This window comes from Isoptericola luteus (assembly GCF_020297055.1).
Taxonomy (GTDB): Bacteria; Actinomycetota; Actinomycetes; order Actinomycetales; family Cellulomonadaceae; genus Isoptericola; species Isoptericola luteus.
Genome location: NZ_JAIXCQ010000007.1, coordinates 168549 through 219784 on the forward strand (window position 1 = coordinate 168549; position 51236 = coordinate 219784).

At 74.0% G+C, this 51236-nt stretch carries 51 protein-coding genes and 1 riboswitch (1 of these 52 only partly in view); of the genes, 33 read left to right on the plus strand and 18 right to left on the minus strand.

Annotated features, from left to right (window positions below):
• The 6 genes from kynU to LEP48_RS11750 all read left to right on the plus strand — a co-directional run.
• On the plus strand, positions 1 to 310 hold the final stretch of the coding sequence (gene kynU, locus LEP48_RS11725; protein ID WP_225565772.1) for a kynureninase. Its footprint begins 1016 nt before the window's first position; only the last 310 of its 1326 coding nucleotides appear in the window; the start codon falls outside the window, past its left edge; the stop codon is at positions 308 to 310.
• Complete coding sequence (locus tag LEP48_RS11730; protein ID WP_225565773.1) at positions 307 to 1281, plus strand: PaaX family transcriptional regulator; 975 nt, start codon at positions 307 to 309, stop codon at positions 1279 to 1281. The genes kynU and LEP48_RS11730 overlap by 4 nt, the downstream gene beginning before the upstream one ends.
• A gap of 210 nt (positions 1282 to 1491) precedes the next feature.
• The gene (locus LEP48_RS11735) at positions 1492 to 1926 is read left to right on the plus strand and encodes a DUF6325 family protein (RefSeq protein WP_225565774.1); all 435 of its coding nucleotides are present in this window, start codon (positions 1492 to 1494) and stop codon (positions 1924 to 1926) included.
• Between the two features lies 1 nt (position 1927).
• Complete coding sequence (locus tag LEP48_RS11740; protein WP_225565775.1) at positions 1928 to 2290, plus strand: SHOCT domain-containing protein; 363 nt, start codon at positions 1928 to 1930, stop codon at positions 2288 to 2290.
• 40 nt (positions 2291 to 2330) lie between these two features.
• Positions 2331 to 3551, plus strand: coding sequence for a cation:proton antiporter (locus LEP48_RS11745; protein WP_225565776.1), 1221 nt, complete (start codon positions 2331 to 2333; stop codon positions 3549 to 3551).
• On the plus strand, positions 3548 to 4885 hold the full coding sequence (locus tag LEP48_RS11750; protein ID WP_225565777.1) for a chloride channel protein: 1338 nt from the start codon (positions 3548 to 3550) through the stop codon (positions 4883 to 4885). The genes LEP48_RS11745 and LEP48_RS11750 overlap by 4 nt, the downstream gene beginning before the upstream one ends.
• An 18-nt stretch (positions 4886 to 4903) precedes the next feature.
• Here the strand turns inward: LEP48_RS11750 and LEP48_RS18825 are convergent, their stop codons facing one another.
• The 3 genes from LEP48_RS18825 to LEP48_RS11770 form a co-directional block, all read right to left on the minus strand.
• Positions 4904 to 5989: a DinB family protein gene (locus LEP48_RS18825; protein ID WP_308010018.1), complete on the minus strand. Its 1086-nt coding sequence runs from the start codon at positions 5987 to 5989 to the stop codon at positions 4904 to 4906.
• An 85-nt stretch (positions 5990 to 6074) separates the two neighbouring features.
• On the minus strand, positions 6075 to 6833 hold the full coding sequence (locus LEP48_RS11765; RefSeq protein WP_308010019.1) for a uracil-DNA glycosylase: 759 nt from the start codon (positions 6831 to 6833) through the stop codon (positions 6075 to 6077).
• Positions 6834 to 6957: 124 nt separating this feature from the next.
• A complete protein-coding gene (locus tag LEP48_RS11770; RefSeq protein WP_225565778.1) occupies positions 6958 to 7467 on the minus strand; it encodes an aromatic ring-opening dioxygenase LigA in 510 nt (169 codons plus the stop codon).
• A 268-nt stretch (positions 7468 to 7735) separates the two neighbouring features.
• Here LEP48_RS11770 and LEP48_RS11775 point away from each other — a divergent pair, with 268 nt between their 5' ends.
• From LEP48_RS11775 to pdxS, 8 genes are all read left to right on the plus strand, one after another.
• Positions 7736 to 7912, plus strand: coding sequence for a hypothetical protein (locus LEP48_RS11775; protein WP_225565779.1), 177 nt, complete (start codon positions 7736 to 7738; stop codon positions 7910 to 7912).
• Between the two features lie 168 nt (positions 7913 to 8080).
• The gene (gene thrS, locus LEP48_RS11780; RefSeq protein ID WP_422723835.1) at positions 8081 to 10099 is read left to right on the plus strand and encodes a threonine--tRNA ligase; all 2019 of its coding nucleotides are present in this window, start codon (positions 8081 to 8083) and stop codon (positions 10097 to 10099) included.
• A 29-nt stretch (positions 10100 to 10128) separates the two neighbouring features.
• A complete protein-coding gene (locus tag LEP48_RS11785; RefSeq protein ID WP_225565780.1) occupies positions 10129 to 10704 on the plus strand; it encodes an HIT family protein in 576 nt (191 codons plus the stop codon).
• On the plus strand, positions 10704 to 11417 hold the full coding sequence (pgsA, locus tag LEP48_RS11790) for a phosphatidylinositol phosphate synthase (RefSeq protein ID WP_225565781.1): 714 nt from the start codon (positions 10704 to 10706) through the stop codon (positions 11415 to 11417). Before LEP48_RS11785 ends, pgsA begins: the two co-directional genes overlap by 1 nt.
• On the plus strand, positions 11417 to 12403 hold the full coding sequence (locus LEP48_RS11795; RefSeq protein WP_225565782.1) for a phosphatidylinositol mannoside acyltransferase: 987 nt from the start codon (positions 11417 to 11419) through the stop codon (positions 12401 to 12403). Before pgsA ends, LEP48_RS11795 begins: the two co-directional genes overlap by 1 nt.
• A 5-nt stretch (positions 12404 to 12408) precedes the next feature.
• Positions 12409 to 13623: a glycosyltransferase family 4 protein gene (locus tag LEP48_RS11800; protein WP_225565830.1), complete on the plus strand. Its 1215-nt coding sequence runs from the start codon at positions 12409 to 12411 to the stop codon at positions 13621 to 13623.
• A complete protein-coding gene (locus tag LEP48_RS11805; protein ID WP_225565783.1) occupies positions 13620 to 14204 on the plus strand; it encodes a hypothetical protein in 585 nt (194 codons plus the stop codon). The genes LEP48_RS11800 and LEP48_RS11805 overlap by 4 nt, the downstream gene beginning before the upstream one ends.
• Before the next feature lie 125 nt (positions 14205 to 14329).
• Positions 14330 to 15244 (plus strand): pyridoxal 5'-phosphate synthase lyase subunit PdxS, encoded by a 915-nt coding sequence (gene pdxS / locus LEP48_RS11810; protein WP_225565784.1) that lies wholly within the window; start codon positions 14330 to 14332, stop codon positions 15242 to 15244.
• A gap of 70 nt (positions 15245 to 15314) precedes the next feature.
• Here the strand turns inward: pdxS and LEP48_RS11815 are convergent, their stop codons facing one another.
• On the minus strand, positions 15315 to 16859 hold the full coding sequence (locus LEP48_RS11815; RefSeq protein WP_225565785.1) for an alpha/beta hydrolase: 1545 nt from the start codon (positions 16857 to 16859) through the stop codon (positions 15315 to 15317).
• A 231-nt stretch (positions 16860 to 17090) separates the two neighbouring features.
• Here LEP48_RS11815 and hrpB point away from each other — a divergent pair, with 231 nt between their 5' ends.
• From hrpB to LEP48_RS11890, 15 genes are all read left to right on the plus strand, one after another.
• On the plus strand, positions 17091 to 19634 hold the full coding sequence (hrpB, locus tag LEP48_RS11820; protein WP_225565786.1) for an ATP-dependent helicase HrpB: 2544 nt from the start codon (positions 17091 to 17093) through the stop codon (positions 19632 to 19634).
• A 196-nt stretch (positions 19635 to 19830) separates the two neighbouring features.
• Positions 19831 to 20400, plus strand: coding sequence for an NUDIX hydrolase (locus LEP48_RS11825; RefSeq protein WP_308010021.1), 570 nt, complete (start codon positions 19831 to 19833; stop codon positions 20398 to 20400).
• A complete protein-coding gene (gene pdxT / locus LEP48_RS11830; RefSeq protein WP_225565787.1) occupies positions 20397 to 21065 on the plus strand; it encodes a pyridoxal 5'-phosphate synthase glutaminase subunit PdxT in 669 nt (222 codons plus the stop codon). Before LEP48_RS11825 ends, pdxT begins: the two co-directional genes overlap by 4 nt.
• Before the next feature lie 7 nt (positions 21066 to 21072).
• Positions 21073 to 21831, plus strand: a complete 759-nt coding sequence (locus tag LEP48_RS11835; RefSeq protein ID WP_225565788.1) for a YebC/PmpR family DNA-binding transcriptional regulator — start codon at positions 21073 to 21075, stop codon at positions 21829 to 21831.
• Between the two features lie 94 nt (positions 21832 to 21925).
• Positions 21926 to 22516 (plus strand): crossover junction endodeoxyribonuclease RuvC, encoded by a 591-nt coding sequence (gene ruvC / locus LEP48_RS11840; protein WP_225565789.1) that lies wholly within the window; start codon positions 21926 to 21928, stop codon positions 22514 to 22516.
• Positions 22517 to 22631: 115 nt separating this feature from the next.
• Positions 22632 to 23255, plus strand: a complete 624-nt coding sequence (gene ruvA / locus LEP48_RS11845; RefSeq protein WP_225565790.1) for a Holliday junction branch migration protein RuvA — start codon at positions 22632 to 22634, stop codon at positions 23253 to 23255.
• Complete coding sequence (gene ruvB / locus LEP48_RS11850) at positions 23248 to 24339, plus strand: Holliday junction branch migration DNA helicase RuvB (protein WP_422723836.1); 1092 nt, start codon at positions 23248 to 23250, stop codon at positions 24337 to 24339. Before ruvA ends, ruvB begins: the two co-directional genes overlap by 8 nt.
• A gap of 276 nt (positions 24340 to 24615) precedes the next feature.
• Positions 24616 to 25038, plus strand: coding sequence for a preprotein translocase subunit YajC (yajC, locus tag LEP48_RS11855; protein ID WP_225565833.1), 423 nt, complete (start codon positions 24616 to 24618; stop codon positions 25036 to 25038).
• Between the two features lie 118 nt (positions 25039 to 25156).
• Positions 25157 to 27247, plus strand: coding sequence for a protein translocase subunit SecD (gene secD / locus LEP48_RS11860; protein WP_225565791.1), 2091 nt, complete (start codon positions 25157 to 25159; stop codon positions 27245 to 27247).
• A complete protein-coding gene (secF, locus tag LEP48_RS11865; protein ID WP_225565792.1) occupies positions 27247 to 28344 on the plus strand; it encodes a protein translocase subunit SecF in 1098 nt (365 codons plus the stop codon). The genes secD and secF overlap by 1 nt, the downstream gene beginning before the upstream one ends.
• A gap of 7 nt (positions 28345 to 28351) precedes the next feature.
• Entirely contained in the window at positions 28352 to 28984 is a 633-nt protein-coding gene (locus tag LEP48_RS11870; protein WP_225565793.1) for an adenine phosphoribosyltransferase, read from the plus strand.
• 50 nt (positions 28985 to 29034) lie between these two features.
• Entirely contained in the window at positions 29035 to 31395 is a 2361-nt protein-coding gene (locus tag LEP48_RS11875; RefSeq protein WP_225565794.1) for a RelA/SpoT family protein, read from the plus strand.
• A gap of 56 nt (positions 31396 to 31451) precedes the next feature.
• A complete protein-coding gene (locus LEP48_RS11880) occupies positions 31452 to 31859 on the plus strand; it encodes a hypothetical protein (protein WP_225565795.1) in 408 nt (135 codons plus the stop codon).
• A gap of 10 nt (positions 31860 to 31869) precedes the next feature.
• Positions 31870 to 33039: an ATP-dependent DNA ligase gene (locus LEP48_RS11885; RefSeq protein ID WP_225565796.1), complete on the plus strand. Its 1170-nt coding sequence runs from the start codon at positions 31870 to 31872 to the stop codon at positions 33037 to 33039.
• 49 nt (positions 33040 to 33088) lie between these two features.
• Complete coding sequence (locus LEP48_RS11890) at positions 33089 to 33652, plus strand: dihydrofolate reductase family protein (RefSeq protein ID WP_225565797.1); 564 nt, start codon at positions 33089 to 33091, stop codon at positions 33650 to 33652.
• Between the two features lie 5 nt (positions 33653 to 33657).
• Here LEP48_RS11890 and LEP48_RS11895 read toward each other — a convergent pair whose 3' ends face one another.
• The 4 genes from LEP48_RS11895 to LEP48_RS11910 all read right to left on the minus strand — a co-directional run bounded on the left by LEP48_RS11895 (position 33658) and on the right by LEP48_RS11910 (position 38134).
• A complete protein-coding gene (locus LEP48_RS11895) occupies positions 33658 to 34743 on the minus strand; it encodes a DNA polymerase domain-containing protein (protein ID WP_225565798.1) in 1086 nt (361 codons plus the stop codon).
• Between the two features lie 10 nt (positions 34744 to 34753).
• The gene (locus tag LEP48_RS11900) at positions 34754 to 35311 is read right to left on the minus strand and encodes a hypothetical protein (protein WP_225565799.1); all 558 of its coding nucleotides are present in this window, start codon (positions 35309 to 35311) and stop codon (positions 34754 to 34756) included.
• Positions 35312 to 35510: 199 nt separating this feature from the next.
• Complete coding sequence (locus LEP48_RS11905; protein ID WP_225565800.1) at positions 35511 to 37343, minus strand: DUF349 domain-containing protein; 1833 nt, start codon at positions 37341 to 37343, stop codon at positions 35511 to 35513.
• Positions 37340 to 38134 (minus strand): peptidylprolyl isomerase, encoded by a 795-nt coding sequence (locus LEP48_RS11910; protein WP_225565801.1) that lies wholly within the window; start codon positions 38132 to 38134, stop codon positions 37340 to 37342. Before LEP48_RS11910 ends, LEP48_RS11905 begins: the two co-directional genes overlap by 4 nt.
• Before the next feature lie 94 nt (positions 38135 to 38228).
• Between LEP48_RS11910 and LEP48_RS11915 the strand changes: the two genes are divergently transcribed.
• On the plus strand, positions 38229 to 38966 hold the full coding sequence (locus LEP48_RS11915) for an MBL fold metallo-hydrolase (protein WP_225565802.1): 738 nt from the start codon (positions 38229 to 38231) through the stop codon (positions 38964 to 38966).
• A 108-nt stretch (positions 38967 to 39074) separates the two neighbouring features.
• Positions 39075 to 40466: a histidine--tRNA ligase gene (gene hisS, locus LEP48_RS11920; RefSeq protein ID WP_225565803.1), complete on the plus strand. Its 1392-nt coding sequence runs from the start codon at positions 39075 to 39077 to the stop codon at positions 40464 to 40466.
• A gap of 34 nt (positions 40467 to 40500) precedes the next feature.
• On the opposite strand, the gene LEP48_RS11925 is transcribed toward hisS, so the two are convergent.
• The gene (locus tag LEP48_RS11925; protein ID WP_225565804.1) at positions 40501 to 40884 is read right to left on the minus strand and encodes a VOC family protein; all 384 of its coding nucleotides are present in this window, start codon (positions 40882 to 40884) and stop codon (positions 40501 to 40503) included.
• A gap of 192 nt (positions 40885 to 41076) precedes the next feature.
• On the opposite strand from LEP48_RS11925, the gene LEP48_RS11930 reads away from it, so the two are divergent.
• Complete coding sequence (locus LEP48_RS11930; RefSeq protein WP_225565805.1) at positions 41077 to 41715, plus strand: hypothetical protein; 639 nt, start codon at positions 41077 to 41079, stop codon at positions 41713 to 41715.
• Between the two features lie 145 nt (positions 41716 to 41860).
• On the plus strand, positions 41861 to 43381 hold the full coding sequence (locus LEP48_RS11935; protein WP_225565806.1) for an Rv2578c family radical SAM protein: 1521 nt from the start codon (positions 41861 to 41863) through the stop codon (positions 43379 to 43381).
• 99 nt (positions 43382 to 43480) lie between these two features.
• Here LEP48_RS11935 and LEP48_RS11940 read toward each other — a convergent pair whose 3' ends face one another.
• The 9 genes from LEP48_RS11940 to LEP48_RS11980 all read right to left on the minus strand — a co-directional run.
• Positions 43481 to 43807, minus strand: a complete 327-nt coding sequence (locus tag LEP48_RS11940) for a DUF1330 domain-containing protein (protein ID WP_225565807.1) — start codon at positions 43805 to 43807, stop codon at positions 43481 to 43483.
• 40 nt (positions 43808 to 43847) lie between these two features.
• Positions 43848 to 44207: a DoxX family protein gene (locus LEP48_RS11945; protein WP_225565808.1), complete on the minus strand. Its 360-nt coding sequence runs from the start codon at positions 44205 to 44207 to the stop codon at positions 43848 to 43850.
• Positions 44208 to 44220: 13 nt separating this feature from the next.
• Positions 44221 to 44988: an energy-coupling factor transporter transmembrane component T family protein gene (locus LEP48_RS11950; protein WP_308010022.1), complete on the minus strand. Its 768-nt coding sequence runs from the start codon at positions 44986 to 44988 to the stop codon at positions 44221 to 44223.
• A gap of 46 nt (positions 44989 to 45034) precedes the next feature.
• Positions 45035 to 46717 (minus strand): ABC transporter ATP-binding protein, encoded by a 1683-nt coding sequence (locus tag LEP48_RS11955; protein WP_225565810.1) that lies wholly within the window; start codon positions 46715 to 46717, stop codon positions 45035 to 45037.
• Positions 46714 to 47406 carry an ECF transporter S component gene (locus tag LEP48_RS11960; protein ID WP_225565811.1) on the minus strand — a complete coding sequence of 231 codons (693 nt, stop codon included), beginning with the start codon at positions 47404 to 47406 and terminating at the stop codon, positions 46714 to 46716. The genes LEP48_RS11955 and LEP48_RS11960 overlap by 4 nt, the downstream gene beginning before the upstream one ends.
• A 97-nt stretch (positions 47407 to 47503) precedes the next feature.
• A riboswitch (TPP riboswitch) is annotated at positions 47504 to 47624 on the minus strand.
• A 114-nt stretch (positions 47625 to 47738) separates the two neighbouring features.
• A complete protein-coding gene (locus LEP48_RS11965; protein ID WP_225565812.1) occupies positions 47739 to 48209 on the minus strand; it encodes a PPOX class F420-dependent oxidoreductase in 471 nt (156 codons plus the stop codon).
• 49 nt (positions 48210 to 48258) lie between these two features.
• Positions 48259 to 49422, minus strand: a complete 1164-nt coding sequence (locus LEP48_RS11970) for an SseB family protein (protein WP_225565813.1) — start codon at positions 49420 to 49422, stop codon at positions 48259 to 48261.
• Between the two features lie 51 nt (positions 49423 to 49473).
• A complete protein-coding gene (locus tag LEP48_RS11975; protein WP_225565814.1) occupies positions 49474 to 50001 on the minus strand; it encodes a hypothetical protein in 528 nt (175 codons plus the stop codon).
• A gap of 9 nt (positions 50002 to 50010) precedes the next feature.
• Positions 50011 to 51236: polymorphic toxin-type HINT domain-containing protein (locus LEP48_RS11980; protein WP_225565815.1), on the minus strand; the 1226-nt coding region annotated here is incomplete at its 5' end.

Sequence of the window (51236 nt, forward strand, 5' to 3'; positions counted from 1 at the left end):
GGCGATCCGGGCCAAGTCGGTGCTGCTCACCGAGCACGCGCTCGACCTCGTCGACGAGCTCCTCGTGCCGCGGGGGGTCGAGGTGTCCACGCCGCGCGACGCCGCCCGGCGGGGCTCGCACGTGACGATCGACCACCCCGACTTCCAGGCGGTCGTGGCCGAGCTCTGGGAGCGGGGGGTCATCCCGGACTTCCGGCGCCCGCACGGCATCCGCCTCGGGCTGTCGCCGCTGTCCACCTCGTTCGACGAGGTGCGCCTCGGGGTCGAGGCGATCCGCGACGCCCTCGTCCGCGGCGGGTCCGCGGGGTGACGGTGCCGGCCGCGGGTCCGGGCGTCCCCGTCGGCCCGGAGCCGGTGGCGGGACCGAGGGCCGTGGCCGGCGCCGGGGCGGTGCTCGACGACGTCGAGTCCCGGCCCGGCAGCGCGACGTCGCTGCTGCGCACGATCGTGGGGGCGTACCTGCACCACGCGGGCGGCGGCACCGGCGGCACCGAGGCCATCGAGGTCATCGAAGGCATCGCCGCAGCCGACCTCGTCGCCCTGCTGGGCGAGATGGGGGTCGGCCCGTCGAGCGCACGCGCGGCGATCTCGCGGGTCAAGTCGCACGGTCTGGTGCAGGCCGTGCGCGTGGGTTCCCGTCCGGGGTACCGGGTAGCACCCGGCGCCGTCCCGATGCTCGAGCGCGGCGACCGGCGCATCTTCTCCTACCGGCAGCAGTCGGAGGACGATCCGTGGTGCCTCGTCTCGTACACGGTCCCGGAGCCGCGCCGCGCCGCGCGCCACCAGCTGCGCCGGCACCTCACGGGGATCGGCTGCGGGCGGGTCGCCACCGGGCTGTGGATCTGCCCCGCGCACCTGGCCGGCGAGGTCGAGGAGATCCTCGCCGTCCTCGGGCTGCGCGACGCCGCGACGCTCTTTGTCACCGGCACCCCGCGCACGCCCGGGCCCTTCGCCGTCGCCGCCGAGCGCTGGTGGGACCTCGACGGCCTCGCCGCGCGCCACCGGGAGTTCCTCGCCCGGCACGACGTCGGCCGTACGCCCCGGGCCCCCGGATCGCTGCCCGGGGTCGACGCCGGGTCGGAGGCCCGGCCGCGCGAGGCGTTCCTGCGATGGACGCGCGTGCTCGACGACTGGCGGCCCATCCCGTACCTCGACCCGGGCCTGCCTCCGAGCGCGCTGCCCGGCGCCTGGCCGGGCCGGCGGAGCGTCGAGACGTTCGCCCGCCTTCACGCCGAGCTCGCGCCGGCCGCGCACCGGTACGTCGGCTCCGTCGTCGGCTGATCCCGAGCACCGGAGCGTCCGGGCGGCGTGGCGCCCGGCGAGCGGATCCGTCGCGCGAGTGGGAAGGTGACGGCATGACCGGCACGGCGACCCCCCGGCGCGACGGAGCCCACGGCGTCCTCGGCTGCCGTCCGGGCACGCCCGCGGGCTACGGCCGCGGTGCGGGACCGATCGGATCCTTCCCCCACTCGCTCGACCGAGAGGCAGGACATGGCAACCAGCGGCCCCGTGGAGCTCGTGCTCATCGAGTTCCCACGCAGCGACTTCAAGGGTGAGATCGTCGCGGAGCTCGGCAGGCTCGTCGACGCCGGCACCGTCGACGTCCTCGACGCGCTCCTGATCCGCAAGGCGGCGGACGGCGCCGTCGAGTGGCTCGAGGCGACGGAGGGCGGCGACGACGAGCTCGCCCGGATCGTGGGAGAGCCCGCCGGGCTGCTCGCGGCCGACGACGTCGACGCCGTCGCCGAGGACCTGGCTCCCGGCTCCGCCGTGGGCATGCTGGTGTTCGAGCACTCCTGGGCGCGGGGGCTGTCCGCTGCGGTCGCCGGAGCCGGCGGCCGGATGCTCGACTGGACCCGTGTGCCGGCCGAGGCGATCGACGAGCTCACCGCCGGCCTCACCGGGACGACCGAGAAGGAGAGCTGACATGCCCCCCATGCGACGGATGGGCCGGCCCGGACTGATCGGGACGATGGCACGTACCGCGGTCATCACGGGCACGGCGAACGCGACCAGCCGGGCGATGAACCGGCGGGCCGCGTCGCGCGACGAGCAGCGCTACGCGGCGGACCAGTACCAGGCGCAGCAGCAGGCCGCGCAGTACCAGGCGCAGCAGCAGGCACAGCAGGCGCAGCAGCAGGCGTTCCCGCAGCAGCAGGCCGCGCAGGTGGGCACGGGGCCGGCGCAGGACGACCTCATCGCCCAGCTCACGAAGCTCGGCGATCTCCGGTCGGCGGGGGTCCTGTCCGACGCCGAGTTCGCCGCCGCCAAGGCCAAGCTGCTCGGCTGACCGGCGCAGGGTCCACCGTGAGCTGCGAGGGGGGTGACGGTTGGACCTCGAGACCGTGACCATGCTGACGGTCGTCGCGCTGGCGGCGGTCGTCGCGCCGTTCGTCGTCGACCGCCTGGAGCCGGTCGTGCGCCTCCCGTCGGCCGTGGTCGAGATCCTGCTCGGCATCCTTCTCGGCCCGCTGCTCCTGGGGCTCGTGCACGAGAGCCCGGTGATCGACGCGATGGCCGACCTCGGCCTGGCGTTCCTCATGTTCCTCGCCGGGTACGAGATCGAGTTCGCGCGCATCCGCGGCGGCCCGCTGCGCACGGCGGCGTCGAGCTGGGTCGTCTCGCTCGGGCTCGGACTGGGTGTCGGCGTGCTCCTCGCGGGGGCCGAGGCCGGTCTCGTCGTCGGGCTCGCCCTGACGACGACGGCGCTCGGGGTGATCCTGCCGATCGTGCGCGACGCCGGGGCGACGGGCACGCCGTTCGGCGACCGGGTGCTCGCCGTCGGCACCGTCGGGGAGTTCGGCCCGATCCTCGCCATCGCCTTCGTGCTCAGCGGGCAGCGTCCGGCGAAGACCGTGGTGGTGCTCCTGATCTTCGCCGCGCTCGCCGTCTACGGCGCCTTCCTGGCACGCAAGCCCCGCCACCCGCGTCTCGGGCGGGTGGTGACCGCCACCCTTGGGACCAGCTCGCAGGTCGCGGTGCGGCTGTGCGTCCTCGTGGTGGTCGCGATGTTCGCCCTGGCCCTGGGACTGGGCCTCGACCCCGTGCTCGGCGCGTTCACGGCGGGCATCCTCGTGCACCTGTTCCTGGGATCCAGCGACCCGCTCGAGTCGAAGGTCGTCGAGTCGCGGCTCGAGGGCATCGGGTTCGGGTTCCTCATCCCGATCTTCTTCGTCATGAGCGGCGTGACGCTCGACGTGCAGGCGATGCTCGCGGACCCGCGGGTCCTGTGGACCGTGCCGGTCCTCGTGGTGCTGTTCCTCGTGGTGCGGTGCGTGCCGACGTTCCTGTTCCACCGGCGTGCGCTCGGCCGTGCGGACGCGCTCGCGCTCGGGCTCATGTCGGCCACGGCGCTGCCCCTGGTCGTCGTGATCACCACGGTCGGCACGACGGTGGGCATGCTGCCCGAGTCCCACGCCGCCGCGCTGGTGACGGCGGCCATCGTGTCCGTCCTGGTGTTCCCGGTGGCGGCCGAGACCGTGCGTCGCCGGGCGATGCCTGCCGCACCCGCCGGGGGCGGGTCGTCGACGAACCAGGAGGTACAGGGATGACGGACCCGACCGAGGACGGTACCCGGCCTGCGACCATGCCGGCGGGCCGCGGGCTGCTACGGCTCCTGGGACTGTCGGCCGCTCTGGGCGTGCCCGTCTCGCTGGCGTCGTTCGCCTTCCTGGCCCTGCTGCACGAGGCGACGGGTCTGGTGTGGGAGGACCTGCCCTCGGCGTGGGGACTCGCCGAGGTGCCCTGGTGGTGGCCGCTGCCGTGGCTCGCGGTCGGCGGCGTCGTCGCGGGGCTCGCGATCCGTGCGCTGCCCGGTCACGGCGGGCACGTCCCCGTGGACGGGCTGAGCCTGGGGCCCGTGCCGGCGTCGTACCTGCCGGGCATCCTGCTCGCCGCCCTGGCGGGCCTCCCCGTCGGCGCGGTCCTCGGGCCCGAGGCCCCGCTGCTGGCCCTCGGCGCGGGGCTCGCCCTCGTCCTCGTGCGCCCGTGGGACGCCTCGCTCGACGACCCGGCGCGCCAGGTCCTGGCGGTGGCCGGCTCTGCGGCCGCGCTGTCGGCCATCTTCGGCAGCCCGCTCGTGGGCGCGGTGTTCGTCGTCGAGGCGGCGGCGATCTCCGGGCTCGCGGGGGCGCGCCTGACCACCGTGGTGCTGCCGGCGCTGCTCACGGCCGGCATCGGGGCGCTCGTCTTCACCGGGATGGGGATCTGGACGGGCCTCGGGATCGCCTCCCTGGCGCTGCCGGAGCTCGACGCGCCCGTGCGACCCGACCTCGCCGACCTGCTGTGGACCGTGCCGCTGGCCGTCGTCGTCGCCGTCGGGGTGCGGCTCGTGCACCGGCTCGGCGCCGCCGTCGCCCGTCGGGCGTCCGCCCGGCCCTTCGCGGGGGCCGTCGCGGGGGCGCTCGCGGTCGCGGTGTGCGCCTCGGGCTACGCCCTGGTCACCGGGCGTTCCCCGATGGAGGTGGCGCTGTCAGGGCAGGAGCTGCTGGGGCCGCTGGCCTCAGACCCGACGGCCTGGGGCGCCGGCGCGCTCGTGGCGCTCCTCGCGTTCAAGGCCGTCGCCTACGGGGTGTCGCTCGGCACGCTGCGCGGCGGCCCCATCTTCCCCGCGGTGCTCCTGGGTGCGGCGGCGGGCGTGCTCGTCGCCCCGTTGCCCGGGTACGGGATGGTCCCGGCGCTCGCGGCCGGGATGGCGGCGGCGACGGCCGCGACCCTGCCGTTCCCGGTGTCGTCGGCCGTGCTGGTGGTACTGCTGCTGGGCAGCTCCGCGCCGGCGATGGCACCGACCGTGCTGCTCGCCGTCGTGGTCGGCTACGTCACGGAGCAGTACCTGCTGCGTCCCCGCCGCGAGGCGCGTGCGGCACGCGAGCGACGGCCTGCCTGACCCTGGGTCCGGCCGCCGTCACTCCCCGCTCGCGCCGTCCAGTGCCTCGCGGAGCAGGTCGGCGTGGCCGTTGTGGCGGGCGTACTCCTCGATCAGGTGCACCAGGATCCAGCGCAGGCTGAAGGCACCCTCGCCGGCGCGCCGGGACTCCCGTGCGGACGTCCGCTCCAGGCCGCCGCCCGCCGCGATCGCGGCCTCGAGGCGCCGGTCCGAGTCGGCCACGGCGGCGTCGAGCAGTGCCAGGAGCTCGGCCGGCGAGTCGTCGGCGGCGGAGTGGAACTCCCAGTCGCCGTCGGCGTCCCAGTCGACGGTGTCGAAGGGCGCGAGCGGGGCGTCGCCGTCGAACACCTCCGCGATCCAGCTCGACTCGACCAGCGCGAGGTGCTTGAGGAGGCCGCCGAGCGTCAACGAGCTCGGCGGGTGCGGTGTGCGCAGCTGCTCGGCCGTGAGCCCGGCGACCTTCCAGCGCAGCGTGTCGCGGTGGTAGTCGAGGAACCCTCGGAGGGTCGTCGTCTCGTCGGCCCGCACCGGGGGGTCGACCCGGTGGTCCTCGGGGCTGGGCCGTGCCGGGCGGGCGAGCCGGTACGCGCCGGCGTCGAGCGCCGAACGTACCGCGGCGGCCGTCGCGGAGGGTTCCTCGTCGCTCGTGTCGCGGGCGTGCGTCTCGAGGTCCCCCAGGTCGGCGAAGGCGGCGTGCATGCCGCGCACGGCGTCCGGGTCCCGCAGCTCGGCGTCGGTGCGCCCGGTGGCGCGCGCCAGGGTGGTCTCCAGGCCCGGGCGCAGGACGACGTACGCCAGGTCCCAGCCCTCTCGTGCGGCAGCGTCGCGGAACGGGGGCAGGAACCACGGGCCCACCACGCCGTCCACCACGACGTCGTAGCCACCTCGCGCGTACGCGCTGACCGCTCCCACGAGCGCGGCGGCGACCGTGTCGTTCTGCCGCTGGGAGCCGGTCAGGTACGGCGGGACGAAGCCGGTGGCGATGGACCGGTAGAACGTGTCGCTCGTCAGGTTGACGGTGGGCGTCGCGACGTCCGCCGTCAGGAGCGCGGCGACGGTGGTCTTGCCGGCGCCCGGGGGGCCGGTCAGGAGTGTGACGGTCATCCGGCCGACGGTACCGGTCGGTATGTCGTGGCGGGAGGGAAATTCGGGCCGGCCGGCCCGGCGGTCGGTGGCGGGCCGGCTCCGCTCAGCCGGCCGCGAGCGCCCGTGCACGCTCCAGCACGGCGTCGATCATGACCGGGGTGAGACGGCCGGTGAAGGTGTTCTGCTGCGAGACGTGGAAGCAGCCGAGCACGGTGAGCACGGCGCCGTCCTCGCCGGTGCCGCCGGCCCGGCCGAGCGTGACCTCCGCGCCGTGCGCGAACCGAGGTCGCGGACGCGGCACGTCCCAGCCCTGCTCGTCGAGCGCGGTGAGCAGGGCCCGCCAGCCGATCGCGCCCAGGGCGATCGCCACCCGGACCCCGCTGCCCGCGAGCTCGAGCTCGCGGGCGAGGTAGGGCGCGCACCGGCGCAGCTCGTCGGGCGCGGGCTTGTTGGCCGGGGGAGCGCAGCGCACCGGGGCGGTCACCCGGATACCCTGCAGCGCCAGGCCGTCGTCGGCCGAGACCGACGTGGGCTGGTTCGCGAAGCCGGTGCGGTGCAGCGCGGCGAACAGGAAGTCGCCGCTGCGGTCCCCGGTGAACATGCGGCCCGTGCGGTTGGCCCCGTGCGCGGCAGGCGCCAGGCCGACCACGACGACGGCCGCCTGCGGGTCGCCGAACCCCGGGACCGGGCGGCCCCAGTAGCGTTCGTCGCGGAACGCGGCCCGGCGGGCGGCGGCGACCTCCTCGCGCCAGGCGACGAGGCGTGGGCAGGCGCGGCAGTCGACGAGGTGGTCGTCGAGCGCTGCCAGCGTCGGGGCGCGCCGGGCGGCGGCGGGGTAGTCGGGAGACGCGGGATCGAGCACGCCACCATCCTGCCCTGTGCCGTGCGAGGGCGCGCCGGCCTGCCCTGGCGCACGCAGAGACCGAGGCCCCCGCTGCGGGGAACCTCGGTCTCGGTGCTTCGTCTGGGGCGTCAGACGGCGGGCGTCAGACGGCGGGCGTCAGACGGCCCGAGGCCTCGGCCCGGGCGGGGGCGGTGGTGCTGGTGTCCGCGGCCACGGTCGCGGCGGCGGGCTCGGTGCCGAGGCGACGGAGCGACCAGCCGATCAGGCCGAAGAGGACGCCGAGACCCATGACCAGCGCGGCGACGCCGTAGGCGACGACCGAGGTGAAGAGCGAGGCCCGCAGGAACGAGGCGTTCATCGCGGTGGCCCGCAGCGGGTCGTCCTTGCCGAGCTCGGCGTAGGTCTGGCCGCCGGTCGCCTCGAGCGCGTGCTTGTCGATGATCTGGGCCTGCGCGAACGCGGAGAGCGGGCCGTCGACGGTGTCGCCGGGCAGGAACGAGGAGTCCTCGGCGACCGTGATGTTCTGCGCGTCGAGCTGCGAGCTCACGGTGGCCCAGGTGACACCCCCCGCTGCGATCATCGCGACCCCGGCGACCAGCGCCAGGGCGCCGATGGTCCGGACTGGACGGTGCGTGCTGCGGGTGGTGGTCATGGTCCCCTCCGAGGTGCGGTCGCGGGTGTCGCGACGGCTGCTTCGGCGCCAGGTCCGGCGCGTGACTCAATGGTAAGACCACAGGCTCTGACCAGGCCACCCATTGCTTGTGAAATGCTTCACATGCACGAGGATGCCGGCGCGGCCGAGGTCCGCCGCCGCCGACGTCGTCGACGGGTCGCGGGTGGCGCCGACCGCTGGTTGGCTGGGGACGTCCCACAGGACCAGCGGCGCGCGTCGGGCGCGCCGGAGCGACAGGAGGCACGTGATGGCGAGGAACACCCCGGAGTCGTCCGGTCTGGACGGGCTGATCGCGAAGGCGAAGGCCCTCGCCACCGACGAGAACCTGGACAAGGCCGCCGACGCCATCAAGAAGGTCGCGCCGGACAAGGTCGACCGGCACGTCGACAGCGCGGCGGAGCAGGCCAAGAAGTACAACGACTGACCCGCCGCGCGCGGGCGGGCGCCGGGTCGCGCGGCGGTTCTCGTCGCCGCGGGCGCGGCCAGGTCGGTACCATCGAGGGGCGTCACCCCGGGTGGCGCCCCTCGTCGCGTCCCGACCCGGCGAGTGCGCAGCACCGACCTCCTTCCCGACGAACCTAGGAGCACGCACGTGTCCGACGTCGCCCCGCCGAACCACCCGAACCCCGACGACCGGAACAGTGCCGGGGCGATCACGGTGACGGCGCCGACGACCGGCACCGAGCTCTTCGCCGACCGCCGCGAGGTGGTCGTCATGCGGGTGGACGGCGCCCTGCTGGACCTCTCGACCCCGCTCGCCGAGGGCACCGTCGTCGAAGCCGTGACGATCGACTCTCCCGACGGCCTCGCCGTGCTGCGCCACAGCGCCGCGCACGTGCTCGCCCAGGCCGTCCAGCAGGTCAACCCCGACGCCAGGCTCGGCATCGGCCCGCCGATCACCGACGGCTTCTACTACGACTTCGACGTCGCCACGCCCTTCACGCCGGAGGACCTCAAGGCCCTCGACAAGGCGATGGCGCGGATCATCCGGGAGGGCCAGACCTTCCGGCGCCGGGTCGTCACCGAGGACGAGGCGCGTGCCGAGCTCGCCGACGAGCCGTACAAGCTCGAGCTCATCGGGCTCAAGGGCGGCTCCTCGGACGAGGACGGCAGCTCCGTGGAGGTCGGCGGCGGCGAGCTGACCATCTACGACAACGTGCGCGGCGCCGGCCGCGAGAGCGAGACCGTGGTCTGGAAGGACCTGTGCCGTGGGCCCCACCTGCCCTCCACCAGGCTCATCGGCAACGGCGTGCAGCTCATGCGCTCGGCCGCCGCCTACTGGCGCGGGTCGGAGAAGAACCCGCAGCTCCAGCGTGTCTACGGCACCGCCTGGCCGTCCAAGGACGAGCTCAAGGCGTACCTCGAGCGGCTCGCCGAGGCGGAGCGCCGCGACCACCGCCGCATCGGCGTGGAGATGGACCTGTTCTCGTTCCGCGACGAGGTCGGCTCGGCGTTGCCGCTGTTCCACCCCAAGGGCGGTGTCATCAAGCGGGTCATGGAGGACTACGTCCGCCAGCGCCACATCGAGGAGGGCTTCTCCTACGTCGGCACGCCGCACATCACCAAGGAGGACCTCTTCTACACGTCGGGGCACCTGCCGTACTACGCGGACACCATGTTCCCCGCGCTCGACCTCGAGGAGGTGGGCGACCACGGGCGCTACCGCCTCAAGGCGATGAACTGCCCCATGCACAACCTGATCTTCTCCAGCCGCGGTCGCTCGTACCGCGAGCTGCCGATCCGGCTGTTCGAGTTCGGCACGGTCTACCGGTACGAGAAGTCGGGCGTCGTCCAGGGGCTGACGCGCGTGCGCGGCCTGACCCAGGACGACTCGCACTCGTACGTCACGCCGGAGCAGGCGCCCGACGAGGTCAAGCACCTGCTGAACTTCATGCTGTCGGTGCTCACGGACTTCGGCCTCGACGACTTCTACCTGGAGCTGTCCACGCGGGACGACTCCAAGCCCGACAAGTTCGTGGGCACCGACGAGGACTGGGCCAAGGCCACCGCGGTGCTCCAGAAGGTCGCGGTGGAGTCGGGTCTCGAGCTCGTGGCCGACCCGGGCGGCGCCGCGTTCTACGGCCCCAAGATCTCCGTGCAGGCGAAGGACGCGATCGGCCGCACGTGGCAGATGGGCACCGTGCAGTACGACTTCAACCAGCCCAAGGGGTTCGGCCTGGAGTACACCGCACCGGACGGCACCAAGCAGCAGCCCGTGATGATCCACTCGGCCAAGTTCGGCTCCATCGAGCGGTTCATGGGCGTGCTGATCGAGCACTACGCGGGGCTGTTCCCCGCCTGGCTGGCACCGGTCCAGGTGCTCGCCGTCCCCGTCGCCGAGGCGTTCGACGGCTACCTCTCCGACGTCGTCGCACAGCTCAAGGCCCAGGGGATCCGCGCCGAGATCGACCTGTCGGACGACCGGTTCGGCAAGAAGATCCGCAACGCGGCCAAGGTCAAGGCACCGTTCGTGCTCATCGCGGGCGGCGAGGACGTGGAGGCGGGCGCGGTGTCGTTCCGGTTCCGCGACGGCACCCAGGAGAACGGCGTGCCCGTCGCCGAAGCGATCGAGCGCATCGTGGCGGCCGTGCGCGACCGGGTCCAGGTCTGAGCGGGCCGGCGCATGGCCTCGGAGACCAGATGACACCGCAGGACACGGTTCCGGCGGGCGACTTCGGCCCGCCGCAGGACGGCATGCAACGGCTCTGGACGCCGCACCGCATGGTCTACATCGGCGGGCAGGACAAGCCGGCCGACGGCTCGGTGGCGCAGTGTCCGTTCTGCCGCATCCCCGCGGGCGACGACGAGGCGGGCCTCGTCGTCGCCCGCGGGCGCGAGTGCTACGCGGTGCTCAACCTGTACCCGTACAACTCCGGGCACCTCATGGTGCTCCCGTACCGGCACGTCTCGGGGTATGTGGAGCTCAGCGTCACGGAGACCACGGAGCTGGGGCAGATGACGCAGGCCGCCGTCCGGGCGCTGCAGGCGGTCTACGCCCCGGCGGGCTTCAACATCGGCATGAACCAGGGCGACGTCGCCGGGGCGGGCATCGCGGCACACCTGCACCAGCACGTCGTGCCGCGGTGGCTCGGCGACGCGAACTTCCTGCCCGTCGTCGCGCAGACCAAGGCGCTGCCCGAGCTGCTGGCCGACACCCGGGCGCGCCTCGCCGCCGCGTGGTCCGACGCCGCGGCCCAGCCCGGGGAGGGCCGCTGATGTTCGGTCGCCTGCGAGCCGCGATGCAGCGGCTGTTCACCCCGCCCGCCCGCCTGCTGCTGCGCTGGGGCGTCTCCCCGGACGCGGTGACGGTGGCCGGCACCGTCGTGGTCAGCGCTCTCGCGCTGAGCCTGCTGCCCACCGGCCATCTGCTGCTCGGTGGTGTCCTCATCGGGCTGTTCGCCCTCGCGGACTCGCTCGACGGCGTCATGGCACGTCTGTCCGGGCGGTCGGGGCCGTGGGGCGCGTTCCTCGACTCGACGCTCGACAGGATCTCCGACGGCGCGGTGTTCGCGGGGCTCACCCTCTGGTTCGTGCTGCACCCCCAGACCCCGTTCGCGACGTGGGGCACCGTGGCGTCGCTCGCCTGCCTGGTGCTGGGCTCCGTGGTGCCCTACGCCCGCGCCCGGGGCGAGAGCGTCGGCGCGAACGCCGCCGTCGGCATCGCCGAGCGCACGGACCGGCTCGTGATCGCCCTCGTCGCGGTCGCCTTCACGCAGATCGGCCTGCCCTGGGTCGTGTCGGTGTCCGCGCTGAGCCTGCTCGCCCTGGCGAGCGCGATCACCGTCGTGCAGCGGGTCCTGACCGTCCGCACGCAGCTGCTCGCGCGTGCCCCCGGGTCGGCTGCTGCACCGCCGTCGGGCCCCGCGCGGCCCGGCGACCCTGCTCGCCCCGGCAACCCTGCTCGCCCCGCCGACCCCACGGAGGCCTGATGGGCGCCCGCCCGTCGATCGACATCGCCACGCTCTACACCTTCGCGTGGCGTCACGCCCCGAAGATCCCGGAGCCGGTGCTGCGGGCGGCGTTCACCGTCGTCGCGGACCTCACCTGGCTGCGCCGCACGTCCGGGGTGCGCCGGCTCGAGGCCAACTACGCCCGCGTCCGGCCCGACCTGGACACCCGGGAGCTGCGCCGGCTGTCCAGGTCGGGCATGCGCTCGTACATGCGGTACTTCCGGGAGGCGTTCACGCTGCAGGGTGCGACGCCCGAGCAGATCACCGCCCGGGTCCGCGTGGAGGGCGCCGAGAACGTCGTGCCGAATCTGCGTGCGGGCGGTGCGGCGTCCCTCGCCCTGGCGCACCTGGGCAACTGGGACCTGGCCGGGGCCTACGCGACGCCGCACCTCGCCCCGGTGCTCACCGTGGCCGAACGGCTCCGGCCCGAGGCGCTCTTCACCGAGTTCGTCGAGTTCCGCCGCTCGATCGGCATCGAGGCGCTCCCGCTGGGCGACGCGGACGTCTTCCGCCGGCTGGTGCGCGGTGCAGCGGCCGGTGGCATCCTCGTGCCCCTGCTGGCCGACCGCGACCTCACCGCCAAGGGCATCGAGGTGGACCTGTGCGGGCATCGTGCCAGGGTCGCCGCGGGTCCGGCCATGCTGGCGCTCACCGCGAACGTCCCCCTCGTTCCCGTGGGGGTCACCTACGAACGCCTCGCCGGTGCCCGGCGCCGCGCGGCCGGCACGCCGTGGGGCGTCGTGCTGCGGTTCTACCCCCAGGTTCCCGTGCCGGACGTGACGACGCCTGCCGGCAGGCCGGACCGGCGCGCCCAGGCCGCTCGGATGACCCAGGGGTGGGTCGACGCCGTGTCGCGCAGCATCGTGGAGAGCACGCAGGACTGGCACATGCTGCAGCGGGTGTTCGTCGACGACCTGGACGCCGAGCGGTACGCGTCGACGCGTGAGGAGGCGGGGAAGCCATGAGGCGGCTGCGCGTGGGGATCGTGTGCCCCTACTCGTTCGACGCGCCCGGCGGCGTGCAGTTCCACGTGCGCGACCTCGCCGAGGCGCTGCAGGAGCTCGGGCACGAGGTCTCGGTGCTGGCGCCCGCCGACGAGGACACCCCGGTGCCGCAGGTCGTCACGCCCGCGGGCCGTGCGGTCGCGGTGCGGTACAACGGCTCGGTCGCCAGGCTCGCCTTCGGCCCGCGGGCCGCCAGGCGCGTGCGCCGCTGGCTCGAGGCGGGCGACTTCGACGTCGTGCACCTGCACGAGCCCATGGTGCCCAGCCTGTCGATGCTGGCCCTGTGGCTCGCGGAGTGCCCCGTGGTCGCGACGTTCCACACCTCCCAGGCGCGCTCCCGCGCCCTGCAGGTGGCGCACCCGCTGCTGCGCCAGTCGCTGGAGAAGATCGCGGCCCGCATCGCCGTCTCCGAGGACGCCCGGCGCACCCTGATCGACCACATGGGCGGCGACGCCGTCGTGATCCCCAACGGCGTGTACGTCGACGTCTTCGCCGCCGCGGGCGCCGAGTCCCGCTGGCAGGGCACCGCCGACGCGCCGACCATCGCGTTCCTCGGGCGCCTCGACGAGCCCCGCAAGGGCCTCCAGGTGCTCGCCTCGGCCGCGCCAGCCGTCCTCGAGCGGTATCCCGGCGCGCGGTTCCTCGTCGCGGGCCGTGGCGACGACGGCCGGGACGCCGCGATCGAAGCCCTCGGTGCCCGTGCCACCTCGTTCGAGTTCCTCGGGGGCGTGAGCGACGCGGACAAGGCCTCCCTGCTGGCCTCGGCCGACCTGTACGTCGCCCCGCAGACCGGCGGCGAGAGCTTCGGCATCGTCCTGGTCGAGGCGATGAGCGCCGGCACCGCCGTCGTCGCGAGCGACCTCGGGGCGTTCCGCCGGGTGCTCGACGACGGTGCGGGCGGCCGGCTGTTCCGCACCGGTGAGCCCCAGGACCTCGCGCGGGTGCTCGTCGAGGCGCTCGGGGACCCGGTGGGGACGGCCGAGCGCCGCGCGCGTGCGAGCGCGTTCGTCCAGCGGTTCGACTGGTCGGTCGTCACGCGGCAGGTGCTCGCCGTCTACGAGATGGCGCTCGCTGCCGGCGAGGCGATCGGGGTGGACGGGATGCCGGACGCCGTCACGGCGGCCGACGACCGGACGGGCTGGCGCCGCGCCCTCCGGCCGGGAGGAGGTGAGGGCGCATGACCTGGTCCGAGCTCGCGCTCGTGGTGCTCGTGGCGGCGGCGGTCGTGGTCTGGCTCGCCTGGGTGTCGGCCTCGCGGCTCGACCGGCTGCACCGCAAGGTCGTGGCGTCGCGCATCGCGCTCCAGGCACAGCTGACGCGGCGCGCCGGGGCGGCGATCGACCTGGCCTCCTCCGGGCTGCTGGACCCGGCCGGGGCCGTGCTCGTCGCGGACGCCGCGTTCGCGGTCGTCGACGCGGCCGAGGCGCCCGACCCGGGCGCCGAGCTGGCCCTGGACGGGCTCGGCCCGTCCCGGGAGCGCGCCGAGAGCACGCTGACGATCACGCTGCGCTCCGCCCTGGACGACGAGGAGGCGCTGCGCGAGCTGCGGGAGTCGACGGACGGCGCCGAGCTCGTCGGCAACCTCGGGGCGGCCTGGTACCGCGCCCAGCTCGCCCGCCGGTTCCACAACGAGGCCGTGGCCCAGGCGCAGCGGGCCCGCCGCACCTGGTACGTGCGGCTGCTGCACCTGACGGGGCGCGCGGGCGTGCCGCAGACGGTCGAGCTCGACGACCAGATGCCGGACGGGCTCGACCACTCCTGACCGCCTACGGCCGAGCGCGCCGGAGCCGGGGACTGCGAGGAATCCGGGCGTGCGCGCGCGACCGTAGGATGGAAGAGGCGCGGCAGCGGCCGCGCCTTCGACCCACGACACGAGCGAGGCCACAGTTGAGCGAGACCACCGGTACTGGCACCCACGTCGGCGAGGTGGGCACCGCCCGCGTCAAGCGAGGCATGGCGGAGATGCTCAAGGGCGGCGTCATCATGGACGTCGTCACGCCGGAACAGGCGAAGATCGCCGAGGACGCGGGCGCCGTCGCCGTCATGGCGCTGGAGCGCGTCCCCGCGGACATCCGCTCGCAGGGCGGCGTCGCGCGCATGAGCGACCCGGACATGATCGACGGCATCATCGAGGCCGTCTCGATCCCGGTCATGGCGAAGGCGCGCATCGGGCACTTCGTCGAGGCCCAGGTGCTGCAGTCCCTCGGCGTCGACTACGTCGACGAGTCCGAGGTGCTCACGCCCGCCGACTACGCGAACCACATCGACAAGTGGCAGTTCACCGTGCCCTTCGTCTGCGGCGCCACCAACCTCGGCGAGGCCCTGCGCCGCATCACCGAGGGTGCCGCGATGATCCGCTCCAAGGGCGAGGCCGGCACGGGCGACGTCTCGAACGCCACCACCCACATGCGGCAGATCCGCGACCAGATCCGCCGGCTCACGTCGCTGCCCACGGACGAGCTGTTCGTCGCGGCGAAGGAGCTTCAGGCACCGTACGAGCTCGTCGCGGAGGTCGCGCGCACCGGCACGCTGCCGGTCGTGCTGTTCACCGCCGGCGGCATCGCGACCCCGGCCGACGCGGCGATGATGATGCAGCTCGGCGCGCAGGGCGTCTTCGTGGGGTCCGGCATCTTCAAGTCGGGAGACCCGGTGGCCCGCGCCAAGGCGATCGTCCAGGCCACGACGTTCCACGACGACGCGGACGTCGTCGCCAAGGTGTCGCGCGGGCTGGGCGAGGCCATGGTCGGCATCAACGTCGAGGCGGAGCCGGCGCCTGTGCGCCTCGCGGAGCGCGGCTGGTGACGGCCTGCTCCTGGCGCTGACGCGAGGGCCCCACGGACACGCCGTCCGCGGGGCCCTTGGTCGATCACGATCATCGCGGGGCGGCGTCGGTGCAGTAGACCTTCTCGTCCGGCAGCCGTCCGGTGGTCAGGAACGTCACCGTCGCCTCGTCCACGCACGTGGAGCCCTGGCCGTAGACGTCGTGCCCGCCGGCGTCCGCGCCGACGAAGGCTGCTCGCCGGCCGAGGACCTGGTGCAGCCCGAGGCCGTCCTCCCACGGTGTGGCGTTGTCCCTGCGGTTCTGCAGGATCAGCGTGTTGCGCGGCCCCGTGCCGGTCACGCGCACGGGCTCCTCGATCGGCTCCGGCCAGAACGCGCAGGCCCAGATGTTGGCCGGCATCCCCGCGCTGAGCGGCCAGGCCGCGCGGTCCTCGGCGGTGCGGCGCGCGTACTCGCCGACGTCGTCGGACCAGCGCGCGTCACCGCAGGTCAGTGCCAGGAACATGGTGGCCTGGTTGTCGGCCGGCACCCCGGGTGTCGCCGGCGGCGCGGCGAACACCTGCTGCAGCACCTGGCCGTCCGCCTCGGTGAGCGTGCCGTCGGCCAGCCCGGCGGCGGCCTTCCAGAACTGCGTCAGCGCCGGGAGGGACTCGTCGTGCAGCAGAAGGCTGTAGGTGACGGTGCGCAGCATCGAACCCGTCAGGGCCAGTGACGTGCCGGGGAAGGTTGCGGGGGTGCGGTCGAGGCGGTCGGCGAGCGCGAGGTACGTCTCGGTCACCTCGTCTGCGGTTCGGCCCAGCCCGAGCGTGGCGTGCTGCGCCGCGGCGACCCTTGCCGCGTCACCGAAGCGTTCCGACATGGCCTTGCCCCAGTTGTCCTTCGCGCCGGCCCAGACCTTCGTGGGGTCGACGTTGCCCTCGAGGACGACCCGGTCGGTGCGCGCCGGGAACAGGGACAGGTACACGGCGCCGAGGTACGTCCCGTAGGACTGACCCCAGTAGGAGATCTTCTCCTCGCCGAGCGCCGCGCGGACACGGTCCATGTCGCGGGCGGTGTTGGCCGTGGTGAAGTGGCGGAGCTTCTTGCCGGCGTTCGTCTCGCACCGTTCGGCGTCGGCGCGTGCGTGGTCGACGTTCGCGTCGATCGAGCCGTCCGCGGCCGGGTACGGGAAGAGGCCGGCGAGAGACGGGTCGTCGAGGCCGCAGCTCTGTGGGGTGCTGTGCCCGACCCCGCGCGGGTCGAGACCGATGAGGTCGTAGGCCGCGAGCACCGACCGCGGCAGGGTCGGCGCGACGTCGCCCGGTCTGTCCAGGCCCGGCAACGCGGGGCCACCCGGGTTCAGCAGGAGGACGCCGCGGCGGTCGCTGGACGTCGCTGCCGGCAGCTTCGAGACGGCCACCTCGATCATCTCGCCATCGGGGTCCTCGTAGTCGAGCGGGACGTCCAGCGTTCCGCAGACGAGCCTGGGGTCGCGAGTGGCCCCCTCGGCCGGCGTCGGACACGCGCCCCAGGCGATGTGCGACGTGGCGGGCGTCGCGGCGACGACCGGTGGTGCTTCCTCGGCCGGTGCCCCCACCCCCGGGGTGGGGGCGCAGGCCGCCACCGCGGCGACGGTGAGTGCCGCGGCGATCACCACGCCGGGGAACCTTCGGGGGATACCGGCTTCCGCTGACCGTTGCGTCGTCGTCAAGATTCCTCCAGCTCGCTGCGTCCGCGACGTGGTGACGCCGCTGCCCACGAAGCTATGGGAGGCCTCGGCGCCACGAATCCCCCTGGTGGGGGCAGTTTCCGTCGTCCTCACGGGGGATGGCCGTGTGCGGCCGACCGCTTGCTGGCGCGGCGGTGGAAAACGTCATACCGTTCCTGCGTGACGACGGCCGGGCGGGGCGTGCTGCTGCCGGAACCGTCGGTGCCGGGTGCGGACCTGCCCGTCCGTGCGGTGCTGCCCGCGACGGTCGACGCGGTGCAGGAGCGCGGTACCGCGGTGCTGGTCGCGCCGCCAGGCTCGGGGAAGACGTCGCTGCTGCCGCTCGCGCTGGCCGATGCGCTCGGGGGCACGATCATCGTCGCCGAGCCGCGCAGGATGGCGACCCGCGCGGCCGCGACCCGGCTGGCGGCGCTGGCCCGTGAACCGCTCGGGCGGCGGATCGGCTACGCGATGCGCGGTGAACGCAGTGGTGGCACCGGCCTACGCGTCGAGGTGGTGACGACGGGGCTCCTCGTGCGCCGGCTGCAGCAGGACCCGGAGCTGGACGGCGTCTCGGCGATCGTGATCGACGAGTGCCACGAGCGGCACCTCGACGCCGACCTGCTGCTCGCGCTCTGTGTCGACATCCGGGCGAATCTCCGGGACGACCTGGCGATCGTCGCGACCTCGGCCACGCCGGACACTGCCAGGCTCAGCCGCGTGCTGGGGGCGGACGCTCCCGCACCCGTGATCACGGCGTCCGCGGTGCTGTTCGACGTGGCGACCGAGTGGGTCCCCCCACCGTTGCCCACGCCGCTGCTCCCCGGTGGGCGGGTCGACCCGCGCCTGCTGGACCACGTCGCCGCCGTGGTCCGGCGTGCCATGGCCGAGAACGACGGCGACGTCCTCGTGTTCGTCCCGGGGGAGGCCGAGATCGACGGCGTGACCCGCCGGCTGGCCGGGCAGGACGTCCTGCCGTTGTTCGGCCGCCAGTCGAGGGCGGAACAGGAGCGCGCCCTGGCGCCGGCCGCCACCCGGCGGGTCGTCGTCACGACGTCGGTCGCGGAGAGCTCGCTCACGGTGCCCGGGGTCACGGTCGTGGTCGACTCGGGCCTGGCCCGCGAGCCGCGGACCGACCAGGCCCGCGGCCTCGGGGCGCTGGTCACCTGCCGGGTGTCGAGATCGTCGGCCGACCAGCGCGCCGGCCGCGCGGGGCGGGAGGCGCCGGGCCGGGTCTACCGGTGCTGGTCGGCCACCGACCACGCGCGTCTCGACGACCACGCGGCGCCGGAGATCGCGATCGCCGACCTGGCGGCCTTCGCCCTCGACCTCGCGGCGTGGGGTGCGCCGGCCGGTGCCGGCCTGGCGCTGCTGGACGCACCGCCGGCGCCGGCCATGGCCGCGGCCAGCGAGCTGCTGCGCCGCATCGACGCCGTGGACGACGACGGCCGCATCACCGAGCGGGGCCGCCGGATGAGGGCGATCGGGGCGCACCCCCGCCTGGCCCGGGCGTTGCTCGACGGGGCACCGCGGGTCGGCGTCGACCGGGCGCGCGAGGTCGTCGCGATGCTCTCGGACGACTCCGGCCGCTCCTTCGGCGACGACCTGCCGGCTCGCTGGCGCGCCCTGCGTCGCGGCGAGGACCGTGCGGCCACGGCCCGCTGGCGGGAGGAGACGAAGCGCCTCGGCCGGGGTGCGGCGCCGGGCGGGCCGCCGAGACCTGCTGGGCGGGAGTCGCGCGGGGTCCCGGACGACCTCGCGGCCGGGATCGTGGTGGGGCTCGCATACCCGGACCGGGTCGCGCGGGTCCGGGGGAGCGGCTCGGCGACCTACCAGATGTCCGGTGGGACGGGCGCGGCGCTGGACCCGCAGTCGCCGTTGCGGGGCACGACCTGGCTGGCCGTCGCGGTGGCCGACCGGGCACCCGGTCGAGCGGACGCCACGATCCGTGCCGCGGCGCCGATCGACGAGCAGACCGCGCGAGACGTCGCCGGCGACCTCGTCTCGACCACCGACCAGATCCGCTGGGGCGACGGCCGGGTCGTGACGCGGCGCATCGAGAGGCTCGGCGCGATCGTCCTCGGCGACGTGCCGCTGGCCGACCCCGACCCGCTGCTCGTCCAGGCAGCGGTCCGGGACGGGATGCGGCGCAGCGGGCTGTCCGTGCTGCGCTGGTCGGAGGCCGCGCTGGTCCTGCGGGAGCGGCTCGCGTTCTGCCACGCCCACCTCGGCGCCCCCTGGCCTGCGGTCGACGACGGCGCGCTGCTGGCCGGCCTCGAGGAGTGGCTGGGTGCCGAGCTCGCCTCGGTGCGCAGCTCGCGCGACCTCGCCCGCATCGACGTGGCCTCGGCGCTCCGGCGGCTGCTGCCGTGGCCCGCGGCGGCCCGGTTCGGCGAGCTCGCGCCGGAACGCCTCCGGGTCCCGTCGGGCTCCGAGGTCCGCCTCGCGTACGACGGTGTGGAGCCGCCGGTCCTCGCCGTGAAGCTGCAGGAGGTGTTCGGCTGGACCGCCGCTCCGGCCGTCGCTGACGGCCGTGTCCCGGTGGTGCTCCACCTGTTGTCGCCCGCGCGGCGTCCGGTCGCGATCACGAGCGATCTCGCCTCCTTCTGGAAGCGGGGCTATCCGCAGGTGCGCGCGGACCTGCGAGCCCGCTACCCCCGCCATCCGTGGCCGGAGGATCCGCTCACCGCCGTACCGACCGGACGTCTACGGCCTCGTGGGTGATCGGACGGCACGCGGGCGCCCTGGCGCTCCGGTCCTCGACCGGCGTCGTCGGAAGGCGGCGGACCGTGACTACCATGTGCGCCATGGATGCCCGCCCTCTGCTGCTCGCCGTACAGGTTCGAGACCGGCCGGCGGTGCACGACGGCTTCGACGTCGAGGCACGGGTCGGGCAGGTCCGGCCGGCGAGGGGCGCCTGGTGACCTCGGCGTCTCTGGGGCCCGACTGGGTGCGCGGGCCGGACGGGGTGCGGCACCGTCGTGCCGCCCGGGTCATCGTGCTGGACGGAGCGGACCGGGTGCTGCTGGTGCGCGGGCACGACGCGGACGAGCCCGACCGGTCGTGGTGGTTCACCGTCGGCGGGGGGATCGACCCGGGGGAGAGCGACGTGGAGGCCGCGCTGCGCGAGCTGCGCGAGGAGGTGGGTCTCGCGCTCGTCCCCGAGGACCTGGTCGGTCCGGTGCTGACGCGCGCCGGGATCTTCCGGTTCCTCGCCGAGACCTGCCGGCAGGACGAGGTGTTCTTCGTCGCCCGGGTGGACGGCGGCCACGAGCCGACGGACGCCGGATGGACGCCGGTGGAGCGTGACGTGCTCGACGAGATGCGCTGGCTGACCACCGCGGAGCTGCGCGCCGAGACCCGCGAGGTCTTCCCGACCGTCCTGCCCGACGTCGTCGACGCCCTCGCCCGCGGGTGGGACGGCACCGTGCGGCACCTCGGCACCCAGCTCGACGACGAGCCGTCCGATCCCGAGGAGCTGGGGCGGTGACCGCCTCAGCGGGCGCCGACGGCCGCCCCGTCGTCGGGGTGCTCGCCCTCCAGGGCGACGTGCGCGAGCACGCCGCCGCGCTCGAGCGGGCCGGCGCGCGCGCCGTCGGCGTGCGCCGCGTCTCTGAGCTCGAGGCCGTCGAGGGTCTCGTCCTGCCGGGCGGGGAGTCGACCACGATCGACAAGCTGCTGCGCCTGTTCGAGCTGGCCGAGCCGTTGCACCGCCTCATCGGGCAGGGGCTGCCCGTGTTCGGCTCGTGCGCCGGCATGATCCTGCTCGCCGACCGCATCGAGGGCGGCACGGCCGACCAGCGCACCCTGGGCGGGATGGACGTGACGGTGCGGCGCAACGCGTTCGGCCGCCAGGTGGACTCGTTCGAGGCCGACCTGGACATGTCCGGGGTCTCCGACGGGCCCGAGCCCGGCCCCGTGCGCACGGCGTTCATCCGGGCGCCCTGGATCGAGCGGGCCGGCCCCCAGGTCGAGGTCCTGGCCCGGATCCCGGCGGTCTCGGCCCACGGGACACCGACGGGCGCCGCCGCCGGTAAGATCGTCGCAGCACGCCAGGGACGGCTCCTCGCCACCGCCTTCCACCCGGAGATCACGGGGGACGCGCGGGTGCACGGGTTGTTCGTCCGGCTCGTCCAAGCATCGCGAAGGGGTTAATCAGCGCATGTCCGGTCACTCCAAGTGGGCCACGACCAAGCACAAGAAGGCCGCGATCGACGCCAAGCGTGGCAAGCTCTTCGCGAAGCTGATCAAGAACATCGAGGTCGCGGCGCGGGTGGGCGGTGGGGACCCGGCGGGCAACCCCACCCTGTTCGACGCCATCCAGAAGGCGAAGAAGTCGTCGGTCCCGAACGACAACATCGACCGCGCGGTCAAGCGTGGCTCCGGCGAGGGCGCCGACGCCGTCGAGTACCTCACCATCATGTACGAGGGCTACGGGCCGAACGGCATCGCCGTCCTGGTCGAGTGTCTCACCGACAACAAGAATCGTGCCGCCTCCGAGGTGCGCCTGGCGTTCTCCCGCAACGGCGGCAACCTGGCTGACCCGGGGTCCGTGTCGTACCTGTTCTCCCGCAAGGGCCTCGTCGTGGTGCCCAAGGCCGACGGCGTGACCGAGGACGACGTCATGCTGGCCGCGCTGGACGCCGGTGCGGAGGAGGTCATCGACTCCGGCGAGGTCATCGAGGTGCTGAGCGAGGCCACCGACCTCGTCGCCGTGCGCTCGGCCATCCAGGAGGCGGGCATCGAGTACGACTCCGCCGACTCGGTGTGGCACCCGTCGATGGAGGTCGAGGTCGACGTCGAGGGCGCGCGCAAGATCCTGCGCCTCATCGACGCCCTCGAGGACAGCGACGACGTGCAGAACGTCTACGCGAACTTCGACGCCTCCGACGAGGTCATGGCGGCGCTCGACGAGGAGTGATCCTCGGCGCGGGTGCCGCCACCGCCCGCGGCGCGAGCTCGTCGTCGTCGCGCGCCTTCGCCGCCGTGTGGGCGGTGCGTGAGAAGGTGAGCGCGTGCGCGTGCTGGGGGTGGACCCGGGATTGACCCGGTGCGGTGTCGGCGTCGTCGACTCGCTGCCGGGGCGGCGGGCGCGGCTCGTGGACGTCGGCGTCGTGGGCAGCGAGCCCGCGCTGAGCATCGACCTGCGCCTGCTCCACATCGCGACAGAGCTCGAGGTATGGCTCGACCGGCACGTGCCCGACGTCGTCGCCGTCGAGCGTGTGTTCGCCCAGCACAACGTGGGCACCGTGATGGGCACCGCCCAGGTGGCCGGCCTCGCCATGGTGGCCGCCGCCCGGCGGGGCGTTCCGGTCGCCCTGCACACGCCGAGCGAGGTCAAGGCCGCCGTCACCGGCTCGGGGCGTGCGGGCAAGGAGCAGGTGCAGCGGATGATCGCGCGCATCCTCGGGCTGGCGGAGCTCCCGCGCCCCGCGGACGCGGCCGACGCCCTCGCGCTCGCCGTCACCCACCTGTGGCGGCCCACCGGCGCCCTGCAGGGGGGCGAGCGTCACGAGCTCACCGCAGCACAGCGCGCCTGGGCCGCGGCCGAGCAGTCTGCCCGGTCGGGCACCCACCGCGGCGCGCCGTCGCGCGCCCGGCGGTGACGCCCCTGGCGCTCCCGATGACGACCTCGCGCGGGCGCCGGGTGTCGCGGGCGGCGCCGTCGGTGGCTGTTGTTACAGTGACGGCTCGCACGGGTGTTCGACGGAAGGACCAGCGGTGATCGCCTCCCTGACCGGCACGGTCGCGCACGTGACCCTGGAACGGGCGGTGCTCGACGTGGGCGGGGTGGGCTACCTCGTCCACGCCACCCCGGGCACGCTCGCGGCGCTGCGACCGGGGGAACGGGCGCAGCTGCACACCACCCTCGTGGTCCGTGAGGACTCGATGACGGTCTACGGCTTCGCCGAGGCGGACGAGCGCGAGGTCTTCGAGACCGCGCAGTCCGTCTCCGGCGTCGGGCCGCGCATCGCGCTCGCAATGCTCGCCGTGCTCACGCCCGACGCGCTGCGCCGGGCGGTCGCGGCCGAGGACGTCGCCACGCTGCGCCGGGTGCCCGGCGTCGGGCCGAAGAGCGCGCAGCGCCTCGTGCTCGAGCTCTCGGGCAAGCTCGGGCTCCCCTCCGGCGACGGCGCGGACGGCGCTCCCGCCGGGCACGCGGACACGGCAGGCGGACCGGGCCGGGACCAGGTGGTCGAGGCCCTGGAGGGTCTGGGATGGGCGTCGAAGGTGGCGCAGGAGACCGTGGACCGTGTGCTCGCCGAGCAGGAGGACGGCGCGCCGGTGGACGTCGCGGGCACCCTGCGCGCGGCCCTGCGCTCCCTGGGGGGACGGCGTGCCTGACGCACCGGAGCCCGGGTACGGAGGGGAGCGGCTGGTGACGGCCGGGGCCGACGATCTCGAGCGCGCCGCCGAGGCGGCGCTGCGGCCCAAGCGGCTCGACGAGTTCGTGGGCCAGAAGGTGGTGCGCGACCAGCTCTCGCTCGTGCTGCAGGCCGCGATGGCGCGGGACGCCTCCCCGGACCACGTGCTCCTGTCGGGCCCGCCCGGGCTGGGCAAGACGACGCTGGCCATGATCATCTCGGCCGAGCTCGGCACCTCGCTGCGGGTGACGAGCGGTCCCGCGATCCAGCACGCGGGAGACCTCGCCGCGGTGCTGTCCTCCCTGGAGGAGGGCGAGGTGCTGTTCATCGACGAGATCCACCGCCTCGCGCGCCCCGCGGAGGAGCTGCTGTACGTGGCGATGGAGGACTTCCGGGTGGACGTCGTCGTGGGCAAGGGGGCGGGAGCCAGCGCGATCCCGCTGTCCCTGCCCCCGTTCACCGTGGTGGGCGCGACCACGCGCTCCGGCCTGCTGCCGGCACCGCTGCGCGACCGGTTCGGCTTCACGGGGCACCTCGACTTCTACGACGCGGCGGAGCTGGAGCGGGTCATCCTGCGCTCGGCCGGGCTGCTCGGGGTCGAGATCCAGCACGGGGCGGCCCACGAGATCGCCGGGCGCTCCCGCGGCACGCCCCGGATCGCCAACCGCCTGCTGCGGCGGGTGCGGGACTGGGCCCAGGTGCGCGGCGACGGCGTCCTGGACCTGCGCGCGGCCCGCGCGGCCCTCGAGGTCTACGAGGTCGACCCGATCGGGCTCGACCGGCTCGACCGCGCCGTGCTCAACGCGCTGTGTCGCCGGTTCGGCGGCGGACCCGTCGGACTGGGCACCCTGGCGATGACCGTGGGGGAGGAGCCAGAGACGGTGGAGACCGTGGCCGAGCCCTACCTGGTGCGTGAGGGCCTGGTCTCGCGCACGCCACGGGGCCGCGTGGCCACGGCGGCGGCCTGGCAGCACCTGGGGCTCGAGGCTCCGGCCGGTGCCTGGGGCGTGCCCGCCGCGGGCTCGCTCTTCGACGTCGACGCAGGTGGGGACGCCACCGGCTGATGCGCCCGCGTGGCCGCCGGTGGCCCGGGTGGCGGTCCGGTCGACGGCCGGTGCAGGGCCCGCCCCCGGGGCTGGTCCTGGCGGGCGCTGCAGCCCCTAGACTGGGACGGTCCCGGCCACAGGCGGCGGGGGCCGGAACTCGGCGGGTCTCGCGCTCGTTGGGGCCCGTACGCGCACGGTTCCCCTGGCGGGGCACCGTCGCGTGGTGCGCCGACCGGCGTGCCCCGACGCCCGCCACGAGCGGGCAGCGACAGACAAGGACGCCCCTTCGTGGAAATGATCATCCTCTTTGTGGTCCTCGCCGGCCTCATGTTCTTCATGAGCTCGCGTTCCCGCAAGCAGCAGCGTGCACAGCAGGAGTTCCGCTCCCAGCTGGCTCCGGGCCAGGAGGTCATGACCGGCTCGGGCATGTTCGGCACGGTCGTCGAGATCGACGACGCATCGGACACCGTGACCATCGAGTCGGCCCCCGGCTCGCAGACCCGTTGGCTGCGCGCGGCGATCGCCAAGCGGGTCGACACCCCGGTCGAGGACGAGGACGAGACCGTCGTCACAGACGAGGCCTCCGAGACCGGTACCATCACCTCCGGCGACGATCACGTCGACGTCCCCGACGACCTGTCCGGCCTGGACACCGCTCAGCGGGAGTACCGCGAGCAGCAGCGTCGTGAGGACGGCGGGAGCGACGCCGCGAAGTAGCGGTATGCGAGGGGCGGTCGAGCGCCGCCCCGACTGACACCGCGCCGGTCGGGGCGACCCGGCCGGCGCCCTCACGCGTCTGTCGTCCGGGCGGCGCGCACACGGGAAGAGACAGAAGTTGGCCAACTCACGCACGAAGCGGTCGCGTCCGGTACGCACCCTCGTCGTCTTCACGATCCTGACGATCCTCCTGCCCTTCGTCGCCCTCGCCGCGGGGGTGTTCTTCGACGGCAAGTCGGCCGACAACCCGGACGGCGCGAGCTTCGTGCCGGGGCTCGCCCTCGACCTGCAGGGTGGCACCCAGCTGGTCCTCAAGGCGGTCACGACGGACGGGTCGCAGGTCACGTCGGAGACGATCGACGAGTCGATCAACGTCATCCGTCAGCGCATCGACTCGTCGGGCGTCGCGGAGGCCGAGATCACGGCGCAGGGGAGCGACAACATCGTCGTCGGCATCCCCGGCGAGGTGGACCAGGCGACGCTCGACCTCGTCTCCCAGCCCGCGCAGATGCGCTTCCGGCCCGTGCTGACCTACAACGTGGGCACGCCCCTGACCCAGGAGCCGGCTGACGACGCGGCCACCGAGGAGGGCGCCACGGACGAGGGTGCCGCCGACGAGGACGCGGCCGCCGACGAGGGTGCTGCCGACGACGCGGCGACCGACGATCCGAGCGGTGCCGCCGACGAGGACGGCACCAGCCCGAGCGGCAAGGGTGTCGGCACGCAGGCGCTGTCCGCGACGACCGACGACCCGTCCGCCGAGGCCACCGCGACCGCGACACCGACGGGCGACGCGTCCACGGAGCCGTCCACCGAGCCGACGGAGGCCACGGACGACGCCCCGGCGGCGAGCGACCACAGCGACCTCGCGCAGATCACGCCCGAGATCCAGGCCGAGTTCGACGCGCTCGACTGCACGGACCCGGCGAACCTGGCCGGGGGCGGCGGCGACGACCCCGACGCCGTGCTCGTCACGTGCGGCGAGAGCGACGGGATGAAGTACATCCTCGGCCCGATGGAGGTCGACGGCACCCACATCGCCACGGCCAGCTCCGGCCTGGTCCCGGGCCCGAACGGCGCGATGACCAACGAGTGGGGCGTGTTCCTCGACTTCGACAGCGTCGGCACCGCCGAGTTCCGCGAGACCACCACGCGCCTGCAGGGCCTCGAGTCCCCGCGCAACCAGTTCGCGATCGTGCTCGACGGCCTCGTCGTCTCGGCACCGTCCCTGGACCCGGGCGTCATCATCTCCGACGGGCAGGCGCAGATCTCCGGCTCGTTCGACCGGGAGAGCGCCGCGACGCTCGCCAACCAGCTGAGCTTCGGCGCGCTGCCCATCCAGTTCGACGTGCAGAGCCAGGAGGAGATCTCCGCGACCCTCGGCTCCGAGCAGCTGCGCAACGGTATGATCGCCGGCCTCATCGGCCTGGTGCTCGTGGTGGTCTACTCGCTGTTCCAGTACCGCACCCTGGGCCTGCTCACGGTGGGCTCGCTGGTCGTGGCGGGCGTCATGACCTACCTGGCGATCGCGATCCTGTCCTGGCAGATGGGCTACCGGCTCTCTCTTGCCGGCGTCGCGGGACTCATCGTCGCGATCGGCTTCACCGCGGACTCGTTCATCGTCTACTTCGAACGCATCCGCGACGAGGTGCGTGACGGTCGTTCCCTGAGCTTCGCCGTCGAGCGTGGGTGGGCCCGCGCCCGCCGGACCGTCCTCGCGGCGAAGTCGGTGAACCTGATCTCGGCGATCATCCTGTACTTCCTCGCCGTGGGCGGTGTGCAGGGCTTCGCGTTCACGCTGGGTCTGACGACGATCATCGACGTCATGGTCGTGTTCTGGTTCACGCACCCGATGATGGAGGTGCTCACGCGGATGAAGTTCTTCGCGGGCGGGCACAGCTGGTCGGGACTGTCGCCGGAGCGGCTGCGGATCGGTAGCGGGCCCCGCTACGTGGGAGCCGGCAGGGTGGCCGTGCCGCAGCCTGCGATGGCGGGCGCGCCCGCCGCGTCGGCCGGTGGCGAGGCCGCACCGCTCGCAGCGAGCACCCCCGTGCCGGCCCCCGCGACCGACGCGTCCGGTCGGCGCCTGACGATCGCGGAGCGCCGCGCGGCGGAGCGCAAGGCGGCCGCGACCGCCGACCCGCCGGACACAGCCGACCCCACCGCGCCCGAGGCGTCCGGGGCCGACCAGAACGAGGAGAGCCGCTGATGGCCGGCATGACCTTCGCCCAGTGGGGCAACGACCTGTACACCGGCCGTCGGTCCTACCCGATCGTCCAGCGCCGCAAGCGGTGGTTCGCGATCGTGGCGATCTTCGCCCTCGCGTCGATCGGGGTGCTGGCCGTCAAGGGCCTCACCCTCGGCATCGACTTCCGCGGTGGCACCGAGTTCACGGTGGCCGGGGTGTCGACCACGGACCAGCAGCCCGCGGTGGACGCGGTCCACGACGTGTTCCCGGACGACGAGCCGCGCGTGGCGGTCGTCGGCGGCGACTCGGTGCGGGTCCAGACGGAGTCCGCGACGGAGGCGCAGCAGCAGGAGCTCGCCGTCGGGCTCGCCGAGGCGTACGGCGTCGAGGAGTCCGCGATCACGACCTCGTTCGTCGGCCCCACCTGGGGTGCGGGCGTCTCGCTGCGTGCGCTGTGGGGCACGATCGTCTTCATCGTGGCCGCGGCGCTGTTCATGGCGATCTACTTCCGGGCCTGGCGGATGTCGGTTGCCGCGATCGTCGCCATGCTGTCCGACCTGCTCATCTCGGCGGGGGTGTACTCGCTCGTCGGGTGGGAGGTCACGCCGTCCACGATCATCGGCTTCCTGACGATCCTGGGCTTCTCCCTGTACGACAAGATGGTCGTGTTCGACAAGGTCCGCGAGAACACCGCCGACCTGACGACCCAGACGCGCAGCACCTACGAGGAGCGGGCGAACCTCGCCGTCAACCAGACGCTGGTGCGCTCGATCAACACGTCGGTCGTCGCGCTCCTGCCCGTGGGCAGCATCCTGTTCGTCGGGGCGTTCCTGCTGGGAGCCGGAACGCTGCGCGACCTGTCGCTCTCCCTCTTCGTCGGCATCGCGGTGGGCGCCGCGTCGTCGATCTTCCTGGCCACCCCGCTCGACGTCGCGCTGCGCACGCGGGAGCCGAAGATCGCGGAGCACACCCGCCGGGTGCACGACACGCGCGAGCAGCTCGCGGCCGAGGGTGGGCACGAGGCCGAGCTCGCGGCGTCCGTCACAGGCTCCGCCCAGCTCATCCCGGGCAGCCACCAGGGCCACCAGGCCCAGCCGCGCCGTCGTCGTGGGAACTGACGGCCGGATGGCGGCCGCGCAGGACCCGCCCGAGCCCGGCGAGGGCGTCGACGACATCGTCGTGGACGCCCTCGCCGGGCTCGGGCCCCGGCGCGCGGCGGAGATCCGGGCGCTGATCCGGGACGTCCCGGACTACCCGCACCCGCCGGTGGTCTTCCGCGACATCACGCCGCTGCTCGCCGACGGGCCCGCGCTGGCCGACGTCGTGGAGGCGTTCGCCAGGCTGCACCTGCCCGACGCCGCCGGTCGCGTGCTGGACGGCGAGATCGACGTCGTCGCCGGCATGGAGGCGCGCGGCTTCCTGCTGGGCGCGCCGCTCGCGACGCGGCTCGGGGTCGGGTTCCTGCCCCTGCGCAAGGCGGGCAAGCTGCCGCCGCCCGTCGAGCGGGTCGACTACGACCTCGAGTACGGGTCGGCCGCGATCGAGCTGCGCACGGGAACACTGCGCCCGGGTGCGCGTGTTCTCCTGATCGACGACGTCCTGGCGACGGGTGGCACCGCACGTGCGGCGGCGGACCTGGTGGAGCGGTCCGGCGGCCACGTCATGGCGCTGGCGTTCCTCATGGAGCTCTCCGGCCTGGGCGGCCGCGACCGGCTCGCCGGTCGCACGGTGGAGTCCCTGCTCCGCGTCGGGTCGTAGACTTGCCGTCCCGGACGTCGAGCACCCCACGGTGGCGGAAGGAGGCGCGGATGAGCGACGAGACCACGGTAGCCCGTGCCTCCGGCGCGCAGCCGGCCCCCTCCGGCGGGCGGTCCGGCGGCTCCGGCATGTGGATGCGCAACCGCCTGGTGCGCCTCGGCGTCCGCGGTGCGCCGTCGACGACCCCGGCGCTGGAGCCCGTGCTCCAGGCGGTGCGGACCAACCACCCGAAGTCCGACCTGTCGGTGCTCGAACGGGCGTACGCCACGGCGGAGAACGCGCACCGCGGGCAGGAACGGAAGTCGGGCGACCCCTACATCACGCACCCCGTCGCCGTGGCCACGATCCTGGCGGAGCTCGGGTTCGACGGCGCCACGCTGGCAGCCGCGCTGCTGCACGACACGGTCGAGGACACCGAGTACGGCCTGGACGACCTGACGCGCGAGTACGGCGAGGAGATCGCCATGCTCGTCGACGGGGTGACCAAGCTCGACAAGGTCACGTACGGCGACGCGGCGCAGGCGGAGACGGTCCGCAAGATGGTCGTGGCCATGGCCAAGGACATCCGCGTGCTGGTCATCAAGCTCGCCGACCGCCTGCACAACGCGCGCACCTGGAAGTACGTCTCCGGGTCCTCCGCGCAGCGCAAGGCCAGGGAGACGCTGGAGATCTACGCGCCCCTGGCCCACCGGCTCGGCATGAACGCCATCAAGTGGGAGCTGGAGGATCTGTCCTTCCAGACGCTCTACCCCAAGGTGTACGACGAGATCGTCCATCTGGTCGCCGAGCGGGCCCCGGCGCGCGAGGAGTACCTGTCCGTCGTGCGCGAGCAGATCAGCGCCGACCTGCGCACGGCGAAGATTAAGGCCACCGTCACCGGCCGACCCAAGCACTACTACTCGATCTACCAGAAGATGATCGTCCGCGGCCACGACTTCGCGGAGATCTACGACCTGGTCGGCACGCGCGTCCTCGTGGACTCGGTGCGGGACTGCTACGCGGTGCTCGGCGCGCTCCACGCGCGCTGGAACCCGGTGCCCGGCCGGTTCAAGGACTACATCGCGATGCCGAAGTTCAACCTCTACCAGTCGCTGCACACCACGGTCGTCGGCCCGGGCGGCAAGCCGGTCGAGATCCAGATCCGCACCCACGACATGCACCGCCGTGCGGAGTACGGCGTCGCCGCGCACTGGAAGTACAAGGAGATGGCCCGTTCCGGCGGCCCCGCGGGCGGCGAGGATCCCCGCGCCAACGACATGGCGTGGCTGCGCCAGCTCGTGGACTGGCAGCGCGAGACGGCGGACCCGAGCGAGTTCCTGGACTCCCTGCGGTACGAGATCGGCGGGGCCGAGGTCTACGTGTTCACGCCCAAGGGCGAGGTCATGGCCCTGCCCGCGGACGCGACGCCCGTCGACTTCGCCTACTCGGTGCACACCGAGGTCGGGCACCGGACGATGGGCGCCCGGGTGAACGGGCGGCTCGTGCCGTTGGACTCGTCGCTCCAGAACGGCGACACGGTCGACATCCTCACCTCCAAGGCGGAGTCCGCCGGGCCGTCGCGCGACTGGCTCGCGTTCGTGAAGTCGCCGCGGGCACGGAACAAGATCCGCCAGTGGTTCACCAAGGAGCGCCGCGAAGAGGCGATCGAACAGGGCAAGGACGCGATCACCAAGGCGATGCGCAAGCAGAACCTGCCGATCCAGCGTCTGCTCAGCCACGAGGCTCTCGTCGGGATCGCGAACGACATGCGGTACGCCGACGTGTCCGCGCTGTACGCCGCCGTCGGCGAAGGGCACACGTCGGCACAGCACGTCGTCGAGCTGCTCGTGAAGTCCCTCGGCGGCGAGGAGGGCACCGAGGAGGACACCGCCGAGGTCGCGCGGCCCGGTCAGCCCACCCGCCGTACGCGCACCGGGGACCCGGGCGTCGTGGTCAAGGGCGTCGACGACATCTGGGTCAAGCTGGCGAAGTGCTGCACCCCCGTGCCGGGTGACGAGATCATGGGCTTCGTGACGCGCGGCGCCGGCGTGAGCGTGCACCGCGCCGACTGCGCGAACGCGGAGCAGCTGCGCCAGGCCCAGCCCGAACGCATCGTCGAGGTCGGCTGGACCACCGGCGCCAGCACGATGTTCCTCGTGCAGATCCAGGTCGAGGCGCTCGACCGGTCGCGACTGCTGTCCGACGTGACGCGCGTCCTGTCGGACTACCACGTGAACATCCTCTCGGCGTCGGTCTCGACCACGACCGACCGGATCGCCATGTCGAAGTTCGTCTTCGAGATGGCCGAGCCGGGACACCTCCAGCAGGTGCTTTCGGCGGTGCGCAAGGTGGACGGGGTCTTCGACGTCTACCGGCTCACCGGCACGCGGGGGCACGAGTCGCACGACGTGGTCCATGCGTCCGACGCCTGAGCGCGTCCGGGGGCTCCCCGCCGCCCGGCCGCGCCGTCCTGCCCTGGAGGAAGCCCGTGCCCAGCTTTAGCTCGCCAGGTGTGCGCCGCTTCGTCACCTGGTTCAACGGACGCGTGCTCGCGTGGCGCCGGTCGCCGCGCTGGGGCGGCCCGTTGCGCCGGCGGCTCACCATCGTGCGCTACACGGGACGGCGCACCGGACGAGAGTTCGCCATCCCGGTCGGGTTCCGTCGCGAGGGCGAGGGCGTGACCCTCAGGGCGGTGGCACCGGAGGCGAAACGCTGGTGGCGCAACTTCCTGGGCGAGGGTGCGGCGCTCTCGCTCGAGCTCGACGGCGAGGAGCGCTCCGGGCACGCGGTCGCCCACCGTGACGCCGCGGGCCGGGTGACCGTCAGCGTGCGGTGGGTCGACCTGCAGGGCGGGGACCGACGAGCCGCGGAGGTGCCCGCGCGCCGCGCGGAGTAGGTTCGCAGGCATGACGCTGCCGCTGTCGCCGCCGGTCCTGCCCATGCTCGCGAAGTCCGTCGCCGCCGTCCCGGAGCAGCCTGACGACGGGCCCGGCTGGGTGTACGAGCCGAAGTGGGACGGGTTCCGCGCCGTCGTGTTCCGTGACGGCGACGACGTGCGCATCGACTCGCGCAACTCCCGGCCGATGCAGCGGTACTTCCCGGAGGTCGTGGAGGCCGTCAAGGCGGCGCTCCCCGAACGTTGCGTGGTCGACGGCGAGATCGTCCTCGCGCGACCCGGCGCCGACGGTGGTGCCGCCCACCTCGACTTCGACGCCCTGGGGCAGCGCATCCATCCTGCGGCGTCCAGGGTCGGACTGCTCGCGCAGGAGACCCCGGCGAGCCTCGTGGTCTTCGACCTGCTGGCCCTCGACGACGACGACCTCACGAGCCGACCGCTGACCGAGCGGCTCACGCTCCTCGACGGGCTCGGCCTCCGGGGCCCGCAGGTGCACGCGACCCCGCGGACCACGGACGCCGAGGTCGCGCGCGACTGGTTCGAGACGTTCGAGGGCGCCGGCCTCGACGGCGTGGTGGCCAAGCCGGCGGACGCGCCCTACCAGCCGAACAAGCGGGCCATGCTCAAGATCAAGCACGCGCGCACCGCCGACGTCGTCCTCGCGGGCTTCCGGCTGCACAAGACGTCGACGTCCGAGCGGCCGCTCGTCGGCTCGTTGCTGCTGGGGCTGTACCGCGACGAACCCGACCGTGAGGACGGTGCGGTGGGCCCGCAGCTCCAGTTCGTGGGTGTCGCGGCCTCGTTCCCCGCCGCCCGCAGGGCCGCCCTGCACGCCGAGCTGTCTCCGCTCGCCGTCGAGCCCGGCACCCCGGAAGGAGCCGAGCACCCCTGGGCGGACTGGCAGGACCCGGCCGTCGCCGACGGCAGCGCAGGGGAGCGGCGGCCCGGCGCTCAGTCGCGATGGAGCGCGGGCAAGGACCTGACCTTCACCCCGCTGCGGATCGAGCGCGTGCTCGAGGTCGGATACGACCACATGGAGGGCGCGCGGTTCCGGCACACCGCGCAGTTCAAGCGGTGGCGGCCGGACCGCGACCCGGGGTCGTGCACCTACGAGCAGCTCGCGGAGCCGGTCGGGTACGACCTGGGGTCACTGCTGCCCGGCGCGCCCGGAACCGCCTGAGCCGGCGACCGGAGCGATGAGTCCGCCGGCCGCCGGCCGTCTGGAGGGCATGGGAATGCTGAGATACGGGTTGAGCTGCTCGCTCGACGGCTACGTCGTCGACGGGGACGGGAACTTCGACTGGTCCGAGCCCAGCGAGGACGCCCACGCCTACTTCAACGCGCGGACCCGGGAGGTGAGCACCTTCGTCCTGGGTCGGCGCATGTGGGAGACGATGCGGGTCTGGGACACCATGCCGGCGGGGGAGTCCGAGGTGACCGACGAGTTCGCTGCGGCCTGGCGCGAGATCGACAAGATCGTCTGCTCCGACACGCTGACCGGCCTCGATGCCCCGCGCGCCACGCTCGAGCCGCGCCTCACCGCGGAGCGGCTGGCCGAGATCGTGGCGGCGAGCGACGGCGTCGTCGAGGTCTCCGGTCCGACGACGGCGGCGGTCGCGCTGCGGGCCGGGATGGTCGACGAGATGGACGTGCGCGTCCTGCCGTACGTCGCGGGATCCGGGGTGCGGCTGCTGCCCGACGGGCTGCGCGCCGAGCTCGCGCTGGTGGACACCTTCGTCTTCGACGACGGGTCGGTGTGCCTCCGGTACGCCCGGTCCGCCGCCGCCGGGTAGCCCGCTCAGCGCTTGCGGTCGGTGTCGCGGCTGGGCTGGACCCGCTTGGGCTCGCCTGGCATCTTCGGGTACTCCGGGGGATAGGGCAGGTCGCCCAGGCCGTGCTCCTCCTCGTCGCGTCGCGCCAGGTCCAGGGCCGCGTCCAGGGAGCAGTCCAGGGCCGGGTCGCGGTCGGCCCGCAGCGCCGCGAACAGGTCGCCCCGCTCCGCGAACCGCGCCGGCACCGTCGTGACGTCGAAGTCGTCGGGGTGGACCTCGCCCACCTCGTCCCACTCCAACGGGGTGGAGACGGTGGCGCGAGGGTTGGCCCGGACCGAGTAGGCGGAGGCGATGGTGCGGTCGCGCGCCATCTGGTTGTAGTCGACGAAGATCCGCTCGCCGCGCTCCTCCTTCCACCACTTCGTGGTGACCTGGTCCGGCAGCCGGCGCTCGAGCTCTCGGCCGATCGCGATGGTGGCGCGGCGAGCCTGCTGGAACGACCACCGGGGGGCGAGGGGTACGAACACGTGGATGCCCCGGCCGCCCGACGTCTTCGGGTAGCCCACCAGGTCGAGCTCGGTGAGGAGGTCGCGCAGAGGGAAGGCGACCGCTGCGGCGTCGTCGAACGAGGTGCCCGGCTGCGGGTCGAGGTCGATGCGCAGCTGGTCCACGGCCTCGACGTCGTCACGCCGCACCGGCCACGGGTGGAACGTCAGCGTGCCGAGGTTGGCAGCCCACGCGACGACGGCGAGCTCGGTGGGGGCGACCTCGTCCGCGGTACGCCCGCTGGGGAACGCGATCGTCGCCGTCTCGACGTAGTCCGGTGCGCCGCGTGGCAGCCGCTTCTGGTAGAACGCGTCCCCGCGGCTGTCCGCGCGGGTCGCCATCACCGCGCCGTCGAAGAAGCCCTTGGGCCATCGCTCCAGCGTGGTCGGGCGATGCAAGAGGGCACCCAGGACGCCGTCGCCCACGGACAGGAAGTACTCCACCACCTGGAGCTTGGTGATCCCGGGGCGCCCCTCCCGCTCGGGGAACACGACCCGGTCGGGGCTGGAGACACGCACGGTGCGGCCGTCGGCGTCGAGCTCGACGGCGGGAGCGTCGGAGGGCATGGGCCTCAACCTAGGGCAGAGCCTCACCCACCGCACCCAGGACCTCGGTGGCACGGGCCAGCACGAGCCGTGCGCGCGGACGTCCCACGGCGCGCACCCGGCGCTCGAGCAGCCGGGTGGCCTGGGACAGGTCGACGCCGCAGTGCCGGACGAGCGCGACCACCCGGGCGAGCGCGTCGTCCGGAGTCAGGTGCAGCGCGAGGTCGACGACGGTGCGTGCGGGGACCGTCACCCGCAGGCCCGCGAGGACGACCGTGTCGTCGCGCAGGAGCGGCGCCTGCCAGACCTTCCCGGAGTCGTCGCGGACCCGGGGTCGGTGGCGCCCGGGAAGGTAGGTCAGGTCGAGGAGCCCGCCGTCGTGGGCGACGCCGCCGCAGTGGACCCAGGCGGCGGTGCGACCGGACACCGCCGAGCCCGCGGGGACGTCCCCCACGAGGGTCTCGGCGCGGAGGTGCGGCCCCACCATCTCGCCGGCCGGGACGGCGGCGTCGTGCCGGAGGACGTCGAGCGCGCCGTCGCGCACCAGGACGTCCCACGCAGCGCGCCCGCCGACGTCGGCGGGGCGCACGAGGCGCGACGCCCGGGGAGTGCCGGGCGGGGCGAGGAGGTCGGCCAGGCTCTGGCCGCCGGGCTCGGCTGTGCCGGACGAACGGGCGGACGAACGGGCGGACGAACGGGCAGACGGACGGGCAGACGGACGGGCGGGTCCCACGCCCGGAACGGTATCCGGGCGCGGGACCCGCCCGCGCAGCGCCTGTGGACGGACGTCAGCCGCGAGACTCCTGCGCGGCACGCACGACCTGCTCGAGCCACGAGCGGCGGGCCGCGATGTCGGACTCGAGCTCGGTGACGCGCCGGGAGTCGCCGGCGGCCCGTGCCTTCGCCAGGTCGGCCTCCAGGCTCTCGATCGCGGACTCGAGCTGCGCGGCAGCGCCCTCGGCCCGTGCCCGGGTCTCGGGGTTGGTGCGGTCCCAGCGAGCCTGGTCGGCGTCGCGCACCGCCGACTCGACGGCGCGCAGCCGGCCCTCGACGCGCTGCAGGTCGCCACGCGGCACCTTGCCGGCCTCCTCCCAGCGCTCCTGGATGTCGCGCAGCGCGTTCTTGGCCCGCTGGAGGTCAGTGACCGGCAGCAGCGCCTCCGCCTCGACGAGCAGCGCCTCCTTGACCTCGAGGTTCTGCGCGTACTCGGCGTCGATGGCGGCGTTCTCGGAGTCGCGCGCGGCGAAGAACGTGTCCTGCGCCCCGCGGAACCGGGCCCACAGGGCGTCGTCGTCCTTGCGGTTCGCACGGCCGGCGGCCTTCCAGCGCGCCATCAGGTCGCGGTAGGCGGCCGCGGTCGCACCCCAGTCGGTGCTGTGCTGCAGGGCCTCCGCCTCGACCACCAGCTTCTCCTTGGTGGTCTTCGCGGCGGCGTTGCGCTGCTCGAGGTCGGCGAAGAAGTGGCGACGCTCGCGGTCGAAGGCGGTGCGCGCGTGGCTGAACCGCTTCCAGAGCGCCTCCTCCGTGGGACGGTCGATGCGCGGGCCGGAGCGCTGCGCCTCCTTCCACTGGTCGAGCAGCGTGCGCAGCTCCTCGCCCGCCGGGCGCCACTGCATCTTCGCCGGGTCGGTCGCCGCGATCTTCTCCGCGGTGTCCACGATGGCGGTGCGTGCCTCGACCGCGGCCGCCTTGGCGGCGGCTCGCTCCTGCTCCAGGGCGGCGCGACGCTCGGCCGCGGCCGACCGCAGCGACTCGACCCGGGCGCGCAGGCCGTCCAGGTCGCCGACGGCGGCCGGCTCCGTGGTCTCCTCGGTGAGCTTCGTGAGCGTCTGGTCGATCTCGCGCACCGACAGGTCCGCGCTGCTCAGGCGGGTCTCGAACAGCGCGACCTTGGCCGACAGGTCGAGGTAGCGGCGCACGTACAGGCTCATCGCCTCGGACGCGGGCACGCCGGGGAACTGGCCCACCTCGCGCTCACCCGCGGCCTCGCGGACGAAGACCGTGCCGTCGTCGTCCACGCGGCCGAAGCCCTCGGCAGCGGCCGCCTCAGCGGCGTCCACGGCTGCGGGTGCGACAGGCATGACGGGCGTGGCCGGTGCGCCAGGAGTTGCCGGGACCGAGCCCGAGGGTGCGCCGGCCGCTGCCGGACGGCGGATCGCCGAGGGCTTGGGCGCGCCCGCGAGCGCCGAAGGCTTGGGCGCGCCCGGCTTGGGCGCGGCCGGCTTCTGGGAACCGGCCTGCGGTGCGTCGGTCTCGGTCGTCTCCGGCGTCGTGGGCTCGGCCGCTGCCTCGGGTGCCGTGGCACCTGGCTCGGCCGGTGCGGCATCAGGCTCGGCCGATGTCGGCTCGGCCGGTGCGGCCGCGGCGGGCTCGGGCTCGGTCGGTGCCGGCTCCGCGGGTGCCGCGGCGTCGGGCTCGGTCGGTGCTGCGGGCTCGGGCTCGGTCGTGGCCGGCTCCGGAACCCCGGTGGTCGGCGGCTCCTCGGGCGCCGGCTGCGGCGCTTCCTGGGTGGAGGCCTCCGTGCCGGCGGGGGCGACAGGCGGGGCCGCCTCGGTCGCCTGCTCGGTCTCGGCGGCCACGGGCTGCTCGGGGCCGGTCGAGCCGGGGGTGCTCTCGCTCACTGGGTCTCCACTCCTTCGATGATGACGGGGCTGGCGGGGGAGCCGTCTGCGGCTCCGTCCGCCACGCCCGCGTCAGCGACTGCCTGGACGGCGTCCAGGCCAGAACTCACGGTGCCGAGCACCGTGTACCCGCCGGCGGCGTCGGACGGGATGGTCGAATCCTGGTACACGACGAAGAACTGCGAGCCCATCGACTCGCCGTCGCCGCCGATGCGTGCCATCGCGATCGTCCCGGCCGGGTAGACGTCGTCGGCCGGAGCGTTCTCGACGGGTCCGTACGAGTATCCCGGGTCGCCGCTCCCCGTGCCGGTCGGGTCGCCGCACTGCAGCACGAAGATGCCCGCGGTGGTGAGCCGGTGGCAGGCGGTGCCGTCGAAGTACCCCGCGTCGGCCAGCGCCACGAAGCTCGCCACGGCCTGGGGGGCGGCGGCACCGTCCAGCTCGACGACGAGGTCGGACTCGACCCCGGCGGAGCACATCTGCAGCGTCGCGGTCCAGGTCCGGCCCTCGGCGGTGGACGGGTCGGGCAGGGCGCCGCCGTCACGGGCGCCCGGGGTGTTCGCGGGGCACGCCCCGGCGGCCGCGGGCGTCGGGGGCGACTGCGTGCCGCCGCTGAGCCCGCCGAGCCCGGCGACGACGGCAGTGCCCAGGACGAGTGCGAGCACGGCCGCGATGGCCACGAGCGCGAACGTGCGTTGCCGCTTCGCGCGCGCCCGTGCCTGCCGTTGCTCCCACTTCGCCTGCTGCTTGCGCGCCTGCTCGCGCTGGGTGGCCGCCACCGTCGGGGGCACCTCCTTGGTCGTTCGTCGGCGCGCGCGGATCCGCGCGCGGGGGACAGTCTAGGCACCGGGGTACAGGTCACACCCGCCCGATACCGTGGCCGCCGTGGAGATACACCTGGTCGTGGCACCCGTCTTCGGTACCAACTGCTGCGTCGTCGTCGCGGACGACGCCCCGGGCGGGCCCCGGGACTGCGTCGTCGTGGACGCCGGAGCGGGCGTGGAGGAGGAGGTGTCCGCACTGGTCACCCGCCTGGGCCTGCGCCCACGCGCGGTGCTCGCGACCCACGGGCACGTCGACCACACCTGGGACGCGGCGACGTTGTGCGAGCGCTACGGCGTCCCGATGCGCGTCCACGCCGCCGATGCGTACCGGCTCACCGACCCGTTCGGCACGCTCGGGATCAGCGACGCCGGGGTGTCGCACGCGCTGGGCGACGCCCTCGCGGCCACCGGACGGCGCCAGGAGGACTACCGGGCCCCGGGGGAGGTCAAGGTCTTCGAGCCGGGACGGGACGACGAGACGCTCGTCGCCGGTGCCGTGCGGCTGCGTGCGGTGCACGCGCCGGGACACACGGAGGGCTCGACGCTCTTCGTGCTCGGTGGTGACGGTGACGGCCGCGCCGCCGGCCCCGGCGCGCCGTCGGGCGTGGTGCTCGCCGGCGACGTGCTCTTCGCCGGCGGCGTGGGGCGCACCGACCTGCCCGGGGGTGACGCGGCGACGATGCGGCGCACGCTGCGCGACGTGGTCGGCCGGCTGGACCGGGACCTGGCCGTCGTGCCCGGTCACGGGCCCACCACCCGCGTGGGGCACGAGCTGGACACCAACCCCTTCCTCGCCTGACGCCGTCGACGCGTGGGGGACGCGTCAGCGGATGTGGTGGGCGACATGGTGGTGTCACCGGTGGACCGGCGACCGGGCGCACGTCCGCCGTCTGGGAAGATGGTGCCCATGGCACGCCCTACCCCGCTCTCCGGCTTCCCTGAATGGCTCCCCGACGGTCGCGTCGTGGAGCAGCACGTCCTGGAGGTGTTGCGACACACCTTCGAGCTGCACGGGTTCGCCGGGATCGAGACGCGCGCGGTCGAGCCGCTGGACCAGCTGCTGCGCAAGGGCGAGACCTCCAAGGAGGTCTACGTGCTGCGCCGGCTCCAGGACGAGGACGGCGACCAGGCCCGTGGTGACCAGAGGCCGGACAAGCAGCTCGGTCTGCACTTCGACCTCACCGTCCCGTTCGCGCGCTACGTGCTGGAGAACGCCGGCCGCCTGGCGTTCCCGTTCAAGCGCTACCAGATCCAGAAGGTCTGGCGGGGTGAGCGTCCCCAGGACGGCAGGTTCCGCGAGTTCGTGCAGGCCGACATCGACGTCGTCGGCGCCGGCGAGCTGCCCTACCACTACGAGGTCGAGCTCCCGCTGGTCATGGCGGAGGCCCTGGGCGCGCTGCGCGACGTGGGCGTGCCCGAGGTGCGGATCCTCGTGAACAACCGCAAGGTCGCCGAGGGTTTCTACCGCGGCCTCGGGCTGGACGACGTCGAGGGCGTGCTGCGTCAGGTGGACAAGCTCGACAAGATCGGCCCGGACGCCGTCGCCGAGCTGCTCCAGGCCGAGCAGGGGGCCACGCCCGAACAGGCGAAGGCCTGTCTGGAGCTGGCCGGGATCTCCGGCGCGGACACCGGGGTGATCGACCGGGTACGCGCGCTCGCGGGCTCCTACGGCGCCGGCACGGACCTGCTGGAGACGGGCCTGGCCGAGCTCGGCGCCCTCGTGGAGGCGGCGGCCCGGCGCGCGCCGGGCGTCGTCGTCGCCGACCTGAAGATCGCCCGCGGGCTCGACTACTACACGGGGTCGGTCTACGAGACGGTGCTCGTGGGCCACGAGCAGCTCGGGTCGATCTGCTCGGGCGGCCGCTACGACACGCTCGCCTCCGACGGCAAGAACACCTACCCGGGCGTGGGGCTGTCCATCGGCGTCTCGCGGCTCGTCTCGCGGCTGCTGTCGGCGGGGCTCGTCACCGCGACCCGCGGGGTGCCGACGGCGGTCCTGGTCGCCGTCGCAGACGAGGAGCACCGGGCACAGTCCGACGCCGTGGCCGCCGCGCTGCGGTCCCGCGGCATCCCCGTGGACGTCGCGCCGGCGGCGGCGAAGTTCGGCAAGCAGATCAAGTTCGCCGACCGCCGCGGCATCCCGTTCGTGTGGTTCCCGGGGCAGGCGGGCGAGGACGACGTCGTCGGCCCCGACCAGGTCAAGGACATCCGCTCGGGCGAGCAGAAGGACGCCGACGCGTCCGTGTGGACCCCGCCGGAGCAGGACCTGCGGCCGCGGGTGGTGCCGGCGGGGGAGTGATGCTCCCGTCGGGGCGACCCCACCCGCGGCGTCGTCATCCCTCGATGAGCGCGACGACGTTGCGGGCGGGGTCGCGGAACCAGCCGATGGTCGGTCCCTGGCGCGGGTCCTCGCTGCGCACGACGCCGTCGGCGTCCTGCGGGAAGCCGGGATAGCGCACGAGCTCGACGCCGCCGGTGAGCAGCGCCTTCGCCGCCTCGGTGACGTCGGCCACGACGAGGTTGAGCACGGTGTGGCCGGCAGGCTGGTGCTCGTCGCCCTTGGCGTACAGGAAGACGGGCGTGCCGCCGGTGACGTCCAGCTCGAGCCCCATCGGGGTGCGGCGGACGGCGAGCCCGACGACGTCGCGGTAGAACGTCTCGGCGGTGTCGAGGGCGTCGACGGAAAAGCTGCTGAACGCGCGCTGCACGGTGAGCACGGGGACTCCTTCGGTCGGTTTCCGGGCCGTCGAGGCCCTGTCGGGTGGACCGTCTCGGGGTCTGGAACTGAGCGGTGGGGCGTCCCGGCCGTGGGTTTATCCCCCAGGTGACCCCTGATGCGTCCCTGAATCTCCCCTGATTCGCCCGATGACCTGCCCGGACGACGCTCTGGAGCCGGTACCTTGTCCTTCGTGAACGTCTACGTCGTCCTGTCCCGCAGCCGCACCGTCCTGTCCCGGACGATCCGCCTGGCGACGCGCGACGAGTACACCCACGCCTCGCTGTCCCTCGACCCCGGCCTGGACCTCATGTTCAGCTTCGGCCGTCGGCGCGCGAGCAACCCGTTCGTCGGGTGCTTCAAGCGCGAGCGGCTCGACGAGGGCATGTACCGGGACATGCCCGTGCTGCCCGGTGCCGTGCTCGCGATCCCCGTGTCGCCCGCGCAGCACGAGGCGATCAGCACCCGGGTGGCGGAGTTCGTCCTGGACGGGCACACCTACACCTACAACGCGCCGGGCCTCGTGACGGGGCTGTTCGGGCGCGGCTCGGAGGACGACACGCGCTTCTTCTGCTCGGAGTTCGTCTACCACGTGCTGCGCGACGCCGGTGTGTGCGACCTCGGCGTCCCGCGCTGGAAGGTGCGCCCGCAGACGTTGCTGAGCGTTCCCGGGCGCGTCGTGTTCCGGGGCAACCTCAAGCGGTACGCCGCGGCGCAGCCGTCCGACCCCGCGGCCGCCACGCTGATGTTCGCGAGGTCCTACGGGCTCCTTCCCGCCGTCCGGGAGGCCGACCGGATGCCGGCCCGAGCGGCCGACCGCGTCCCGGCCTGATCCCAGCCGCACGCCCGGGGCTCGACGAGCGACGGGATCGCGCCCTGCGCGATCCCGTGACGAGCGGTCACGCGGTGTGTGCCCGGCGGGATGCCCGACGACGCGCCGGCTACCAAGCCGCCCGAACGTGTGTTCGAATAGGTTCATGAGGTGGGACAGCCAGGCGATCCGGTCGGACGACGGCGCGCTGCCCGGGCTGGAGCGTTCCGGCCTGGCGCGGCTGGGCCTGGTCCGCAGTGTCAAGACCCCTGAGTTCGCTGACGTCACGTTCCACGAGGTGATGTCCAAGAGCGCTCTGAGCAAGGTGCCCGCGGCGTCACGGATGCCGTTCGGGTGGACCATCAACCCTTACCGCGGCTGCAGCCATGCCTGTCGCTACTGCATCAGCCCGGAGACGCAGGTGCTCATGGCCGACGGCCGTCGTCAGCCGATCCGCGACGTGCGCGTGGGTGACCTCGTCGTCGGGACCGTCGTCGACGGCAGCCACCGGCGGTACGCGGCGACCCCGGTTCTCGCTTGGTGGCGCACGGTCAAGCGGGCGCACCGCGTGACCCTTGCGGGCGGGACGACGATCGTCGCGAGCGGCGACCATCGGTTCCTGGCCAGCGGCAGTGGCTGGAAGCACGTGGCGCGACAGGAGCCCGGCATCCCCCGCCGTCCGTTCCTGACCGTCGACGACCGCCTGACGGGACCCGGCCAGGAGGCCGCCTCCCCGGGGGGAGCGGTCACGACGTCCGCCGGTCTCGACGTCACGAGCATCGAGGACCTGGGCCTCGAACAGGAGATGGTCGACATCACCACGGGCACCGGCGACTTCGTCGCGAACGGTGTGGTGTCGCACAACTGCTTCGCCCGGCCCACCCACGAGTACCTCGACCTCGACGCCGGCCAGGACTTCGACTCGCAGGTCGTCGTGAAGATCAACGTCGACCAGGTGCTGCGCACCGAGCTCGCGAAGCCGTCGTGGCGGCGCGAGCCGGTGGCGCTCGGCACCAACACCGACCCGTACCAGCGGGCGGAGGGTCGCTACCGGTTGATGCCGGGCATCATCGAGGCGCTCGCGGACTCGGGCACGCCGTTCTCCATCCTGACCAAGGGCACGCTGCTCCGCCGGGACCTGCCGCTGATCGCCCGGGCGTCCCAGGGGGTGGAGGTGGGCATCGGGGTCTCGCTCGCGTTCGCCGACGAGGAGCTGCAGCAATCGGTCGAGCCGGGGACCCCGACGCCCCGGGCCCGGCTCGAGCTGGTCCGTGCGGTCCGCGCCGCCGGCCTGCCGTGTGGCGTCATGGTGGCACCGGTGCTGCCCTGGCTGACCGACTCCCGCGACCACCTGCGCCGGCTCCTCGACGACATCGCCGAGGCGGGCGCCACGGGCGTCACGGTGGTGCCGCTGCACCTCAAGCCCGGCACCCGGGAGTGGTACCTGCAGTGGCTCGAGCGGGAGCACCCTCACGCGGTCGCGGGGTACGAGCGGGTGTTCGCCCGGGGCACGTACGCGCTCGAGGCCTACCGGCAGTGGCTCTGGGACCGCGTCGGACCGCTCCTCGCGGAGCGGGGGTTCGGCGGCTCCGGGCACCGTGCCCGTTCCGGCGCGACGGGGCGCTTCCCGGACGAGCTGCGACCGCGCGACGCGGCCGACCGGCAGGCCGAGCATCTGTTGTTCTAGGCCGGCCGCGCCGTGCCCGGCCGCGCCGTGCCCGGCCGCGCCGTGCCCGGCCGCGCCGTGCCCGGCCGCGCCGTGCCCGGCCGGGCCGGGCCGGGCCGGTCATCCGACCGGTGCGACCCGCAGGATCTCGGTCCGCGCGATGGCGCGGTCCCGCACGTCGAGCCGGGCGACGCGCTCGGGGTCGGCCATGTAGGCGGCGAGCGCGTCGTCGTCGGGCAGCTCGATGATCTGCACCTCGCAGGGCTCCCAGGCGTGCTCGGCGGCCCGTTCGCGGGAGGTCGCCGCCTCGCCGGCGACGTTGCGCACCCGCGAGACGACGCGCCCGCCGTGCCGCGGCACGAGCGCCAGCACCTCGTTCTCGTAGGACGTCAGCAGGTCGGCCTGGCCGGGGTGGGACCACAGCAGGACGGTCAGGGTGAGGGGCACGCGGAGCTCCGATCGGTGAGGTGGCGGGCGCCGTACGGCGTCAGCGGACGAACGAGAACCACAGGACGAAGATGCACAGCAGGAACATGCCGGTCGCGTTGACGAAGAAGTTGCGCCCGAAGTCCCGTGCCCGCACGTGGAAGCCCAGCGCCAGGGCGAAGTAGACGACGAGGGCCACCGACGTGACGGTGCCGAGCAGCGGCACCCAGATGCCGACGACGAGCCCGAGCGCGGCCGCGGCCTTCAGCCACGGCGTCACCCACCACCAGCGTTCGGGGAAGTGCACGTCGCGGAAGCAGTCGGCGATGAAGCGCACCGGTCCGATGCACAGCACCGCGTCGACGGCCGAGACCAGGGCGAGCAGGAGCACGGGCCACACGGGGTCGGGCAGGAGCCGCATGTCGAGAGCCTACTCACGCGGTCAGCGCCGCGGGGCCCGAGAGCCATCCGCCCCACCACCCGGCGAGCAGGACCCCGGCGACGACGCCGAGCACGGCGGCTGCCGCCACGACGTCGCCGGCCCGCAGCGGCACCTTGTGCGCGGTGGTGCGCGGGCCCGACCCGAGTCCCCGGCTCTCCAGCGCGATGGCGGTGCGCTCGGCGCGGCGGACCGCCGCCACCAGCAGGGCGAAGACGGCGGTGCCGAGCGCTCGGGGCGAGCGCGGCAGCGGCGCACCGGCGGCCCGGCGGGGGTCTCGGACCGCCTGGGCGCTGCGGATCGCCTCCCACTCGGCCGGCAGCAGCTCGAGCACCCGGTGGGCGGCAAGCACGGCGTAGGACGTCGTGGCCGGGACGCGCGCGTGCTGGTGGAGGCTCACCATGAGCCGCGCCGGGTCGGTCGTGACCACGAGCAGCACGGAGACCGTGCCCAGGTACAGGGTGCGGGCCGCGAACGACGTCGCGACCGCCAGCGCGCCGCTGGTGACCTCGACGGGACCGACGACGGCGAGCACGTCGCCGTCGTGCCGCAGCAGGAGGTTCGAGGAGAACACCGATCCGGCGAACGCCACGAGCGCGAGCTGGGCACGCAGGAGCGTCCCCGCCGGGACGCGGCCGAGCAGCAGCGCAGCGCCCGTGGCGAGCAGCCACAGGACGACGGGCGTCACCGGGTCGGTGACGAGCAGCACGGCGCCGCTCGCGACCAGGAGCGTGCCGAGCTTGACGGTCGGGTTCCAGGCCACGGCGGGCGACGCTCCTGGCCCACCGGGACCGGGGCTCACCGGGCGCTCACCGGGCGCTCACGGCGGCGTCGAGCGCGCCCAGCAGCGACCGCAGCGGCGGCCGCGGCCCTGGCCGGCCGCACCACCAGTCGAGCAGGTCGGTCCGGGCGAGTCCGGCGGCGTCCAGGGTCTCCGTGTCGCCGAGGACGGCCTCGAGGCGGCCGTGCGCGACCGGACGGCCGTCGCGCAGCACCAGCAGGCGGTCGGCGCACCGTGCCAGGAGCTCCAGGTCGTGGCTCACGACGACGACGCCGGCGCCGTCCTCGGACACCTGGCGGAGCACCCCGGCCGTGTCCAGGGCACCGGCGCGGTCGAGCCCGAACGTCGGCTCGTCGACGAGGAGGAGGTCGACGTCGGTGACGACGGCGCACGCCAGCGAGAGCCGGCGCTGCTGGCCCCCGGACAGGCGGTACGGCGACCGGTCGGCCAGGTCGTGGAGCCCGAAGCGGTGCAGAGCGGCCGTCACCCGGCGGTCCACCTCGTCGTCGGGCAGGCCCGCGCGGCGGGGACCGTAGGCGATCTCCGCGGCGACGGTCCGGCACAGGAGCTGCTGCTCAGGGTGCTGCACGACCAGAGCGGTACGGCCCGTGCGCCGCGTGCCGCGGGTGCGGTCCAGCCCCGCGAGGCCCCGCAGCAGGGTGGACTTGCCGCACCCGTTGACCCCGACCACGCCGACGACCTCGCCGCGCCCGACCCGCAGGTCGACGTCGTGCACGACGTCGACCTGTCGGGCGCGCGACCAGCGCCCGTGGGGTCGTCGCGTGCGTGACACGCTCATGCGGCGGGCGTCGAGGACGGGGTCGCCCCCTCGGGGTCCGGCGGCCACGAGGGCTGCGCCGTCGGGGGATGGCGGGGGCGACGGGGCACGTCTCGCGGTGAGCTCCACCAACCAGGCGTCGGTGCCCGGGTCGCCGAGCCGGCCGGGTGCCCCGGCGGCGTCGAGCAGCACGTCCGTCGGGACCCAGCATCCTGCGGCCAGCAGCCGGTGCCCGTGCGTCGCGAGCACCTCGGCCGTAGGCCCGCACGCGACGATCCTGCCGCCGTCGAGCACGAGCGTGCGCGCGGGCAGCGGGCGGAGGTCGTCGACGCGGTGCTCGACGACGACCGCCGTCGTCCCCTGCGTGGCGAGCCGCCCCACCAGGGCGCCGACGTCGCGCGCCGCGCGGGGGTCGAGGAGCGCCGTCGGCTCGTCCAGGAGCAGCACCCGGGGACGGCCCGCGAGCGCCGCAGCGAGCGCGACCCGCTGGAGCTGCCCGCCCGAGAGCTCGCCGGTGGCGCGTCCGGCGAGGTCGCCCGCGCCGGCCGCGGTGAGCGCAGCCTCCACGGCGGCGGGCATGGCCGCGGGCGGCACCGCCCGGTTCTCCAGGACGTGCTCGATCTCGCCGACGACGGTGTCGAGGCACGTCTGGGCCGCGGGATCCTGCAGCACCAGGCCCGCGACGGCGGCGACCGCACGCTGCCCGCCCGCGACGGCGTCGACCGCGCCGACGAGCGCGCGCCCGGACACCTCGGCGTCGACCGTGTGCCCGACGATGCCGGCGAGCGCTGCGAGCAGGGTGGACTTGCCGGACCCGGACAGCCCGACGACCAGGAGGGCGTCGCCGTCGGGGAGCCGCACCGTGACGTCGTCGAGCGCGGCCACGCCAGCGCGGGGGTAGGTCACGGTGAGCCGCTCGGCGGTCGCGCTCATCGAGCGCGGCCGACGGGATAGTTGTCGAGCACGCCCGTGCGCAGGAGGGCGAGTCCCAGGGCACGGGCCGCGAGGCCCGACAGCAGCACGCAGGAGACCACGAGCACCGCGAACCGCAGCAGATAGAGGTCCTGTCCCAGGTAGCCGTTCGCGAAGGTCTGGTAGGCGTAGGTGACGGCGGCGGCCGTCACCCCGGACAGCGCGAACGTGCCCCAGCCCCACCGGCGGTAGCGGGTCAGGGCGAACGCGAGCTCGGCCCCCGCGCCCTGCACCAGCCCCGAGACGAGCACCATCGGCCCGAACGGCGAGCCGAACACGACGAGCTCCACCCCGGCGGCCAGCACCTCGGCGAGCAGGCCCGCCCCCGGACGGCGCAGGATGAACAGCGCCAGCGGGGCGACGACGATCCACGCGCCGCCCAGGACGGCGTCCGCGAAGCCGCCGAACGGGCCCAGCGCCAGCAGGAGGGGGCCGTAGACCTGGTCGGCGACCCAGAACACGAAGCCGAACACCACCGCGAGCACCGCCAGCAGGACCGTGTCGTGCAGGCCGGGCCGCGGGCGCCGCGCCCGGAGGGCGGGTACCGGCCGATCGCCCGGGGTGCCGTGGTCGCGCCGGGCGTCAGGGGTCTCAGCGGGTTCGGGCGTCTCAGGGGTCTCAGGCGTGCGGTCGACGTCGGTGGGGTGCATCCGGGCTCCTCGTCCTCGGGCCCCACGGTGGACACGCACGACGACCCCGTACCGCCCCGCCGCCCGCCGCGCGGAAACGAGCGCGGTGGCGCGCGGGACGGCGAGAACCGCCCTGCTCCCTTCGCTGGTACGAACCAGATCAGGTTCCACGGGTCTGCGGGTAGACGAAGGTCGTCCGGCCGCACTCTCAGCGCTCTGGCGCTCCCCGGGGGCTTGTGCCACCGACCCTAGGCGTCGTGACCTGCGCAGACAACCCCTGCGTCGTACCTGCGCCAGACCTGCGCCGGGCCTGTGCCGGGCCTCGCTCGGACCTGGCGCGGCCGTCGAGGGTCTCAGCCCTGGGCGAGCCGCGGCGGGAAGCCGCCGGTGGCGACGGGGCCCCAGCGGTCGATCGTGATCCGCACGATGCTCTTGCCCTGACGCACCATCGCCTCGCGGTACTCGTCCCAGTCCGGGTGCTCCTTGCCGGCCGCGGCGCGGTAGTACTCGACCAGCGGCTCGACGGACCCCGGCACGTCGATCACCTCGGCGGCGCCGTCGACCTGCACCCACGCGTCGTCGAAGTCGTCCCCGAGGGCGAGGAACGACGCCCGCGGCCGTCGGCGCAGGTTCACGGCCTTGGCCCGGTCCGGGTACGTGGACACCACGACGCGGCCCTCGGCGTCGACCCCATAGGTCACGGGGCTGAGCTGTGGGGTGCCGTCTCCCCGCGTCGTGACGAGGACGCCGTGGCGTCTCGAGCGCAGGAACTCGACGAGCTCGTCGCGCTCGACGGTCGTGGTGGTGGCGATCCGGGGAGCCATCGGGGTCTCCTGAGGTCGAAGGGCGGGGGACCGTCCCACCCTGGCACGGTCAGCGCGCGACGGGGACGGCGGCGCCGTCGGCCGCCCCGGGCTCGCTCATGAGCCACTCCGTGGCGAACAGGACGCGGTCGGTGAGGCCGAGCATCGCGTCGCGGGCCTCCACGTGCGGGGTCGAGAACGCGAGGCGCGCCACGGACTGCGCGCCGGGGGCCGGCGCCCAGTAGTCGACGAGGAGCAGCGGCACGTCCTGCCCGCCGAGCTCGGGCGAGCCGTGCGCCGCGCGCACGTGCCGCAGGAACGGCCCCGACAGCGTCTCGGTGGTCGTGAGGGCGTCGTCGGGACCCAGGGTCGGCCGCAGCCGGTCGTCGATGCGCTGCAGGTGGCTGACGCCGCCGACCTCGGGGCCGAGGTCGTGCCAGTAGAGGGTGAGGTTCAGCGCGAGCGCCGCCTCCTTGCCGGGCAGCGTGAGGTAGGCCATGACACGACCTCCCGCGGTGGCCGCGCGCTCCGCGACCGCGGTCAGCTGCTCACGCAGGTCGCGGCGCAACGGGGCGCCGCGGTCGCCCAGCACGGCGGTCTGCTGCTTGACGATCGCGCGGATCTGCAGGCCCCGCTCGTGCGGGTCGTCGAGGTCGACCACGGCCCAGTGGTCGGGCAGGTTGAGCTCGATCCCGATGCCGCGGGAGCCGCCCGGCTCGTCGACCGTGGCCATCGCGTGCAGGCCGTCGATGCTGATGCCCGCGCCGGAGTCGTCCGCAAGCCCTGTCGGGTCGCCGTCGCCGGTGCCTCCTGCGTCGGCGTCGAGGTCCAGTGCGCCCAGCGCCTCGGCGACGGAGAGGACCATGGCGTGCCCGCCCGCCGGGTCGACGACCACCCGCTCGAGCACGGCGCCGTGCCGGCGCAGGAACGGCGCGAGCGAGTCACGTCCGCGCAGGCTGAACTCGCGCCCGGGGTCGTCCTGGAGAAAGGCCGACAGGGCGGCCGCGGACGAGAACAGGCACAGCTCGTATGGCCGTGCCGAGCCGTCCGGGGCGTCGAACACGCGCACCTGGGGCGTGCCGTCCTCGCGCTCCAGGTGCGGGACGACGACCGCCGCGCCGCGCAGCGTGCCGAGCACGGCGGCACGGTCGCCCGCCGCGAGCGCAGCCTGCAGGGCTGCCGCGCCGGGGCCGGGTCGCGACGAGGCAGGGATGTCGGGGAGAGCGTCCGTCATGGGCGATCAGGTCTCCTGGGTCAGGACGGGGGATCGGGACGACGGGCCCGGTCAGGCGGGCGGGTACGGATCGAAGACGCGGTCGACCCGCAGAAACGTGTCCGAGAAGAGCTCGCACTCGACGGAGCCGTTCATGATTCCTTCGAGGAAGGCGGTCGCACCGAGGTCGAACCGTTCCCAGCGTTCGCCGTCCGCGTCCTCGACGTACACGGTGTGGTCCGCGGGGCTCGCGCCCGGGTCGACGCGCCAGAACACCGTCTCACCGTTCCCCGTGTTGGCCCAGGCGATGAGCCGGCTGTCCTCGGGCAGGTCGTCCGGCCGGAACTCCGGGTCGTCGTCCCACAGCACGAGGAGGTCGCGGAACACGCCGGGGGACTCCAGGAGGTCCTGGCTCGGCAGCGGGTGCCCGGGGGCGAAGAGCCGGATGTAGCCGAACCACTGTCCGGCTCCGCCCGCGTCGAGCAGCTGCCGGAAGTCCTCGGGGACGGCCATCTCCAGGCGCTGCTCCGTCCCGGCCCAGTCGTACGGTGCCGCCGGCGGGGTCAGGTTCCCTGCGTCGATGAGGTCTTGCGTGCTCATGTGTTCCTCCTAGCCTCTCGTGCCGAACCGGAAGCCGTGCTCGTTCTTGGGGAGGTTGCCGGCGGCGACCTCCTCCGACAGGAGGGGCAGGTCCGCCCGGTTGTCCAGCGTGTAGTCCAGCTTGTAGCCGTTGTCGCCGGTGCCCTCGAAGTGGATCTGGGACGGCACCTCCGCACTGCCCTCGTACTTGGGGGTCACCCGGTAGTCGACGTTCTCCCCGCCGTTGACGACGCGCTTGACCTCCCGCTCGACGGCGCGCTGCCACGGGCTGTTCGAGCGGGGGTGCTGCGAGACGAAGTTGGCCGCGTGGTCGTTCGGTCCCCCGAGGTTGGCACCGCGGAGGTGTCCGCGCTGGTGGACACCGTCGATGTATCCCAGGGGGTCGACCTTCGGGTCGGTCGCCCCGCCGATGTCGCTCTTCGTGAGCTTGACCCTGATGCCCGAGGGACGCCCCAGGCTGTCGACCTGGTACGTCGCCCCGTTGATCTTGTACGTCTTGCCCGGTGTGAGGGCCTTCGCGTGGACGGCGTTGTGGACCAGGACGGCGGTGTCGCCGGCCAGGACGTAGTAGTCGTGGTGGGTGGCGACGTGGATGTTGTAGACCGTGACGGGGTCGTTCGGGTCGCGGTGCTCGACCTCGATCCGGTCGAGGGACACGGCGCCCTCGGGCGTCACGAGGAGGTCGCCGGGCTGCAGGTCCTTCGCGAGGATCCAGCCCATGTTCGTGACCATGAACGGGTGCTCGTCGGTGGTGGTCACGACCTGCCCGCCGATGCTCAGGTGCCACAGGGTGGTCGTGGTGCGCACGAACGTCTCGGTCACGACCTGCAGCACGTCGGCCCCGGCGGCCAGATCATGCGCCCAGACCTTGTCCCCGGCCCGCAGGTCCTCGATGGGTCGGTCACCCTCCGGGGTGCGGACCAGGGTCCCCGCGGTGAAGCAGGTACCGAACCCGACCTTGCACCAGGCTTTCTTCGCGCCGGTCTTGGCGCCTTGCTTGAGGGCGGCCTTCGACAGGCCCGTGGCGGCCTTGGCCGCACCACCCAACCCGATCACCGACAGGGCGGCCCCCGCGATCGCGATCCCCGCCTCGGCCCACGACCGCTCACCCGTGGCGGCCAACGTCAGGTTCGCCAGCGCGGACACGATCGCCGCGACCGCGGCGACCACGATCAACACCCCCGCCAACGCCGTGCCCACGATCGGGATGAACGCGACCACCACCGCCAGCAGGC

Excerpts from the sequence above, each read along its gene's own strand:
- LEP48_RS11740 (WP_225565775.1), top strand. The coding sequence starts at position 1,928 with ATGCCCCCCATGCGACGGATGGGCCGGCCCGGACTGATCGGGACGATG.
- LEP48_RS11890 (WP_225565797.1), top strand. The coding sequence starts at position 33,089 with ATGGGAATGCTGAGATACGGGTTGAGCTGCTCGCTCGACGGCTACGTC.
- LEP48_RS11870 (WP_225565793.1), top strand. The coding sequence starts at position 28,352 with ATGGCGGCCGCGCAGGACCCGCCCGAGCCCGGCGAGGGCGTCGACGAC.
- LEP48_RS11875 (WP_225565794.1), top strand. The coding sequence starts at position 29,035 with ATGAGCGACGAGACCACGGTAGCCCGTGCCTCCGGCGCGCAGCCGGCC.
- pgsA (WP_225565781.1), top strand. The coding sequence starts at position 10,704 with ATGTTCGGTCGCCTGCGAGCCGCGATGCAGCGGCTGTTCACCCCGCCC.
- LEP48_RS11935 (WP_225565806.1), top strand. The coding sequence starts at position 41,861 with ATGAGGTGGGACAGCCAGGCGATCCGGTCGGACGACGGCGCGCTGCCC.
- LEP48_RS11895 (WP_225565798.1), bottom strand. The coding sequence starts at position 34,743 with ATGCCCTCCGACGCTCCCGCCGTCGAGCTCGACGCCGACGGCCGCACC.
- LEP48_RS11965 (WP_225565812.1), bottom strand. The coding sequence starts at position 48,209 with ATGGCTCCCCGGATCGCCACCACCACGACCGTCGAGCGCGACGAGCTC.
- LEP48_RS11970 (WP_225565813.1), bottom strand. The coding sequence starts at position 49,422 with ATGACGGACGCTCTCCCCGACATCCCTGCCTCGTCGCGACCCGGCCCC.
- LEP48_RS11885 (WP_225565796.1), top strand. The coding sequence starts at position 31,870 with ATGACGCTGCCGCTGTCGCCGCCGGTCCTGCCCATGCTCGCGAAGTCC.
- LEP48_RS11955 (WP_225565810.1), bottom strand. The coding sequence starts at position 46,717 with ATGAGCGCGACCGCCGAGCGGCTCACCGTGACCTACCCCCGCGCTGGC.
- yajC (WP_225565833.1), top strand. The coding sequence starts at position 24,616 with ATGATCATCCTCTTTGTGGTCCTCGCCGGCCTCATGTTCTTCATGAGC.
- LEP48_RS18825 (WP_308010018.1), bottom strand. The coding sequence starts at position 5,989 with ATGACCGTCACACTCCTGACCGGCCCCCCGGGCGCCGGCAAGACCACC.
- LEP48_RS11945 (WP_225565808.1), bottom strand. The coding sequence starts at position 44,207 with ATGCGGCTCCTGCCCGACCCCGTGTGGCCCGTGCTCCTGCTCGCCCTG.
- LEP48_RS11750 (WP_225565777.1), top strand. The coding sequence starts at position 3,548 with ATGACGGACCCGACCGAGGACGGTACCCGGCCTGCGACCATGCCGGCG.
- LEP48_RS11775 (WP_225565779.1), top strand. The coding sequence starts at position 7,736 with ATGGCGAGGAACACCCCGGAGTCGTCCGGTCTGGACGGGCTGATCGCG.
- hisS (WP_225565803.1), top strand. The coding sequence starts at position 39,075 with ATGGCACGCCCTACCCCGCTCTCCGGCTTCCCTGAATGGCTCCCCGAC.
- secF (WP_225565792.1), top strand. The coding sequence starts at position 27,247 with ATGGCCGGCATGACCTTCGCCCAGTGGGGCAACGACCTGTACACCGGC.
- LEP48_RS11795 (WP_225565782.1), top strand. The coding sequence starts at position 11,417 with ATGGGCGCCCGCCCGTCGATCGACATCGCCACGCTCTACACCTTCGCG.
- LEP48_RS11785 (WP_225565780.1), top strand. The coding sequence starts at position 10,129 with ATGACACCGCAGGACACGGTTCCGGCGGGCGACTTCGGCCCGCCGCAG.
- LEP48_RS11735 (WP_225565774.1), top strand. The coding sequence starts at position 1,492 with ATGGCAACCAGCGGCCCCGTGGAGCTCGTGCTCATCGAGTTCCCACGC.
- LEP48_RS11975 (WP_225565814.1), bottom strand. The coding sequence starts at position 50,001 with ATGAGCACGCAAGACCTCATCGACGCAGGGAACCTGACCCCGCCGGCG.
- LEP48_RS11835 (WP_225565788.1), top strand. The coding sequence starts at position 21,073 with ATGTCCGGTCACTCCAAGTGGGCCACGACCAAGCACAAGAAGGCCGCG.
- LEP48_RS11960 (WP_225565811.1), bottom strand. The coding sequence starts at position 47,406 with ATGCACCCCACCGACGTCGACCGCACGCCTGAGACCCCTGAGACGCCC.
- LEP48_RS11770 (WP_225565778.1), bottom strand. The coding sequence starts at position 7,467 with ATGACCACCACCCGCAGCACGCACCGTCCAGTCCGGACCATCGGCGCC.
- LEP48_RS11805 (WP_225565783.1), top strand. The coding sequence starts at position 13,620 with ATGACCTGGTCCGAGCTCGCGCTCGTGGTGCTCGTGGCGGCGGCGGTC.